56 protein-coding genes, 1 tRNA gene, 1 pseudogene and 1 riboswitch (1 of these 59 cut by a window edge) are annotated in these 55159 nt (G+C 60.7%); of the genes and pseudogenes, 31 read left to right on the top strand and 27 right to left on the bottom strand.

Annotated features, from left to right (window positions below):
- Together ACIGDJ_RS22710 and ACIGDJ_RS22705 are read left to right on the top strand one after the other, a co-directional pair.
- Positions 1-897, top strand: partial view of a hypothetical protein gene (locus ACIGDJ_RS22710; RefSeq protein ID WP_101161944.1) — the 3' portion only. The gene continues 309 nt to the left of window position 1, outside the view; the window shows 897 of its 1206 coding nt (coding positions 310-1206); the start codon falls outside the window, past its left edge; its stop codon occupies positions 895-897.
- A 70-nt stretch (positions 898-967) separates the two neighbouring features.
- Entirely contained in the window at positions 968-1954 is a 987-nt protein-coding gene (locus ACIGDJ_RS22705; RefSeq protein ID WP_397479605.1) for an asparaginase, read from the top strand.
- A gap of 42 nt (positions 1955-1996) precedes the next feature.
- On the opposite strand, the gene zapE is transcribed toward ACIGDJ_RS22705, so the two are convergent.
- From zapE to ACIGDJ_RS22690, 3 genes are all read right to left on the bottom strand, one after another.
- Positions 1997-3091, bottom strand: coding sequence for a cell division protein ZapE (gene zapE / locus ACIGDJ_RS22700; RefSeq protein WP_042609744.1), 1095 nt, complete (start codon positions 3089-3091; stop codon positions 1997-1999).
- Positions 3092-3181: 90 nt separating this feature from the next.
- Positions 3182-4537 carry a tryptophan--tRNA ligase gene (locus tag ACIGDJ_RS22695; RefSeq protein WP_397479604.1) on the bottom strand — a complete coding sequence of 452 codons (1356 nt, stop codon included), beginning with the start codon at positions 4535-4537 and terminating at the stop codon, positions 3182-3184.
- Positions 4538-4561: 24 nt separating this feature from the next.
- Positions 4562-5191 carry an alpha/beta hydrolase gene (locus ACIGDJ_RS22690; protein WP_101162253.1) on the bottom strand — a complete coding sequence of 210 codons (630 nt, stop codon included), beginning with the start codon at positions 5189-5191 and terminating at the stop codon, positions 4562-4564.
- Between the two features lie 144 nt (positions 5192-5335).
- On the opposite strand from ACIGDJ_RS22690, the gene ACIGDJ_RS22685 reads away from it, so the two are divergent.
- On the top strand, positions 5336-5770 hold the full coding sequence (locus ACIGDJ_RS22685) for a YhcB family protein (RefSeq protein ID WP_016773251.1): 435 nt from the start codon (positions 5336-5338) through the stop codon (positions 5768-5770).
- 256 nt (positions 5771-6026) lie between these two features.
- Here the strand turns inward: ACIGDJ_RS22685 and ACIGDJ_RS22680 are convergent, their stop codons facing one another.
- From ACIGDJ_RS22680 to ACIGDJ_RS22650, 7 genes are all read right to left on the bottom strand, one after another.
- The gene (locus ACIGDJ_RS22680; protein ID WP_041479972.1) at positions 6027-6761 is read right to left on the bottom strand and encodes an OmpA family protein; all 735 of its coding nucleotides are present in this window, start codon (positions 6759-6761) and stop codon (positions 6027-6029) included.
- 117 nt (positions 6762-6878) lie between these two features.
- A complete protein-coding gene (locus tag ACIGDJ_RS22675) occupies positions 6879-7523 on the bottom strand; it encodes an MBL fold metallo-hydrolase (RefSeq protein ID WP_016773249.1) in 645 nt (214 codons plus the stop codon).
- Positions 7524-7583: 60 nt separating this feature from the next.
- A complete protein-coding gene (locus ACIGDJ_RS22670) occupies positions 7584-10319 on the bottom strand; it encodes a LuxR C-terminal-related transcriptional regulator (protein ID WP_397479603.1) in 2736 nt (911 codons plus the stop codon).
- A gap of 305 nt (positions 10320-10624) precedes the next feature.
- Positions 10625-11989 (bottom strand): DUF1329 domain-containing protein, encoded by a 1365-nt coding sequence (locus ACIGDJ_RS22665; protein WP_101161938.1) that lies wholly within the window; start codon positions 11987-11989, stop codon positions 10625-10627.
- Positions 11990-12016: 27 nt separating this feature from the next.
- Complete coding sequence (locus ACIGDJ_RS22660) at positions 12017-13906, bottom strand: DUF1302 domain-containing protein (RefSeq protein WP_397479602.1); 1890 nt, start codon at positions 13904-13906, stop codon at positions 12017-12019.
- 337 nt (positions 13907-14243) lie between these two features.
- Positions 14244-15926, bottom strand: a complete 1683-nt coding sequence (locus ACIGDJ_RS22655) for a fatty acid--CoA ligase (RefSeq protein WP_101161935.1) — start codon at positions 15924-15926, stop codon at positions 14244-14246.
- Between the two features lie 269 nt (positions 15927-16195).
- Positions 16196-16825, bottom strand: coding sequence for a LysE family translocator (locus ACIGDJ_RS22650; protein ID WP_101161934.1), 630 nt, complete (start codon positions 16823-16825; stop codon positions 16196-16198).
- A 235-nt stretch (positions 16826-17060) separates the two neighbouring features.
- Here ACIGDJ_RS22650 and ACIGDJ_RS22645 point away from each other — a divergent pair, with 235 nt between their 5' ends.
- The 3 genes from ACIGDJ_RS22645 (at position 17061) to ACIGDJ_RS22635 (ending at position 19894) form a co-directional block, all read left to right on the top strand.
- Positions 17061-18026: a 2-hydroxyacid dehydrogenase gene (locus ACIGDJ_RS22645; protein ID WP_101161933.1), complete on the top strand. Its 966-nt coding sequence runs from the start codon at positions 17061-17063 to the stop codon at positions 18024-18026.
- Positions 18027-18058: 32 nt separating this feature from the next.
- The gene (locus ACIGDJ_RS22640) at positions 18059-19057 is read left to right on the top strand and encodes a class I SAM-dependent methyltransferase (RefSeq protein WP_101161932.1); all 999 of its coding nucleotides are present in this window, start codon (positions 18059-18061) and stop codon (positions 19055-19057) included.
- A gap of 40 nt (positions 19058-19097) precedes the next feature.
- Positions 19098-19220, top strand: a riboswitch (yybP-ykoY riboswitch).
- Between the two features lie 89 nt (positions 19221-19309).
- The gene (locus tag ACIGDJ_RS22635) at positions 19310-19894 is read left to right on the top strand and encodes a TMEM165/GDT1 family protein (protein ID WP_397479601.1); all 585 of its coding nucleotides are present in this window, start codon (positions 19310-19312) and stop codon (positions 19892-19894) included.
- 149 nt (positions 19895-20043) lie between these two features.
- Here the strand turns inward: ACIGDJ_RS22635 and ACIGDJ_RS22630 are convergent, their stop codons facing one another.
- Entirely contained in the window at positions 20044-20862 is an 819-nt protein-coding gene (locus ACIGDJ_RS22630) for a M48 family metallopeptidase (RefSeq protein ID WP_039761327.1), read from the bottom strand.
- A 251-nt stretch (positions 20863-21113) separates the two neighbouring features.
- On the opposite strand from ACIGDJ_RS22630, the pseudogene ACIGDJ_RS22625 reads away from it, so the two are divergent.
- Together ACIGDJ_RS22625 and ACIGDJ_RS22620 are read left to right on the top strand one after the other, a co-directional pair.
- A pseudogene (locus ACIGDJ_RS22625) lies at positions 21114-22400 on the top strand (HAMP domain-containing protein); the annotation flags it as partial.
- A 12-nt stretch (positions 22401-22412) separates the two neighbouring features.
- Entirely contained in the window at positions 22413-23255 is an 843-nt protein-coding gene (locus ACIGDJ_RS22620; protein ID WP_371918396.1) for a methyl-accepting chemotaxis protein, read from the top strand.
- Between the two features lie 98 nt (positions 23256-23353).
- Here the strand turns inward: ACIGDJ_RS22620 and ACIGDJ_RS22615 are convergent, their stop codons facing one another.
- From ACIGDJ_RS22615 to ACIGDJ_RS22605, 3 genes are read right to left on the bottom strand one after another with little or no spacing between them, the layout of a single operon-like run.
- Entirely contained in the window at positions 23354-23977 is a 624-nt protein-coding gene (locus ACIGDJ_RS22615; RefSeq protein ID WP_101161928.1) for an SOS response-associated peptidase, read from the bottom strand.
- A gap of 35 nt (positions 23978-24012) precedes the next feature.
- On the bottom strand, positions 24013-24273 hold the full coding sequence (locus tag ACIGDJ_RS22610; protein WP_101161927.1) for a putative signal transducing protein: 261 nt from the start codon (positions 24271-24273) through the stop codon (positions 24013-24015).
- Between the two features lie 10 nt (positions 24274-24283).
- Entirely contained in the window at positions 24284-24466 is a 183-nt protein-coding gene (locus ACIGDJ_RS22605) for a CPXCG motif-containing cysteine-rich protein (RefSeq protein ID WP_101161926.1), read from the bottom strand.
- Between the two features lie 140 nt (positions 24467-24606).
- Here ACIGDJ_RS22605 and ACIGDJ_RS22600 point away from each other — a divergent pair, with 140 nt between their 5' ends.
- Positions 24607-25770, top strand: coding sequence for a 1-acyl-sn-glycerol-3-phosphate acyltransferase (locus ACIGDJ_RS22600; protein WP_174823868.1), 1164 nt, complete (start codon positions 24607-24609; stop codon positions 25768-25770).
- Between the two features lie 60 nt (positions 25771-25830).
- Here the strand turns inward: ACIGDJ_RS22600 and ACIGDJ_RS22595 are convergent, their stop codons facing one another.
- Positions 25831-26109, bottom strand: coding sequence for a hypothetical protein (locus tag ACIGDJ_RS22595; protein ID WP_101161925.1), 279 nt, complete (start codon positions 26107-26109; stop codon positions 25831-25833).
- A gap of 193 nt (positions 26110-26302) precedes the next feature.
- On the opposite strand from ACIGDJ_RS22595, the gene ACIGDJ_RS22590 reads away from it, so the two are divergent.
- The gene (locus ACIGDJ_RS22590; RefSeq protein ID WP_101161924.1) at positions 26303-26509 is read left to right on the top strand and encodes a hypothetical protein; all 207 of its coding nucleotides are present in this window, start codon (positions 26303-26305) and stop codon (positions 26507-26509) included.
- Between the two features lie 161 nt (positions 26510-26670).
- Here ACIGDJ_RS22590 and ACIGDJ_RS22585 read toward each other — a convergent pair whose 3' ends face one another.
- Positions 26671-27255, bottom strand: coding sequence for a YajG family lipoprotein (locus ACIGDJ_RS22585; RefSeq protein ID WP_042609724.1), 585 nt, complete (start codon positions 27253-27255; stop codon positions 26671-26673).
- Positions 27256-27460: 205 nt separating this feature from the next.
- Here ACIGDJ_RS22585 and ACIGDJ_RS22580 point away from each other — a divergent pair, with 205 nt between their 5' ends.
- Both ACIGDJ_RS22580 and mqo read left to right on the top strand, forming a co-directional pair.
- Positions 27461-27694: a hypothetical protein gene (locus ACIGDJ_RS22580; protein ID WP_039761314.1), complete on the top strand. Its 234-nt coding sequence runs from the start codon at positions 27461-27463 to the stop codon at positions 27692-27694.
- A 703-nt stretch (positions 27695-28397) separates the two neighbouring features.
- The gene (gene mqo / locus ACIGDJ_RS22575; protein WP_101161922.1) at positions 28398-29906 is read left to right on the top strand and encodes a malate dehydrogenase (quinone); all 1509 of its coding nucleotides are present in this window, start codon (positions 28398-28400) and stop codon (positions 29904-29906) included.
- A gap of 148 nt (positions 29907-30054) precedes the next feature.
- Here mqo and ACIGDJ_RS22570 read toward each other — a convergent pair whose 3' ends face one another.
- The 3 genes from ACIGDJ_RS22570 to ACIGDJ_RS22560 all read right to left on the bottom strand — a co-directional run bounded on the left by ACIGDJ_RS22570 (position 30055) and on the right by ACIGDJ_RS22560 (position 31621).
- Positions 30055-30342, bottom strand: coding sequence for a PA4642 family protein (locus ACIGDJ_RS22570; RefSeq protein ID WP_101161921.1), 288 nt, complete (start codon positions 30340-30342; stop codon positions 30055-30057).
- A gap of 63 nt (positions 30343-30405) precedes the next feature.
- Positions 30406-30885 (bottom strand): hypothetical protein, encoded by a 480-nt coding sequence (locus ACIGDJ_RS22565; protein ID WP_101161920.1) that lies wholly within the window; start codon positions 30883-30885, stop codon positions 30406-30408.
- A gap of 178 nt (positions 30886-31063) precedes the next feature.
- Positions 31064-31621 (bottom strand): hypoxanthine-guanine phosphoribosyltransferase, encoded by a 558-nt coding sequence (locus ACIGDJ_RS22560; protein ID WP_016773231.1) that lies wholly within the window; start codon positions 31619-31621, stop codon positions 31064-31066.
- A gap of 163 nt (positions 31622-31784) precedes the next feature.
- Here ACIGDJ_RS22560 and upp point away from each other — a divergent pair, with 163 nt between their 5' ends.
- A complete protein-coding gene (upp, locus tag ACIGDJ_RS22555) occupies positions 31785-32423 on the top strand; it encodes a uracil phosphoribosyltransferase (RefSeq protein ID WP_024014279.1) in 639 nt (212 codons plus the stop codon).
- 2 nt (positions 32424-32425) lie between these two features.
- On the top strand, positions 32426-33700 hold the full coding sequence (locus ACIGDJ_RS22550) for a uracil-xanthine permease family protein (protein ID WP_101161919.1): 1275 nt from the start codon (positions 32426-32428) through the stop codon (positions 33698-33700).
- A gap of 108 nt (positions 33701-33808) precedes the next feature.
- Here ACIGDJ_RS22550 and hemH read toward each other — a convergent pair whose 3' ends face one another.
- Entirely contained in the window at positions 33809-34834 is a 1026-nt protein-coding gene (gene hemH, locus ACIGDJ_RS22545; protein WP_397479600.1) for a ferrochelatase, read from the bottom strand.
- Between the two features lie 13 nt (positions 34835-34847).
- Positions 34848-35750 (bottom strand): TIGR01777 family oxidoreductase, encoded by a 903-nt coding sequence (locus tag ACIGDJ_RS22540; RefSeq protein WP_397479599.1) that lies wholly within the window; start codon positions 35748-35750, stop codon positions 34848-34850.
- A gap of 197 nt (positions 35751-35947) precedes the next feature.
- Between ACIGDJ_RS22540 and ACIGDJ_RS22535 the strand changes: the two genes are divergently transcribed.
- From ACIGDJ_RS22535 to ACIGDJ_RS22480, 12 genes are all read left to right on the top strand, one after another.
- A complete protein-coding gene (locus ACIGDJ_RS22535) occupies positions 35948-36934 on the top strand; it encodes an NAD(P)/FAD-dependent oxidoreductase (RefSeq protein WP_313000699.1) in 987 nt (328 codons plus the stop codon).
- Positions 36931-37146, top strand: coding sequence for a TIGR02450 family Trp-rich protein (locus ACIGDJ_RS22530; RefSeq protein WP_397479598.1), 216 nt, complete (start codon positions 36931-36933; stop codon positions 37144-37146). The genes ACIGDJ_RS22535 and ACIGDJ_RS22530 overlap by 4 nt, the downstream gene beginning before the upstream one ends.
- A gap of 130 nt (positions 37147-37276) precedes the next feature.
- Positions 37277-38239 carry a DUF523 and DUF1722 domain-containing protein gene (locus ACIGDJ_RS22525; RefSeq protein WP_101161914.1) on the top strand — a complete coding sequence of 321 codons (963 nt, stop codon included), beginning with the start codon at positions 37277-37279 and terminating at the stop codon, positions 38237-38239.
- Positions 38239-39180 carry a MerR family transcriptional regulator gene (locus tag ACIGDJ_RS22520; RefSeq protein ID WP_101161913.1) on the top strand — a complete coding sequence of 314 codons (942 nt, stop codon included), beginning with the start codon at positions 38239-38241 and terminating at the stop codon, positions 39178-39180. Before ACIGDJ_RS22525 ends, ACIGDJ_RS22520 begins: the two co-directional genes overlap by 1 nt.
- 16 nt (positions 39181-39196) lie before the next feature.
- Positions 39197-40642, top strand: coding sequence for a deoxyribodipyrimidine photo-lyase (phrB, locus tag ACIGDJ_RS22515; RefSeq protein ID WP_101161912.1), 1446 nt, complete (start codon positions 39197-39199; stop codon positions 40640-40642).
- Entirely contained in the window at positions 40635-41057 is a 423-nt protein-coding gene (locus ACIGDJ_RS22510) for a nuclear transport factor 2 family protein (protein ID WP_397479597.1), read from the top strand. The genes phrB and ACIGDJ_RS22510 overlap by 8 nt, the downstream gene beginning before the upstream one ends.
- Positions 41054-41836: an SDR family oxidoreductase gene (locus ACIGDJ_RS22505; RefSeq protein ID WP_101161909.1), complete on the top strand. Its 783-nt coding sequence runs from the start codon at positions 41054-41056 to the stop codon at positions 41834-41836. Before ACIGDJ_RS22510 ends, ACIGDJ_RS22505 begins: the two co-directional genes overlap by 4 nt.
- On the top strand, positions 41833-43080 hold the full coding sequence (locus ACIGDJ_RS22500) for an NAD(P)/FAD-dependent oxidoreductase (protein WP_397479596.1): 1248 nt from the start codon (positions 41833-41835) through the stop codon (positions 43078-43080). Before ACIGDJ_RS22505 ends, ACIGDJ_RS22500 begins: the two co-directional genes overlap by 4 nt.
- Positions 43077-43892, top strand: coding sequence for a DUF1365 domain-containing protein (locus ACIGDJ_RS22495; protein ID WP_397479595.1), 816 nt, complete (start codon positions 43077-43079; stop codon positions 43890-43892). The genes ACIGDJ_RS22500 and ACIGDJ_RS22495 overlap by 4 nt, the downstream gene beginning before the upstream one ends.
- Positions 43879-45144 (top strand): class I SAM-dependent methyltransferase, encoded by a 1266-nt coding sequence (locus tag ACIGDJ_RS22490; RefSeq protein ID WP_397479594.1) that lies wholly within the window; start codon positions 43879-43881, stop codon positions 45142-45144. Before ACIGDJ_RS22495 ends, ACIGDJ_RS22490 begins: the two co-directional genes overlap by 14 nt.
- Positions 45137-45628, top strand: a complete 492-nt coding sequence (locus ACIGDJ_RS22485) for a DUF2878 domain-containing protein (protein ID WP_101161904.1) — start codon at positions 45137-45139, stop codon at positions 45626-45628. Before ACIGDJ_RS22490 ends, ACIGDJ_RS22485 begins: the two co-directional genes overlap by 8 nt.
- Positions 45629-45680: 52 nt before the next feature.
- Positions 45681-45986 carry a YkgJ family cysteine cluster protein gene (locus ACIGDJ_RS22480; RefSeq protein WP_101161902.1) on the top strand — a complete coding sequence of 102 codons (306 nt, stop codon included), beginning with the start codon at positions 45681-45683 and terminating at the stop codon, positions 45984-45986.
- A 136-nt stretch (positions 45987-46122) separates the two neighbouring features.
- Here ACIGDJ_RS22480 and ACIGDJ_RS22475 read toward each other — a convergent pair whose 3' ends face one another.
- The 6 genes from ACIGDJ_RS22475 to hemA all read right to left on the bottom strand — a co-directional run bounded on the left by ACIGDJ_RS22475 (position 46123) and on the right by hemA (position 51481).
- Entirely contained in the window at positions 46123-46641 is a 519-nt protein-coding gene (locus tag ACIGDJ_RS22475) for an acyloxyacyl hydrolase (protein WP_313000681.1), read from the bottom strand.
- A 110-nt stretch (positions 46642-46751) separates the two neighbouring features.
- Positions 46752-47543, bottom strand: a complete 792-nt coding sequence (gene murI / locus ACIGDJ_RS22470) for a glutamate racemase (protein ID WP_397479593.1) — start codon at positions 47541-47543, stop codon at positions 46752-46754.
- Complete coding sequence (locus ACIGDJ_RS22465; RefSeq protein ID WP_397479592.1) at positions 47536-48291, bottom strand: molybdopterin-synthase adenylyltransferase MoeB; 756 nt, start codon at positions 48289-48291, stop codon at positions 47536-47538. Before ACIGDJ_RS22465 ends, murI begins: the two co-directional genes overlap by 8 nt.
- Complete coding sequence (prmC, locus tag ACIGDJ_RS22460; protein WP_397479591.1) at positions 48285-49115, bottom strand: peptide chain release factor N(5)-glutamine methyltransferase; 831 nt, start codon at positions 49113-49115, stop codon at positions 48285-48287. Before prmC ends, ACIGDJ_RS22465 begins: the two co-directional genes overlap by 7 nt.
- Positions 49116-50198, bottom strand: coding sequence for a peptide chain release factor 1 (prfA, locus tag ACIGDJ_RS22455; RefSeq protein ID WP_397479590.1), 1083 nt, complete (start codon positions 50196-50198; stop codon positions 49116-49118). It abuts the gene before it with no gap.
- The gene (gene hemA, locus ACIGDJ_RS22450) at positions 50195-51481 is read right to left on the bottom strand and encodes a glutamyl-tRNA reductase (protein ID WP_016773209.1); all 1287 of its coding nucleotides are present in this window, start codon (positions 51479-51481) and stop codon (positions 50195-50197) included. The genes prfA and hemA overlap by 4 nt, the downstream gene beginning before the upstream one ends.
- 182 nt (positions 51482-51663) lie before the next feature.
- Here hemA and ACIGDJ_RS22445 point away from each other — a divergent pair, with 182 nt between their 5' ends.
- From ACIGDJ_RS22445 to ACIGDJ_RS22425, 5 genes are all read left to right on the top strand, one after another.
- Entirely contained in the window at positions 51664-53388 is a 1725-nt protein-coding gene (locus ACIGDJ_RS22445) for a tetratricopeptide repeat protein (RefSeq protein WP_101161892.1), read from the top strand.
- Positions 53389-53391: 3 nt separating this feature from the next.
- Positions 53392-54009, top strand: a complete 618-nt coding sequence (gene lolB / locus ACIGDJ_RS22440) for a lipoprotein insertase outer membrane protein LolB (protein WP_397479589.1) — start codon at positions 53392-53394, stop codon at positions 54007-54009.
- A gap of 3 nt (positions 54010-54012) precedes the next feature.
- Positions 54013-54864, top strand: a complete 852-nt coding sequence (gene ispE / locus ACIGDJ_RS22435; RefSeq protein ID WP_101161888.1) for a 4-(cytidine 5'-diphospho)-2-C-methyl-D-erythritol kinase — start codon at positions 54013-54015, stop codon at positions 54862-54864.
- 37 nt (positions 54865-54901) lie between these two features.
- Positions 54902-54976 (top strand) — tRNA-Gln (locus tag ACIGDJ_RS22430).
- Between the two features lie 45 nt (positions 54977-55021).
- The coding region (locus tag ACIGDJ_RS22425) for a ribose-phosphate pyrophosphokinase-like domain-containing protein (RefSeq protein ID WP_397504621.1) at positions 55022-55159 on the top strand (138 nt) is incomplete at its 3' end.

The following is a 55159-nucleotide window of genomic DNA, read 5'->3' as shown; positions in this document are numbered from 1 at the left end:
CAAGGTTTCACCATCTGCTACGGCAGCGGGCTCTGGCCGTGGCTGGTCACCAGTTCATTGCTGGGGCTGGCACTGAGCAATCTGCTGTGGGGCTGGACTGTCACCGCCACCAGTTGGCAGCCCACCTTCGCGGCGTTCGTGTCGTTGCCGGCGGCGATGGTGCTGATGTTTGGCGGCGGCTGGAAAGTCGCAATCAACGGCGCAATCCTGGGAGCCCTGTCAGTGACACCGCTGTGCCTGGTGATTGTCAATTACGTATGCAATCCACTCGGCTTGCCGGTGGTGATCGGTAACGTTTCGGGCATGGCCATTGCCAGCATTGGCGCCTTCGTGCTGTGTCGCTGCGTGCCGAGCCTGGTGAAATCCGCAGAACCTGCGCAGGCCGACGTGCAAGCCAGTGTCACCGTGCCCACCAAGGCGCCGGATTACGGCGTGGTGTGGAGCATGCGCCGGGTCTTGGCAGATTTCTCCGAAGCGCCTTTCTTCGGTAATGAGTGGGCCAGTCTGGGGCTGATTGTCGGTGCGTTGCTCGCATTCACACTCAACCCGATGAGCCCGGTCTACGGGACAGGTCTGTTGCCGCAACTGCTCGCGGGACAGGCGTTGACGTCAGCCTTGGGCGTGGTGATCTGGCGCAGGCAGTGGATGGCGCGCGGCTGGTATCCGACGTATGTACCGCTGGTGTCCGTTGTTCCGGCCGCGATTCTCACTTACGGCGCAGATTGGCAAGTGATCATTTCCAGTGCGCTGCTCGGCGCGCTGATCGCGCCGCCATTGGCCTGCGCCCTCGCGCAGCGGCTGCCAGGCTACATGCATGGCTTTATCGGTAACGTGTTGTCGATGGCCCTCAGTACGCTCTTGATCGTGCCAATCGTCGGATGGCTGGCCAGCCACTGACCTTACCCCCTGCCCCGGCTGGCCTCTGGATTATTTCCGGTACAGCCGGGCTTCCTTCGCGAGGTATCACATGGAACTGCCAACACTGGCCATTGCCGCGCTCGGTGGCACTGTCAGCATGCAATCGACGCAAAGCGGTCAAGGGGTCGTCCCTGCAGTGTCCGGGGAAACGCTGCTGGACACCGTGCCCGAACTGAAAAAGCATGGGCATCTAACCGTCGAAACTTTCGGACTGCTGCCCAGCGCGTCACTGGATTTCGACTACCTCTTGAACGTGCTGGACTGGGCCAACGCGCAAATCAGCCAAGGCGCGGCCGCAGTCATCGTCATCCAGGGCACGGACACTCTGGAGGAATCCGCGACGTTTTTCGATTACCTGTGGGCGCATGACGAACCACTGGTGCTGACAGGTGCCATGCGTTCTGCCGCGCAAGTCGGGGCTGACGGACCGGCGAACCTTCTGGATGCCGGTCGTGTCGCGTTGGCGGCGTGCAGTCGTGGGCGCGGCGCGCAGGTGGTTATCAACGGCGAGATTCACCGCGCCAGTAGCGTGCGCAAGGTCGACTCAATGGCCATGCACGCCTTCGCCTCACCCTTGACCGGTCCTGCTGGGTTGATAATCGAAGGCGCTGCGCGCTACTTCCGGACGCCGGTTGCGCGCCATGTTTTACCGATACCACAAGACACCCACCAGAATATTGCTTTGCTGGAAGCGTCACTCGGTGCCGACAGTCGGCTGTTGGATAAAGTTGTGGAGCTGGGTTACGCCGGCCTGGTGATCGCAGGCTTCGGTGCCGGCCATGTTTCAGCGCAGTGGGCCGATGTCATCGAAGGCATTGCCCGGCACATTCCGGTGATCATCGCCACCCGCACCGGCTGCGGCGCGACGGCGCAAGCGACCTATGGCTTCGCCGGCAGTGAAATCGATATCACCCGCAAAGGCGCCCTGATGGCCGGGTTCCTGTGCCCGCGCAAAGCGAGAATTCTGCTGTGGCTTCTGGTTGGCTGCCGACAACAATCAAAGTTGGCAACCTGCCTCGCTGAACCGGCCCCATAAAAAAAGGCCTGCAATCGCAGGCCTTCCAATGGGTCGAATCCGTTAAGGCTTGTGCGCCCGCGACAGAAACTCGTGAGATTGCATCTCCAGCAGTCGGCTCAGCGTGCGCTGGAACTCGAACGTCAGGCGGCCGCCAGTGTAAAGATCCTTCAGCTCGACTTCGGCAGAAATGATCAGTTTGACGTTGCGGTCGTAGAACTCGTCGACCATGTTGATGAAGCGCCGGGCGATGTCGTCGGTGGTGACGCTCATCTGCTCGACGCCGCTGAGCAACACGGCGTGGAAAATCTTGCCCAGTTCGATGTAGTCGTTCTGGCTGCGCGGGCCGTCGCACAGTTCACGGAAGTCGAACCAGGCCACGTCGTCGCAAGTACGCAGTGCGCGGATTTCGCGGTTCTCGATGATCAGCACATCGTTTTCCACCGCCGCCGTGCACTCCGGTGTCAGCGCCTTGAAGCTCTTGCGCAGACTTTCGTGAGCGGCTTCGTCGAGCGGATAGTGGAACAGCTCGGCTTGTTCGAGGTGACGCAGACGATAATCGACGCCGCTGTCGACGTTGACGATCTCGGTGTTCTGCTTGATCAGCGCGATGGCAGGCAGGAAACGCGCACGTTGCAGGCCGTCCTTGTACAGACCGTCCGGGACGATGTTCGAGGTCGCAACCAGGGTCACGCCATTCTTGAACAGCTCTTCCATTAAGGTGCCGAGGATCATCGCGTCGGTGATGTCGGAGACGAAGAACTCATCGAAGCAGATCACCCGCGACTCGGTCGCGAAGCGCTTGGCGATGATGGTCAGCGGGTTCTTTTCGCCGCCCAGGGTTTTCATTTCTTCGTGCACACGCTTCATGAAACGGTGGAAGTGGGTGCGGGTCTTTTCCTTGAACGGCAGCGCTTCGAAGAACGTGTCGACCAGGTAAGTCTTGCCGCGACCGACGCCGCCCCAGAAATACAGGCCCTTGACCGGTGCCTGATCCTTTTTGCCAAACAGCTTGCCGAGAAATCCCGGCTTGTTCTGGTCGGCGGCGATCAAGTCGTCGTACAGACGCTGCAGGTGACGCACAGCAGTTTCCTGCGCGGCGTCATGGAAGAAGTCCGGGCGTTTCAGATCAGCTTGATATCGTTCTAGGGGCGTCATAATTCGTTAGCAAGGCAACAAAAACGGGCCGTCACTGTAGCGACGGCCCGCAGGAATGGCAATCGGCCCTTGGTCGGGTCGTGCCGCCGATCAGTCCTGAGCTGGAGTCAGCGCGACGCGCAGTGCCGCAATGGCCGCGTCCCGCGCAGCCGCGTCGGCGAACGCCGGGCTGTCGCCGACGCACTCACCCGCCAGCCAGACGCTGAAGCTCAGTTCTTCAGTACGCACGTCCAGCGGCTCACCGGACTGCAGCTGCTTGGTCACCTGCCCGGCAGTTTTGCCGTCAGCGAAGTTGCGCGACAGCAACAGTTGCTCGCCATCAGCCGCGAACAGACGGAAACGGAAGCTGCCGTCAGCTTCGCGGAAGCTGACGAAACGCGCGGCTTTCGCGGCCTTCTTTTTGGTGGTCGCGGCGACCTGAACCTGATTGACGAAAGAACGCAGGCCAACGGCTTCGCGCAATTCATTGAGGAACGGCGTGGCCACGGCGCGGGCCTTCTTTGCGCCGATCTGCAGAATGTCTTCCAGGTCCGCCGGGCGCTCGATCAACTGGTGATATTTCTCGCGCGCCTCGCCCAGATCGCTGTCGAGCAACTGGAACAGACGATTCTTCGCCTCGCCCCAACCCAGACCACCGAGCAGTTCGCTGCGGAATTCGTCAGCCTGCGCCGGGGTAGCGAAGGCCTGGAACAGCGTGAACAAGTGCGAGTTGTCCGGATCCTTGGCTTCGCCCGGGGCCTTGGAGTCGGTGACGATCCGCGAGATCGCGTCCTTCATCTCCTTGGCGCTGGAGAACAGCGGGATGGTGTTGTCGTAGCTCTTCGACATCTTGCGACCGTCGAGGCCCGGCAACGTCGCCACGCTTTCTTCGATCAGCGCTTCGGGCATGGTGAAGAATTCTTTGCCTTGGCCGAAGAGGTGGTTGAAACGCTGGCCGATGTCTCGGGCCATTTCCACGTGCTGAATCTGATCGCGACCGACCGGCACCTTGTGCGCGTTGAACATCAGGATATCTGCGGCCATCAGCACCGGGTAGCTGTAGAGGCCCATGGTGATACCGGCGTCCGGGTCTTCGCCGGTTTCTACGTTCTTGTCCACCGAGGCCTTGTAGGCGTGCGCACGGTTGAGCAGACCTTTGGCGGCGACGCAGGTCAGCAGCCAGGTCAGCTCAGGGATTTCCGGGATATCGGACTGGCGGTAGAAGGTCACGCGATCGACATCGAGGCCACCGGCCAGCCAGGTCGCGGCGATTTCCAGACGCGAGCGCTGGATGCGCAGCGGGTCATCGCATTTGATCAAAGCGTGGTAATCGGCCAGGAAGTAGAACGAATCGGCCTGGCTGTCGCGGCTGGCAAGGATTGCCGGGCGGATGGCGCCGGCGTAGTTGCCCAGGTGCGGCGTGCCGGTGGTGGTGATGCCGGTGAGAATGCGGGTACGGTTGGTCATGGGTAATCGCTTGTCAGACTGCAATCAATTCGAGATACGCGGCAGCAGCAGATCCTTGAGATCGGTCAGCTTGCCGTGAAAAAAGTGTCCGCATTCTGCCACTTTCAGCAGCTCATGGGGGCGCTGGAGTTGTTCCGACCATTGGTAGACCAGTTGCGGATCGATGACTTCGTCGGTTTCCGGCTGGATCACGGTCAATGCGCCGTGCTGCGGCAGTTGATCCTGCTCGCCCAGACGCATCACCGCCGGGGCAACCATGAACAGGTGCTGAATCTGCACGCCCTGTGCTTCGAGGCGGCCACCGAGACTTGCTGCAACAAATCCGCCGAAGGAGAAACCGAACAGGGTCAGCGGCAGGTTCGGGTGTTTTTCGCGCAGCCATGTGGCGGCCGCCTGAGCGTCGTCGACCTCACCGGTGCCCATGTCGTGCGTGCCCTGGCTGGCGCCGACGCCGCGATAGTTGAAGCGCAAGGTGATCAGGCCTGCGTCACGCGCGGTGCGCTGCAGGGTCGAGACCACCTTGTTGAGCATGGTGCCACCCTGCACCGGGTTCGGATGGCAGATCAGCGCGATGCCGCGCGGCTGCTCGCTATCCAGGTACAGGGACTCCAGTTGACCCACCGGGCCGTCAATCACTACAGGGGTTTCGCGCATCAGCAAGGGAGGAACTCCGTGACCTCGAATCGGGTCGACTCGTCTAGCAAATTGTCTGTGCCGATCTATTGCGAGTGAATCGCGGTATACAGCGCAGGTTCGAGCCGTTAACGTAAAGCAAAGCCGTTTATAGAGGAAGGACTCGTGGAACACTCGCTCTTAGTTTGGTTGTTACCGACTCTTGCCCTGGTTGTGGGTGTCGCCATTGGATTCCTGATCGCGCGCGTTGCGCCGAACGCCGCACCGAGCCGTACGCAGCGTCAACTGGATGATATCCAGGAGCGTTTCGACAGTTATCAGAACGAAGTGGTCACCCACTTCAACAGCACCGCGATGCTGGTCAAGAAGCTGACCCAGAGCTATCAGGAAGTGCAGGACCACCTCGCCGAGGGCGCCAATCGTCTGGCCCTGGACGAGCAGACCCGCCAGCGCCTGATCGCCGCCCTGCACGCCGACGCGGCGCAGGCACCACGCGAACGCCTGACGCCACCGCGCGATCAGGAACCGCCGCGTGATTACGCACCGAAATCGCCAAATTCACCGGGCATGCTCGATGAGCACTATGGTTTGAAGAAGTAATCAGGGTTCGCGCCCAACAAAAAGCCCCCGGACAATGCTGTTGTCCGGGGGCTTTTTTGTATCGGCTGATTTTGCGGTGACAACACTGGCCTCTTCGCGGGCAAGCCCGCTCCCACAGGGGTCAGGTGTGGGACACAGATTTTGTGGCCACCGCCAATACCTGAGGGAGCGGGCTTGCCCGCGAAGAGGCCGGCACTGCCCAGCCAAAAAAAATGCCCGATCACAGGATCGGGCATTTCTTCAATCAGGCAATCGTTTACGGATACTGCTGCACCGTACCCGGCTGTTGCTGCTGACCACCATATTGCTGGCCCGGAATCGCCTTCAGGTTGACTTCAACCCGGCGGTTTTGCGCGCGGCCATTGACGTCACCGTTGCTGGCAATCGGGTTATCCGGGCCGGCGCCACGGGCCGACAGGTTGGCGCCGCTGACGCCTTGCGACGTCAGGTAGGTCGCCACGCTCTGCGCACGACGCTGGGACAGGTCCATGTTGTGCTGGCGGCTGCCGGTGCTGTCGGTGTAGCCGACGATTTCAATCTGGTTCTGGTTGAATTCCTTCAGCGAGTTGGCCAGGTTGTTCAACGGCTGGTAGAAGCTCGGGGCAATGTTCGCCGAATCGGTGGCGAAAGTGATGTTGCCCGGCATGATCAGCTTGATCTGATCGCCCTGACGCTGCACTTCAACGCCAGTGTTGGCCATGCTCGCGCGCAGTTTCTTTTCCTGCTGGTCGGCGTAATAGCCGTAGCCGGCCGCGGAGGCACCAACCACGGCAGCGCCGATCAAGGCGCCCTTGCCACGGTTGTCGTGACCGATGGCGGCACCGGCGAGCGCGCCGGCCAGCGCACCGAGGCCACCGTATTTGGCGGTTTTGCTCATGCCTTGCGAGCCACCGTCGGCCTGCCCCTGATTGTCATACGGGTTAGGCGAGGCGCAGCCGGACAGCACGGCCACGGCAGTAGCGACAATAATCAAACGACGCGTGGTGAACATGGAGAGCTCCTACATTTTTTGCATTCTATGGTGCAGCGGCCATCGATGAATGGACCCGTGCGGGCGTTGGATCATGACAATGCCTAAAAATTCCGCCCGGCACTCGTGACAAAAAATTCAGGCACGCACAAACGGGTTCTCACGCATCTCATCACCCAGACGCGTATCCGGACCGTGCCCGGTAACCACCGTCGCGTCCTCGTCCAGCGTATACAGCCGCTGCTTGATCGAACGCACGATGGTCGCCTGATCGCCACCCCACAAATCCGTGCGCCCTACCCCGCGACGAAACAGCGTGTCGCCGGCTATCAACAGCTTAGCCTCGGAAAACCAAAAGCTCATGGAACCGGGTGTATGTCCCGGCGTGTGCAGGGCCACGCCACAACCGCAGGCGAGTTCTTCGTCATCGCTCAACCAGCGATCCGGCGACGGCACCGGGGTGTAGGGCACGCCGAACATCTGGCATTGCATTTCCAGATTGTCCCAGAGGAACTGGTCGTCCTTGTGCAGATGCAGGGTCGCACCGGTTTTCTCCTTCATCTGCCCGGAAGCGAGAAAGTGATCGAGATGCGCGTGGGTATGGATGATGCTGACGACTTTCAGGCCATGGGCGTCGAGGCGCGCCATGATCAGATCAGGGTTACCGCCCGGATCGACGACGATGGCTTTTTTTGTGATGGGGTCGCCGATGATCGTGCAGTTGCACTGGAGCGGGCCGACGGGGAAGGTTTCGCGGATAAGCGCAGGGCTGGGCGTGGTCATGGAAAAATCCTGGGCAGGTTAAACACCGTTGGCAACGGCCGATGGCAAATTTTACCGTTGCTAAAGCAATAACCCCAACGCCTTCGCCCGCGCCACCGCCTGCGTACGCCGCTCGACCCCGAGCTTGCTGTTGATGTGGCTGGCGTGGGTTTTCACGGTGTGCAGGGAAATGAACAACTGCTCGCTGATTTCCTGATTCGAACAGCCCTGAGCAATCAGGCGCAGTACCGCCAACTCACGGCTGCTGAGTTGTTCGGTCGCTGAGCTTTCCCCGCTCGGGCGCGGAGCGACCGTTGGAAAATGCGTGAGCAATTGCTGGCTGACCGCGTTGCAAGTGAGCGCCTGCAATTGCCCTCGCAACCAGTCGGCATGGCTTCTGAGCAGTGCATCAAAAGGTTGATAGACACCGCCTGCAGCGGCTTCCAGCGCCAAATTCAAGGTTTTGCGCGCCTCGGGCTCTCGTCCGCTCGACAGCAATAGCGCCACCTTCTGCGTCAACGCCATCACACTGAGCAACTGGCGCCCGGTCAGCTGGCCGTTTTCATGCAACACGTTCAAGCGCCCTTCGGCGAGCATCGGCTGCCCCTGAATCACATCGAGTAGCGCCTGTTGCAGCTCCACGTGCAGTGGCAGCTGTGGATGAAACTCTGGCGGTGCGGCAGCGTGTTCGCCGGTATAGGTCTGACCCAGTCGCGCGAGCCACGCTTCGGCGAGATCGATGCGGCCCTGGGCCAGCCATAGCTCGCATTTGACCAGGGTGATCATCGCCAGATAGTAGATCGGCGGCACGTCCCAGATGTGCATCAGGCGTTCGGCTTCGGCAAGCTCGGCAAAGGCCTTGGCGAACTCGCCACTGGCGCCATCCAGGCGGGCGATCACGCAGTGACCGATCAGCACGCTGATGTCACGACAGGCCCGCGCTTCGCCAATACCCGCCAGCAGACGCACGCGTGCAGCCTGAGGCTGCAGACGCATTGCCAGCAGAAAACCCTCGTACAGCGTCAACCGCGCGCGCACGGCGTAGAGTCGTTGCGGCGACAATCCACGCAAGCGCTCCAGGCCCTGATGCACCTCATCAAGCGCTCGCAATATTTCGCCACGCGACTGCAACACCCGGGCACGGTCGTAATGCGCCAGCGCTTCGAACAAGGGATTGCCCACCCGTTGCGCCAGCTCAAGGGATTCACGGTTAAAGCCACGGGCGCGCCATAAATCACCGTCGGCGATCGCCAGATTGGACAGCGTCGACAAGCACATCAGGCGCTGGCCATAGCGCTTGGCCGGCAGGCTCTCCAACGCTTCGCTGCAATAGCGCAGCGTCAATTCGCGATGGCCGCGCCCGCGGGCAATGATCCCGCTCAGCGCCAGCCATTGCGCCAGCATCGATTTCTGCGCGGTAGCAGAAGGCGCCGGCAGGAAGCGGCTCAAATGGCTGGCCAGCTCTTCGGCGGCATCGAGCTGACAGGCCAGGCCCAGTGCCCAGCTGTAGAGTACGATCAGCCGTGGCGTACTGATCAGCAGGCTGTCGGGCAAGTCCATTTTCCAGCGCAACAGCATGCCGACGTTCTGCTCGGCAAGCAGTTGTTCCTCGGACAGGTTCTGTACCAGGTTCGCCGCGACATCCAGATGCCCGGCGCGCAAGGCCTGCTCCACCGCTTCGTCGAGCAAGCCCTGGGCATTGAACCAGCGGCAGGCGCGCAAATGCAGGGAGGCGGTCGGCACCATCGCCTGCGCGATCGGCCGACTGCGCAACAAGTCAGAAAACAGATGGTGATAACGATACCAGTGGCCGTGCTCGTCCAGCGGCACCAGGAAAACCTGATGGGCAAGCAGAAAGCGCAGGATCTCGGCGCTGTCGTGGGCTTCGCGGACGGCGTCGCACAGTTCGCTGCAAAAGCGTTCCTGCGGGGCGGTTTCGTAGAGAAACGATTGCACTTCGGCGGGCAGGCAATCGATGACCTCTTCGAGCAGATAGTCGCGAATCAGGCCTTCGCCGCCATTCAGCGCTTGCGGCAGCGCGGCATCGTTGCCCGCTTCGGACGCCGCCAGCAGCCAGAAGCGCAGGCCGGCGACCCAGCCTTCGCTGCGCTGGATCAGGTTTTCCAGCGCTTCGCCGCGCAGTGAGCTGCTGTGGCGATCAAGCAAGGTCAGTGCTTCGTCGTGGGTCAGGCGCAAATCCTGTTCGTGCAACTCAAGCAACTGCCGCGACAGGCGCAAACGCGCCAGATGCCAGTCCGGGCGCTGGCGGCTGGTGACCATCACCAGCAGGCCATCGGGAAGATGATTGAGAAAAAATTGCAGGCAACGATCCAGCACTGGCCCCTGGGCAAGGTGGTAGTCGTCGAGCACCAGCAGCAACGGCGCAGCAGGATCGAGATGCAGCGCCAGCTCATCGAGCAGTCCGTCGAGCCACTCTTCGAAGGCAAACGGCTGATGGCGCTGACGCATTTTTAACAGCCCGAGAGCGCCCGCGCCCAACGCGGGAAAATAGTCTTGCAGACCTTCAAGCAAGCGTTCAAGAAACCGCCCCGGATCGCTGTCTCGCGGACTCAGACCCAGCCAGAGACTTTGCCAATGCGCCGGCAGACTCTGACAGAACTCCACTGCCAGCGAACTCTTGCCGAACCCGGCCGGGGCGCTGACCAACAGCAACCGCCCACCGAGCCCGGCCTGCAGGCGCTGGCAAAGGCGCGGTCGCAGAACATAGCCGTCAGGCAGCGGCGGGCGGAAAAAACGCCCGTCCAGTGCGGCGACGGTAATGCTTGCGGGACCCGGAAGTGGGGACAGATCAGTCATGGCCGGCTCTTGTTCGAAGGCGATTGGCGGCGTTGCAGATGTCCGCAGCCTAGCCTTAATCGAACCGGTTATGAAGGTTGCTGCTACAAATGGCTACAAAAAGGCTACATCCACCCGCCTTCCCTGTAGGAGCTGCCGAAGGCTGCGATCTTTTGATCTCGCTTTTGCTGTTGCAAAGGCAAAGTCAAAAGATCGCAGCCTTCGGCAGCTCCTACATGAGCGGTGCGGCGCAAGCCGCACGCAAAAAAACGCCCCGAACCGGTCGGGGCGTTTTCACGAGGATGCTGCCTCGGGTTTACGCAGGTTTAGCGAACACCGTCCTGACGCAGAGCCGCCGGGGTGAAGTCGCTGGTGGTGGCGGTGAAGCCGAAGTCATACGCCTGCTTCTCTTCGTTCTTCATGCCCAGTGCCAGGTAACGGCCGGACTGCAGGTCGTAGAGGGTTTCGAGGGCGTACCACGGCACTTGCTTGTCGTAGTAGTTCTCGGCATGCGCCTCGGCTACGCGCCACAGTTGGCCACGACCGTCGTAGTGGTCGATCACCGCTGCTTGCCAGGTGTCCTCGTCGATGTAGAAGTCACGCTTGGCGTAGATATGGCGCTGACCTTCCTTCAGGGTCGCGACGACATGCCAGACGCGGCGCAGCTCGTAACGTGCCAGGTCCTGGTTGATGTGACCGGCCTTGATGATGTCCGAGTACTTGAGCTTCGGATCGTCGAGCTTGTAGCTGTCGGAAGCGATGTACATCTCTTTCTTGCCTTCGAGCTTCCAGTCGTAACGATCCGGAGCACCGTTGTACATGTCGAGGTTGTCAGAGGTACGCAGGCCGTCGGCGGCAGTACCCGGGCCGTCATATGACACTTGCGGTGCACGACGCACGCGGCGCTGACCGGCGTTGTAGACCCATGCCGAACGCGGCTCTTTCACCTGATCGAGAGTTTCGTGCACCAACAGAACGCCACCGGCCAGACGCGCCGGCGCGGTCACTTTCTGCTTGAAGTAGAACAGGATGTTGCCCGGGTTCGCCGGATCGTAGTCCTTCATCTTGTCGCGGAACACGAACTGATCCTGGAAGTAGACCAGGCTGTACGAGCCGTTCGGTTGCGGCGTGGCCTGGGTCACCAGACGGGTCACGCTGCCGCCACGATAGCGGGTGATGTGGTTCCAGATCACTTCCACACCGGTTTTCGGAATCGGGAACGGCACGGCGGTATCGAAGTTTTCCAGACCGTTGCCGCCCGACACCAGGTTGGTGCTGGTGGCGTTCTTCTTGATGGCCGCGAACACGTTATCCGGCACGGTGGCGCCGCGATGGGACGGATAGACCGGCATCTTGAAGGTTTCCGGGTAGCGCTTGAACATCGCGTACTGGCCCGGGGCAAGCTTGTCCTTGTACTTGTCGACATCCTTGGCTGTGATGGTGAACAGCGGCTGCTCACTGGCGTAAGGGTTGGACAGGAAGCCCTTGCTGTCGACGCTGCCGGCATTTTTCGGCAGCGGTTTCCAGGCCGGGATCGAACCATCGGCATTACCCGCCATTTCCGCGCCCATCGGCGTCAGGCTCTTGCCCAGTTTATCCGCTTCGGCAGCAGGCACCGCCGCCATGACGCTGGTCGCAAGCAGCGACAGACCCAGAACACCGGCGTGGAACAGACTCTTTGTTATTTTCATAAATTCGTTCGTCCTGAAATGCAGTGCTTAGAAGTTCACGCCGAAGCTGAGCGCCACGAAGTCGCGGTCATCCACGGTGGTGTACCTGCCATCGAAGAAATTGGTGTAAGCCAGGCTCGCGGTGTAGGTGTTCTGGTATTCGGCATCGACGCCCAGGCTGACCGCCTTGCGACCTTCTTCGAAGTTGCCGCCAGGGCCTGGCGAGTAACCGCTGACGTCGTGGGACCAGGCCACGTTCGGCTTGAGGTTCACACCGGCAAACACGTCGTTGTATTCCCAGATGGCACGACCACGGTAGCCCCACGACATCGAGGTGGTGAAACCGTCGTTGTCGCAATTGCGGCTGCGATTGTTTTGCGGCGAACCAGGGCCTGCGCCGTTGATGGTGCTGGCGTTAAGGATGTTGGCGCAGGTATCGACTGTGCCAGTGGCCGGCAACTCACCCGGACCGTAGACCGGATCGCGGCCATAACGCTTGTCGGAACGGCTTTCCAGGCCACCGACGTAGGTCGCGCCGACTTCACCGACGAGGGTCAGACGGCTGGCGCCCATAACCTGATCGAAGAAGTGCGTGAAGGTCGTTTGCAGTTGGGTGATTTCCTTGCGCTCGTAGCCATGCAGATCCTGACCCGGCACGCCGGTCAGCAGCGAAGCGTTGGTCAGTGCACCGCCCAGTGGACGTACGCCGGCAAACAGGATGTCGGTGGAGTTCAATTGCACCGGCGCGTTCGGACGGTAGCTGATCTCACCGCTCCACGCCGTACCGGTAGGCAGGGTGGTGGAGAAGCTCAGACCGTAGAGACGAATGTCTTCAGGATATTCGATGAAGTAATTGGAGTTGCCCGCCACCAGCAGCGGCGCGAGCGCGGCGAACGGCCCCGGCAACGCGGCGGCACTGTTGTAGACCGACTGCGGTGCGCCGGTGGCGCTGAAGATCGGCGCACGGCTGTGGTAGTTCATGAAGTAGGCGCCGAACTCGGTGTCGAGTGGCTCGAACATGTATTTGAGGGAGGCGCCCCACTGACCGCTGTCACGTGCGTCGCGGTCCGGCCCTCGGCGCACCAGGACACCTTCCTGGTTCACATCGACGCCGGCATTGGCCAATGGCCCCAGAGCAATGGCCGGAATCTGCGAACGTTTGTTCAGCACGCGCAGATTGTTGTCGCAACCGTCGGCAACGATGTCCGGCTGGGAGAAGAAGGTGCCGCAGTTGTCGACGACGGTCTGATCCCATTCCAGTTGATAGAACGCTTCGGCCGAGAGGTTATCGGTGAGGCTCTGCGACACGTAGAACATGTTGACCGGAATCAGGCCTTCCTTGATCTCGGCGCCTGGGCGACGGAACGCGGAGACGTCGATCGGGTTGATCGAGTTGATGCCGCCGCCGATGAAGGTACTTTCACCCCAGCTCACGACCTGTTTGCCCAGACGCACGGAGCCCGGCTGATCGGCAATCGCATAGTTGTGGTAGACGAAGGCGTCGAGGATCTGCCCGCCGGAGGACTTGGCGCCCTCTTTGCGGTTGCTGTCGCTGATGTCCTTGAACTGGCGGCTCTCGTCCTTCAGTTCGAAGTCGTACCAGTACTTGCCACGGACGAACACGCCGGTGTCGCCGTATTTCAATTCAAGGTCATGGATGCCCTTGAAGATTTTCGAAAAGGTTTCGCCACTCTTGAAGTTGGCGTGACCGTCATCGGAGGTCTGCGACAGGCCATGGCCGCCGTTGTTGACGCCGATGAGGTTCTTGTTCGGGCTCTGAGTAGACCAACTGGCACCGATCGACAGGGACGAGTCGAACTGGCCTTCGATTTCACCGACGTTGAAACTGACGCCGAATGCAGGTCCGGCGAGCGAGGAGGCAAGGCTGACCGCCAGAGGCAGTTTCGCCCGGCGCCAGAACTGGTTTACTGAGGTCATCGACGCTACTCCATGTGCATTATTGTTATGGCAGTGAGTACTTTTAAAAACGCTGTGGAGGACCGGGCGCCAGGGCTGCCCGAAATCGCTCCAGAGTTGCTCGCCCCGTTCAGTGCGTGTGCTCCGTTTTCAAAAAGTCCTTGAGCGGACTATAGCCAGCGGGTGGTAGTGCTTGATCCCTCTAAAGTGTGATTTGCAGCCGTCAACCACTCTGGAACAGTCCTTTCGCCAGTCCGACACAAGTCGGCACGGCAAGGATGGCTGATTTTTTCGATTTCACAAGCCAAGCGCTTGCTTGGTGGGTCTGGCACGCCGGTTTCGGCGCGCCAGCAGACACTCAAAGTGTCGAAAGGAAGGTGCTGTTGTTGGCTTGCCATTCGGTGATGTCGAGGCGGATGCGCTTCTTGTCGAGCTTGCCGACACTGGTCTTGGGAATTTCGGTAACAAGGGCGATCTGGCTGGGAATCGCCCACTTGCTCAGGTGCCCCAGCTCGACGAATGGCTTGAGGTGTTCCTTCAGTTCCCGTGCGCCAATTACATGCCCTTCGCGGACCACCAGCAAGGCAAACGGGCGCTCGCCCCACTGCGGATCGGCGATGCCCACCACTGCTACTTCGCGTACCGCCGCGTGGCGGCTGATGAGGTCTTCGAGGTCTAGGGAGGAGATCCACTCGCCGCCGGTCTTGATCACGTCCTTGATGCGATCACGAATATCGATCACGCCCATGCTGTCGAGCGTGGCGACGTCGCCGGTGTGCAGCCAGCCACCGGCCCAGAGCTCGGCCCCCTTCTGCGGTTCATTGAAATAACCTTCGGTCAGCCACGGCGCGCGCAGCACCAGCTCGCCCTGGGTTTCGCCGTCGGCCGGCAGGAAGTTGCCCTCGCCGTCGACAATCGCCGCTTCGACCAACGGCCCCGGCACGCCGGCCTTGATCCGGTAAGTGGTGCGCTCGTCCTCGCTGCCAGCCATCAGCTCGTCATTAAGGTGCGCGCAGGACACCAGCGGACCGGTTTCCGACATGCCGTACGCGGCCGTCAGTTGAATGCCGCGCGACTTGGCGTTTTCGTAGAGGCTGCGGTTGAGCGCGCTGCCGCCAATGACGATTTTCCACCCGGCAAAATCGGTTTCCTGGGCGGCTTTGGCGTTGAGCAGCATCTGCAGGATGGTCGGCACGCAGTGAGAGAAGGTGACCTTCTCCTTGCGCCACAACTCCACCAGATACTCCGGATCGTAACGCCCCGGATAGACCTGTTTGAGCCCGAGCATGGTCGCGACGTACGGCAAACCCCAGGCGTGAACGTGGAACATCGGCGTGATCGGCATGTAGACGTCGCTGGTGCCGAGCAAGCGCACGCTGTCGATCGAACCCATGATCGTCGCCACGCCAATGGTGTGCAGCACCAGTTGCCGATGGGTGAAATACACGCCTTTCGGGTTGCCGGTGGTACCGGTGGTGTAGAACGTGGTGGCGACCGAGTTTTCGTCGAAATCCTGGAAATCGTATTGCGCGCTCGCAGCGGCCAGCAGTTGCTCGTATTCGCCGACGAGGTTCGGCAGCTCGGCGGTTTTCTCCGCAAGATCGGTCAGCAGTAACGTTTTCTCGACCGTGGTCAGCTGCGGCGCGATGCTCTGATACAGCCCGACGAACTCGCTGTTGACCAGCACGAAGCGGTCCTCGGCGTGGTTCATGGTGTAAAGAATCTGCTCTGGCGACAGGCGTACGTTGATGGTGTGAATCACCGCGCCGATCATCGGAATGGCAAACATGCATTCCAGGTAACGGTGGCTGTCCCAGTCCATCACCGCCACGGTGTCACCTGCCTTGACCCCGGCCGCCGTCAGCACGTTGGCCAACCGCGCAACGCGTTCGATCAAGGTCGGATAGCTGTAGCGCAGCTGGTCGCGGTAGATGATTTCGCGGGTTTTCTCGTAACGGGCGCCAGACATCAGCAGCCGTTTGATCAGCAATGGATACTGGTAGGCCCCATCGGCCGGCGGAATGACCCGAGTCTGCAACATAAGAATCCCTTTTCTGACTGCACGGTGTTGGCGGAAAGATTCGTACTCTAGTGCGCCTGCATGACAGTCAAATCAGCCAAAGGAATGATTTGCAGAGCCGTACAAATGCTAGCTTTGCGCCAGCATCCCAGGTATCAAGAAAATGGAATATGGCACCTGTAGGAGCTGCCGAAGGCTGCGATCTTTTGATTCATTGATGAAAAGAGAAGATCAAAAGATCGCAGCCTCGTTGCACTCGTCAGCTCCTACAAGAAAGAAATGCCTAGCGGTCAGTGCATTTCGGTGAACGCGATTTTCACGCCGAGAGCAATCAACACCGCGCCCATGGTGCGGTCGAACCAGTGGCCCATGCGGGCAAAACCGGCGCGCACGCGCTGTTGGCTGAACAGCATCGCCACCAGGCAAAACCAGAACGCCGTCGCCACCGCCAGGTACACCCCGTAACCGGCCTGCACAGCCAGCGGCGTGTGCGGATTGATCACCACGGTGAACAGCGAGAGAAAAAACAGCGTGGCTTTCGGGTTCAGGCCGTTGGTGACGAAGCCCGAGGTGAACGCACCGCGCGCGGTGCGCACGCCGGCTTCCTTGTGCAGATCATCGGTGACGGTTTTCGCCGGCTGCGCGCGCAACGCCTTGAAGCCGATGTACAGCAAATAAGCCGCTGCTGCCCACTTCAGCGCATTGAACAGCACAATCGATTGCGACACGATCAGACCGATGCCGAGCAGCGAATAACCGACATGCAGGAAAATCGCCGTGCCCACGCCCATGGCCGTCCAGGTGCCGGCGCGGCGCCCATGGGTCACGCTTTCGCGCACGACCACCGCAAAGTCCGGGCCGGGGCTGGCGACGGCCAGCAAATGGATCAATGCCACGGTCAAGAATTCGGTCCAGTACATTGGGGGCTCCTCTTAAATTAAACGGTCACATTGTTGCCAGCCGGTAAATGCAATTTCTGTGGGAGCGGGCTTGCTCGCGAATGCGATGTCACCTTCAACCCTTGCGCTGACTGACCCACCGCTTTCGCGAGCAAGCCCGCTCTCACTTGAAAACTTCGGCATCAAGTAACCAATTGTTTCATCTGTTAGGCTCGGCAGAGTACGCCCTCCGCTCACAGCACAAAAGGTACAGTTGATGACGAACACGCGCCGCGCGGTATTCCTTGATCACCCTTCACTGGATCTCGGCGATCTGGATCTCGGTCCGTTGCGTGAATGCTTCAGCGACTTGCAACTGTTCGCCCAGACCTTGCCGGAGCAGGTCCGTGAACGCGTGCAAGGCGCCAGTGTGGCGATCACCAACAAGGTGGTGATCGACGCGGCCGCCATGGCCGCCAACCCGCAGCTGAAACTGATCCTGATCAGCGCCACCGGCACCAACAACGTCGACCTCACTGCCGCCCGCGCCCACGGCATCACCGTGTGCAATTGCCAGGCTTACGGCACGCCGTCGGTGGCGCAACACACAATCATGTTGTTGCTCAACCTCGCCACCCGCCTCGCCGACTATCAGAAAGCTGTGGGCGCGGGCCGCTGGCAACAGGCGAAACAGTTCTGCCTGCTCGACTACCCGATCGTTGAGCTGCAAGGCAAAACCCTCGGCCTGCTCGGCCATGGCGAACTCGGTGGCGCCGTGGCGCGGCTGGCCGAAGCGTTCGGCATGCGCGTGCTGCTCGGGCAGATTCCCGGGCGCCCTGCCCGCCCGGATCGCTTGCCACTGAATGAACTGCTGCCACAGATCGACGCGCTCACCCTGCACTGCCCGCTCAACGAGCACACCCGCCATTTCATCGGTGCGCGCGAGCTGGCCTCGCTGAAACCTGGCGCGTTCGTGGTCAACACTGCTCGGGGCGGGCTGATCGATGAGCAGGCGCTGGCCGACGCGCTGCGCAACGGGCACCTCGGCGGCGCGGCGACGGATGTGCTGAGCGTCGAGCCGCCCACAATGGGCAATCCTCTTCTGGCCGGCGACATTGCGCGCCTGATCGTCACCCCGCATAACGCCTGGGGCAGCCGCGAAGCCCGCCAGCGCATCGTCGGCCAACTGAGCGAAAACGCCCGGGCGTTCTTCAGCGGTGAGGCGCTGCGGGTCGTCAGTTGATAAACTGCGGCACTTTTTTTCAAGGAGCAGTTATGGATCCGCGCAGTGAAGTACTGCTTCGTCAGGCCGAGTTATTCCAGGGTTCGCTGCTGTTGGCCGGCCTGCCCGCCGATGACTTGCTCGGGCGCTTGCCCAACGCGTTCGGCTGGTGCTGGCACGCTGGCGATCAAGCCGCGCTGGACGCGCGTTTCGAGGGCCGCAGCCAGTTCGGTGTGAATGTTCCGGAGCGCGAATTCGACAGCGCTGTGGTGTTCCTGCCCAAATCCAAGGACCTGACCGATTACATCCTCAACGCAGTGGCATCGCGTCTGGCCGGGCGTGAAGTGTTTCTGGTCGGGGAAAAACGCAGCGGCATCGAGGGCGCGTCCAAGCAACTCAACCCATTCGGCAAGCCGCGCAAACTCGACAGCGCTCGCCACTGCCAGCTCTGGCAAGTCACCGTGGCCAACGCGCCTGAAGCAAAATCACTGGAAAGCCTCGCACAGACTTACCAATTGCCGCTGGCCGAAGGCCCGTTGAAAGTCATCAGCCTGCCGGGCGTGTTCAGCCACGGTCGACTGGATCGCGGCAGCGCCCTGCTGTTGGAGCATCTGGACAAACTGCCGAGCGGCCATCTGCTCGACTTCGGTTGCGGCGCCGGTGTGCTCGGGGCGGCTGTGAAGCGCCGCTATCCGCACAATCAGGTGACCTTGCTCGATGTCGACGCATTCGCTGCCGCCAGCAGCCGTCTGACGCTGGCGGCCAACGGCCTGGAAGCGGAAGTGCTGACCGGTGATGGCATCGATGCCGCGCCGATGGGTTTGAGCGCAATTCTGAGCAATCCGCCGTTCCACGTCGGCGTGCACACCGATTATTTCGCCACCGAGAATCTGTTGCGAAAAGCGGCGAAACATCTGAAAAACGGCGGCGAACTTCGTCTTGTGGCCAACAGCTTCCTCAAGTATCAGCCGCTGATCGAGGAGCACCTGGGCGTGTGTGCGATCAAGGCTGAAGGCAATGGTTTCCGGATCTACCGGGCCAAGCGCGGTTGAAAATTTGTTCTTGCCCAATCGGATTTGCCTAGGCAGAATCCGCTCCGTCCTAGGGGAGTAGTCTCCCACGAGCGCCAAGCTCGTCCGGCATACGTCAACATACTTGATCCTCAGATCATGGCGTATGCGACCCAAGCGTCCGCACCAGACGGATCGCAGGGTTTGACAAGACCTATGACACGCACACCTTACCCGGGGCGGGAAGGCTGTACGTGTCATAGCCGTGTCGACCCGCCCCTTAGGAAATCCCTGATGCTGGACTCGTTACTCGTTCCCACCGCTATCGTTGCCTTGGCCGAAATCGGCGACAAGACGCAACTGCTCGCGCTGATTCTCGCCGCTCGCTTTCGCAAACCCTGGCCGATCATTGCCGGGATTGTCGCCGCGACGCTGGCCAACCACGCAGCAGCCGGTGCGGTAGGTGCCTGGTTCGGCAGTTTCTTCTCCGACGCCGTCCTGCACTGGATCCTCGCCACCAGCTTCGCCGCCACGGCGCTGTGGACCCTGGTTCCAGACAAAATGGATGACGACGAAGCCAGCACCGCGCGCAAATTCGGGCCGTTCCTGACCACGCTGATCGCGTTCTTTCTCGCGGAAATCGGCGACAAGACGCAGATCGCCACGGTGATGCTCGCCGCGCAATATCCGGAACTGTGGCTGGTGATTATCGGCACCACCGTGGGCATGCTGATTGCCAACGTGCCGGTTGTGCTGGCGGGTAACTTTGCCGCAGACAAACTGCCGCTGACCCTGATCCGCCGCCTCGCGGCTTCGGCGTTCATGATTCTGGCGATTGTCGCGGTTTATAAAGCGATGCAGAGCAGCGGCTGGGTTTGACAACGCACGTCGATAAACCGTGTGGCCGTTCTTCGGGAGCACCCCCCCTCCCCCATTAGATGGCAGTGAACACAGATTATGTGTTCAAGCAGATCCAGTGTGGGAGCGGGCTTGCTCGCGAAGAGGCCATCAGCCTTGCTGAAAGATAATCAGGATTTCGGGGCTTTTTCGTACAACGGCATCACCTTCGGAATCGCTGCCTGCAACGCAGCAATGCGGCTGCTCGACGCCGGGTGAGTGCTCATGAATTCCGGTGGCGCGCCCTCGGAAGCCTTGCTCATCTTGTCCCACAGGGTGATCGCCGCGTTCGGGTTGTAGCCAGCGCGGGCGGCCAGTTCCAGGCCGATCAGGTCGGCTTCGTTTTCGTTGGCGCGGCTGTTGGGCAAGGTCATACCGTAGTTGGCCACGGTGTCGGCCAGCGCGAGACTGTCCTGCCCCAGACCGAACAAGGCGCCGGCGCCCTGCTTGGCCATTTCCATGCCATAGGCCTTCGACATCGCCTCACGACCGTGCTCGCGCAGGGCGTGGGCGATTTCATGACCCATGACTGCAGCAATTTCATCGTCGGTGAGTTTCAGACTGTCGATCAGCCCGGTGTAGAAAATGATCTTGCCGCCAGGGCCGCAGTTGGCGTTGAGTTCATCGCTCTTGATCAGATTGACTTCCCATTGCCACTGCGCCGCGTCCGGGCGGAAGGTCGGCGCCTGGGCGATCAAGCGATTGGCGATGGTCTGCACGCGTTTGGCTTCCGGGCTGGTCTTGTCCAGCACACCTTTGCTCGATGCTTCGCCGACGGTCTTCTGATACGACTGCGCGTACATCTGGTCGACCTCTTGCGAGGACAGCATGCTGAACATGTACTGTTTGCGCTCCACGCCCACGGCGCCGCCGCTGGTGGTGTTGACCGACTGACAACCGGCCAGCAACAGCGCTGCGCTCAGTGCACTTGTAACCAATGTCTTGTTCATTCAAACGCTCCCTGAAAACCTGAGGCGTATCCTAGGCGGCTAATTGTATTGGCGCCAGATACAACGGACGCATTGCGCGTACATTCAGCTATGGCCGCAAGACTCGCTGGAAATTCCTCAACGCGCATTGAATCCGCCGCGCACCGATCCATCAGCGACATCGCGCGGCGATTCCGACCAACGTCTCTCATGGCCACGCTCACCCCGCCGATAAATCCCTCGCAGATTGTCCTCTTGCGTGCGGAGCTCCCATGAAGTTCAAGTCGATCCAGTTTTCCGTCGCCGCCCTGGCCGGCGCCATCGTTCTCAGCGTGGTTGCGGCGCTGGTGCTGTACGCGTTGTTCTCCGGCAGCCGCACTCAAGAAATGGTGCAACAGCGCACCCAGGCGCAGTTCGAGCAAGTCATTGAACAGCGCCTGACTTCGCTGGCGCAGACCCAGGTCAGCCAGATCCAGCGCGAGCTCGAAGCGCCGCTGCTGATCGCCGGCGGCCTGGTGCGCGTCAACGCTCTGCTCGGTACAACCGGCGCCGATGGCCAGCCGCGCCTGAGCGTCAGCCGCGAGCAGCTGATCAGCCTGATCAAGGAAAACGTCGAGAAGAACCCGAAAATTCTCGGCACCTACATCGGCTGGGAAAAAAACGCACTGGACCACAACGACGCGGCCTACGTTGGCAGCTCTGTGGTCGGCATCGATCCCGCCAACGGCCGCTTTCTACCGTGGTGGTTTCGCAATACCGACGGCAGCCTGGGCGTGGACAAACTGGCCGATGTCGACGACCAGAAAACCCTCTCTACCGGGGTGCGCGCCAGCGAGTACTACCTGTGCTCGAAAGAAACCAAGAAACCCTGCGTGATCGACCCGGCACCGTACAAAGTCGGCGACAAGATCGTCATGCTCGCCTCGTTCATTGAACCGATCATGGTCAACGGCGCGTTCCAGGGCATTGTCGGCGCCGACCTTTCGGTGAACTTCATTCAGGACATGCTCCTCGCCGCCAACCAGAAGCTTTACAGCGGCGCCGGTGAAATGGCTCTGGTCGGCGGCAACGGGCGAATCGTTGCCTACACCAGGGACTCGAGCAAATTCGGTGAAAAAGTCAGCGACATCCTCGATGCCGAACAGGCCAGCAACCTCGCCAATCTCAAGCGCGATGAGGTCACCTACTCGGTCAATCAGGCCAAGGGCCGTATCGAGTTGTACCTGCCGTTCGGCATCGGCCAGACCGACGCGCGCTGGACGCTGATGCTGCAATTGCCGCTCAACGCCGTCATGGCCGATCTGCAAAACCTGCAGGCCGACCTCGATGCGCAGCGTAAATCCGACACCTTCGGCATGGCGATGGTCGGCCTGATCATCGCCGGTCTCGGCCTGCTGGTGATCTGGCTGGTCGGACATGGCATCGCGCGGCCACTCAAGCAAATGGTCGCCATGCTCGATGACATCGCTCAGGGCGAAGGTGACCTGACCCGTCGCTTGAGCAGTGACCGCAGCGATGAACTGGGCTCGATTGCCAAAGGCTTCAACACCTTCCTCGCCAAGTTGCAGGCCATGATCACCCAGGTGGTGACCTCGGTGCAGAGCGTCAGCGATTCCTCGGAACACACTGCAGACATTGCCATCCGCACCAACATCGGCGTGCAGAAACAAATGGCCGAAATCGATCAAGTCGCGACCGCCGTGCAGGAGATGACCGCCACCGCCCAGGACGTTGCGCGCAACGCCACCCAGGCCGCACAAGCCGCCAGCCACGCCGATCAGGCCGCCAGCCAGGGCATGCAGATCGTGCGCGACACGTCGAATTCGATTGGCGTGCTGGCAGTGGAAATCGGCAAGGCTGTCGACGTGGTGCAGACGCTGGCCAAGGACAGCGAAAACATCAACGCCATCCTCACTGCCATTCGCGGCATCGCCGAACAGACCAACCTGCTCGCGCTCAACGCGGCGATCGAAGCAGCACGGGCCGGCGAGCAGGGTCGCGGGTTTGCCGTGGTCGCTGACGAAGTGCGCAATCTGGCGCAGAAAACCCAGAAAGCCACTGAAGAAATCCAGACGATGATCCAACAGTTGCAACAGGGCACCCGCGACGTGGTTCGGGTAATGGAAGATAGTCAGAACCGCACCGACGAAAGCGTGCAACACGCGGCGAAAGCGGCCGAGGCGCTGGAGACGATCACGCAGGCGGTATCAGTGATCAACGACATGAACACGCAGATTGCCAGTGCGGCGGAAGAGCAGAGCGCAGTGGCCGATGACATCAACCGCAACGTGATCAATATCGGTCAGGTGGCCAATGAAGTGGCAGGCGGTGCGGATGAGTCGAGTTCGGCGAGCGCCGGTTTGACCAAACTGGCCGAGCAGCAGCGGCGCTTGATCAATCAGTTCAAGGTCTAGGGGCAAGATCAAAAGATCGCAGCCTCGGCAGCTCCTGCATCGGGATGTGCGTTTTCCTGTAGGAGCTGCCGAAGGCTGCGATCTTTTCGCTTTTTACATCACGCCGGGGTGAGACACTCCGGCCCATTCAGCTTCGGATCATTCACCAGATTCGCCAGCACCCGCTCGCGCAGCGCCGCCGGTTCACTGGCGAGCAATCCCTGCAACACATGCAGCGGCGTTTCGGGATCGAGCCAGGCAGCCTGCCCCGCTTCATCGAGAATCAACGGCCGCCGCTGACTCGCCGCCGACTGAGTGATCACCGCCGCGCTCAGCCAGACCTGCTCCTGCACCGGATACGCTTCCCAGATCGCCGCGAAAAACAGCGAAGAGCCCTCCCCCGGCGTCAGCCAATAGGGGCGTTTGCGCTGGGTGCCACGCCATTCGTAAAAACCGTTGGCCGGCAGCAGGCAGCGGCGCAGACGCAAGGCCTCACGAAACATTGGCTGTTCAGCCACGGTTTCGGCGCGGGCATGAGCCGGGGTCTTCGACAGATCGGTCAGCCACGGCGGCGTCAGCCCCCAGCGCGCACGCGCCAACGTGCGCCCGCCGGCTTCGTCGGCACGCAGCATCAACACCGAATCATTGGGGGAAATGTTCCACTGCGCCTGCTGATCGGCGGGAAAACCTGGCAGGGCCGCGAAGTCGCGGTTCCAGCGAAACAGGGCATAACGTCCACACATGGGGCAACACGACTCTTGATAAAACCAACGTCAGCCTAACAGACCAGCGTCCCGGGGAAGCTTTCCGGTTCGTCGCCGGGCAGCGGCAGCGCGGCATTGTACGCGGTGATCAGCTCGCGGGCGTATTCGGCCTGATCGTTCTCAACCGACAGCCAGAGCAGTCCGAAGATCGGCAATTCACCCGCACCGCCCACCAGATCACGGCCGATCAGGTGCGCCTCGATCCCTTCATTGGCGAGCATGCCCTTGAGCATTTCGCCTTCCATCAGGTTCGCCGGTTCGTAGATGCGCTGCATACGCGGCCCCTCATTCGTTTTCGCTGAAGACTTCCAGATGCCACTCGTCTTCATGTACCTGCAGGACAAAGGTGATCGGACGACAGCACACCTGGCAGTCTTCGATGTACGTTTGGTCGCCGCCGGACAGATCCAGCGTGGTCTCGACTTCTTCACCGCAATAAGGACATTCATACACTGCATTTTCCAGCATCGCGGTCTCCCCAGTGACTTGTGCGTATAATCGCCGGTCTATTTGCAGGGCTATTTTTGTCTGGCTACTTTCAGACCGCGCCCCGCGGGTTTTCGATCAAACCCTTTACTTACCCTAGCCGTTTCCAACAAGAGAGCATGATGGGCGAATTCGATGCCATCCGACCTTACGACGACAGCGAAGTACCTGCGGTACTGGCAAGGCTGCTCGGCGACAAGGCGTTTCTAGATATCCTCACCCACTTCCGCTTCCCGCGTTTTGCCGGTGCCTTCGGCTGGATGCTCAAACCTCTTATAGCCCATCGGCTGCGTCGTGAGTTTGCCGACGTGAATTCCGTGGCTACCTTACAGGACAAAGTCGAGTTCTACGTCGACCACACCATCGAACGCGCCACCGACGGTGTGACGTATACCGGTGTCGAGCAATTCAAGTCCGGCAGCGCCTACCTGTTCATCGCCAACCACCGCGATATCGTGATGGACCCGGCCTTCGTCAACTACGCCGTGTACCACGCTGGCCTGCCGACGCCGCGCATCGCGATTGGCGACAATCTGCTGCAAAAGCCGTTTGTCAGCGACCTGATGCGCTTGAACAAGAGCTTCATCGTGCATCGCTCGATCACCGGCCGTCGCGAGAAAATGGCGGCGTATCAACTGTTGTCGGCGTACATCAACCACTCGATCCGCAACGATTGCGCCTCGATCTGGATCGCGCAGGCTGAAGGTCGGGCGAAGGATGGCGACGACCGCACCGAGTCGGCGATCCTCAAGATGTTCCACATGAGCCGCAAGGACGAGCCGTTCGGCGAAGTGATCCGCTCGCTCAACGTCACCCCGGTGTCGATCAGTTATGAGTACGACCCGTGCGACCAGGCCAAGGCCCGCGAACTGTACATCCGCGCTACCACCGGCACCTACGCCAAGGCGCCGGGCGAGGATGACGTGAGCATTGCCAAGGGCATCACCGGCTACAAGGGCCGGGTGCACGTAAACTTTGCCGCGCCGATTACCGAGGTGTTCGAAGACACCAAGCAACTGGCGATCGAGATGGACAAGCAGATTCTCGGCGGCTACCGGTTGTTCCCGGTGCATTACCTGGCGTACGCGCAGTGGGCCGATGCCGATCCGCAATTGAATGTGCCGAAGGCAGCTGAGGTGTTCCCGGCTGACGAACTGGCCAAGGCGCAGGATGAGTGGCAGAGCCGACTGGATGCCTGCCCCGCCGAGCATCGTCCGTATCTGGTGCTGCAATATGCGACGCCGGTGCGCAATCAGTATCGGGTCAAGGCTGGGTTGCCGTTGTAAGCGGTTTCCGGCAAACGCAAAAACGGCGCCAACGGGCGCCGTTTTTTATGCGTAAGCGGGTCAGAAGCGTGTGCTGATCCAGGAGACCAGCAGAGCCAGGCCTAAACAGGCAAAACCAAAACGATAGAAAAACCGGTTCATGCGCAACGTCGCCCAATCAAGGATCGGCTCGGCATTCGGCTGCGCCTGGCGCTGGGCAGCGAGACTGGCCTGCGCGCGTTGCTCGCGGCGGCGGGTTGCGTGCAGCAGCCAACTGCCTGGAAAGGCCAGAAGCAAGGCCAGCAGGTTGATCAACTTGGCGGGATGGGCGGTAAACAGCGTCATCAAGTGCAGCGACATCACAGACCTCGAACTAAACCGGTATGGCAGACGCCAGATCGACGACCGCGGCGCGGATTCTACCCAAACCCTAGCGCCCTGCCCCAGCCTTTGCGACAAATAACCCGACAATCGACCGATGGCTGCCCTGTGTCATGGCATCGTCACGTGGATGCTTCACCCTGCGCGCCTCGAAACCCGAATGGAATGCGACATGCTGCACGCGGAAAACCAGGATCGCCTTTATCTCATTACTCCTTACGACGACCAGCAAAGCCTGGTCGGCGGCCTTGCCTTCAACGTGCAGGATCGGCACTGGCTGGTGTACTGCGCACTGGGCGGGCATCAGCATGCGGACCTGCCCGAGACCGATTTGCTGACCGGAGTGAGCGTGCTCGATTTTTATTCGCAGGCTGCCTGAATGAAACTCCCCGTGTAGGAGCTGCCGAAGGCTGCGATCTTTTGATGTTGGTTTTAAGATCAAAAGATCGCAGCCTTCGGCAGCTCCTACAGGGAATCGATCTGCATGAAAAAGCCCGGGGCCATTACTGGCCCCGGGCTTTTTTGCCTCTGCCGAAAAGCTTACTCAGCAAGAACCTGACCCACCGTCGGGTCCTTGAACAGACGCGTCAACGCATCGCTCAACACGTCGCTGACCAGTTTGGTATTGGTCTCCTGATTAGGCGCCATGCCGAAGCGCTGGTCCAGCGAAGCACCGTAGCGCCCGCTGTAGCGGCGGTTGGCGTTCTGCACGTCGGAGCGGAAGGTTGCGCCGATGGTGGCTTCGGTCACGTACATGCCCTCTTTCGGCGACTGGTACTTCAGCTCGGCCAGGGTCACGGTCAGCTGCGGCGCGTTGGGTGCGCTGGTGGTCGGGGTGAAGCCGAGCAGACGCACGGCGGCTTCGGCCTGGGCCTGCAGCTTGGGCAGGATCTGCTCGCGCTGCACAGTGATGGCGCTGGTTTCCGGATACAGACCGCCACGGGTGCCCAGGGTTGGCGACGGACGACCGTCGACCACACGCACCACCACAGGTTGGCCACGACCTACCGCTGGCAGTTGCGTGGTCAGCTTCGGCTCCGGATTCAGTTGTTGCGGGCTGTGGGCGCAGCCGGCCAGGGTCAAACCGGCGACAGTGATCAAACCGAACAACAGGCGTTGCAACATGCTCTTCTCTCCAGAATCAGGCACAAACAGGCCGGCAGTATAGCGGTGGGCCACGGCGCGTAACCAGCGCCGCACAGTGAATACTGAAATGTCAGACAAACCCCGCCCAAAGCGGTTCCTGTCACACATTCTTCATCGTCCATACACCGCCGCGTCACGCCTCGCCGGCATTCTTCACAGCAGTCCTCCTTCAAGGAACTCTGCCATGCGTTATCTGATCTCGCTGTTCGCCCCACGCCCGCTGCACCGCAGCTTTGCCCTGCTCGACCGCAACGGTCATTGCCAGGCCTTCAAGCAGTGCAGCCTGCAACCGATGGGTGACGGCTGGGTGGAAATCGAGGAAATTCGCCTGACCTGGTTGAACCAGCCGCTGCCCGCCAGCGCCCGCGTCGTACCGCGACAAATGCGCGCACGGGGCCAGGTGCAGTTGAGCATCTGACCGGATGCCTAATAAAAGTCATTAAACACGAGCAACTGCGCGCATTTCTTCGCTACAATCTCCCCCCGATTATAAGGACGTCTCCTGATCGGGCCCCGCAACAGCGTCAATGCGCACGCATTGACATCAAAATCGCCCACAGAGAGCCGCCCACACAGATCGAGTGAAGTTGGCGCGCTTGCCTGTTCTTCCGGCAAAAACCCGCTTTTCGCGAATCTGCAGAGCTGTCATTCGCTCGGCCACCGCGTTGTTTTGCCCTAGCGGGCAGGTGCCAGGCCAAGGCAGCCCTTTTTGAGGTTCACGTCTTCAAAAGAGCGTGAAAAAAACGGGTTTTCACAACTTCACAAGAGTGTGGCGAGCAAATGAATAGTTTTGCGTCTGAACATGCACCATTGGCGTCTGAAACAGCCCAACGACACAGGACCGGGTATACCTCGAATACCGGAGCCTGAAGCCTGTCCGCTACGGATTTGGTTGCACGAAAACGGATGTCTCGGCCATAAGTCGAATTGCCAGCCCTGTGTGAAAATGCGTTCATTGAACGCTTGAAACCAGGCCGCACGCATCCGTCGAAGTTGCGAAAAATTGCGAAGATTCGGACATGGCCAACCTGACCACGGATAGCCCGGGCCCACTGACCTGCCCTGGAACGCCTGGCAGCCATGCCGACAATTTGGTGCTGCAGATTTGGGAGACGCGTTAAATGGCGCATAACGAAGCAGTCGACGTAGTTCTGGTAGGGGCCGGCATCATGAGTGCCACCCTGGCCGTACTGCTCAAAGAGCTCGACCCCGCGATCAAGCTGGAAGTCGTCGAGCTGATGGATTCCGGTGCTGCCGAGAGTTCCAACCCATGGAACAACGCCGGTACCGGCCATGCCGGTCTGTGCGAGCTGAACTACACGCCGCAGGCCGCCGACGGCAGCGTCGACATCAAGAAAGCCGTGCACATCAACACTCAGTTCGAGGTGTCGAAGCAGTTCTGGTCGTACCTGACCAAGAAAGGCACGTTCGGCTCGTGCAAATCATTCATCAGCCCGGTGCCGCACCTGAGTTTCGTTCAGGGCGACAGCGGTGTGTCATTCCTCAAGGAACGCTTCAATGTCCTGAGCAGACACCACGCGTTTGCCGACATGGAATACACCGAAGACAAAGGCAAGATGGCCGAGTGGATGCCGCTGATGATGCCGGGCCGTTCGCCCGACGAAGTCCTCGCCGCCACCCGCGTGATGAACGGCACCGACGTCAACTTCGGCGCCCTGACCAATCAGTTGCTCAAGCACCTGACCAGCGCTCCGGATACCCAAGTCAAATACTGCAAGCGCGTGACGGGCCTCAAGCGTAACGGCGCCGGCTGGACCGTCAGCATCAAGGACGTCAACAACGGCAACACACGCGAAGTCGACGCCAAATTCGTCTTCCTCGGCGCCGGTGGCGCGGCGCTGCCGTTGCTGCAGGCTTCAGGCATCGAAGAAAGCAAAGGCTTCGGCGGCTTCCCGATCAGTGGCCAGTGGCTGCGTTGCGATAACCCGGAAGTGGTCAAACAGCACCAGGCCAAGGTCTACAGCCAGGCCGCCGTAGGTTCGCCACCCATGTCGGTGCCGCACCTTGACACCCGCGTGGTCGATGGCAAGAAATCCCTGCTGTTCGGGCCATACGCCGGTTTCACCACCAAGTTCCTCAAGCACGGCTCCTTCATGGACCTGCCGATGTCGGTGCGTGCCGGCAACATCGGGCCGATGCTGGCGGTGGCGAAAAACAACATGGACCTGACCAAGTACCTGGTCAGCGAAGTGATGCAATCGATGGAGCAGCGCCTGGATTCCCTGCGCCGTTTCTACCCGCAGGCAAAAGCCGAAGACTGGCGCCTGGAAGTGGCCGGCCAACGGGTGCAGATCATCAAGAAGGACCCGAAAAAGGGCGGAATTCTGCAGTTCGGTACCGAACTGGTCGCCGCCAAAGACGGCTCTCTCGCCGCCCTGCTCGGCGCATCGCCTGGCGCGTCGGTGACCGTTTCGATCATGCTCGAGCTGATCGAGAAGTGCTTCCCGGGCAAGGCGTCCGGCGAATGGGCGGCCAAACTGGCGGAAATCTTCCCGGCCCGGGAAAAGGTTCTGGAAACCGATGCTGCGCTGTATCGCAAGATCAACACGCAGAACAACATCGCCCTGGAGCTGGTTGAGGAAAGCAGCGAGACGCCAAGCTTCGCTTGATCTCGCTGCATAAAAAACGCCCCGTTCGGGGCGTTTTTTTTGCCTGTGAGAAGCAAAAGATCGCAGCGTTCCGCAGCTCCTACAGGGTGTACATCGATCCCGTGTAGGAGCTGCGGAACGCTGCGATCTTTTGATCTTGCTTTTGATCCTAGCCGCGAGCCTTGTCGATCAGCTCGATGTAGTCGGCGGCATTACGCTGATCCTTGATCAGCTCGACGAAGGTCTTGCCCTGCTCGTCCTTGCCATCGACGTCAAAACCGGCCGCGACGAAGAACCCCAGAAAACGTTCGAAGTCGTCGATGCGCAAACCGCGATAGGCCTTGATCAGTTTGTGCAGCGACGGCGAAGTGGCGTCGACCGGCTCAAAATCGAGGAACAGCTTGATCTGCTCATCGCCGATCTCGTCACCAATCACTTGTTTCTTATCTTTACGCATTGCCGACTCCAGCTTGCAGACATGACACGGGGCGGGCAGTTTACCCCTGCCCGGTCGCCCGGCTCAACGCGGACGAATCGCCCCGGTGTGCAAATCGGCCCAGATGTGGCCGTTGGCGTAACTGAGGAACTGCACATACACCGTGTCGTTGCGCAGCAGATCCATCACCACGCGGTATTGCGCCAGCGGGTAGAACAGCGTCAGGGTTTTGCTCTTGTCGTCGTAGGCCGGCTTTTTCAGGCTTTTGCTTTCGCCGTCGAAACTCACCAATACCTGATTGATGGTTGCGCCTTTGTTCAGCGACTTGCCCTTGAGGCGGATCAACAAGGATGACGTGACCGGAATCGGCTGCTGATTGGATTGGCGTTGCGCACCCACCACCACCGAGTACTCGCTGACTTGCATCAGTTGTTGCTGCTCGGGCTCGGCATCGCGCACGGTCAGATCATCGGGCGGCAGGAATTGACTGTGCATCGGCGCGGCGGACAGCGGCAGGCTGAGGGACAGCAACAGGGCGGCGAGGCTACGGGACAAGAGGCGCATGACGGACTCCGGGGCGGGGCCGAGCACTCTAGCATGGGTGTCGCGGAAGGATCAGCACACACAAAAACAACTGTGGGAGCGGGCTTGCTCGCGAAGGCGGCCTGACATTCAAAATGGATGTCGACTGATACCCCGCTTTCGCGAGCAAGCCCGCTCCCACATTGGATCGGGGCTTGGATTACATGCCTTTAACGGCGTAAATCCCGTTGGCATTGCGCCAGTAGCCTTTGTAGTCCATGCCATAACCGAAGATGTAGCGGTCGATGCACGGCAGGCCGACGAAATCGGCTTTCAGGTCAGGACGTGCCTTGCGGTCGTGGTCCTTGTCGATCAGCACGGCGGTGTGCACTTTGCGTGCGCCGGCGTGTTTGCAGAAGTCGATGATCGCGCCCAAGGTATGACCTTCATCGAGGATGTCGTCGATGATCAGCACGTCGCGGTCGATGAACGAGACTTCCGGCTTGGCTTTCCAGAACAAGTCGCCGCCGCTGGTTTCGTTGCGATAACGGGTCGCGTGCAGGTAGGACGCTTCCAGCGGGAATTGCAGATGCGTCAGCAGTTTGCCGGAGAAGATCAGGCCGCCGTTCATCACGCAGAACACCACCGGATTGCTATCAGCCAGTTGTTCGTTGATTTGTGCACCGACGCGGGCGATGGCCGCCTCGACTTCAGATTCGGTGTACAGGCAGTCAGCCTCTCGCATGATTTGACGGATATGCTCGAGATCAGCGGACATGGCGCTCTCCAGGGGGGCTTCGGATTCGGAAAAGCGGGCAAAGGTACGCATCCGCAACGGCTGAATCAAGCCTTTATGGACTAACGTACTGTATGTCCTATAGGACATCACCCTCGGATAGATTAATCTAGGCCGGTTTTTTTGCCCGCCGCCGGAGTTTTCCATGCCCATTCTCGAGATCCGCCATCCGCTGATCCGCCATAAACTCGGCCTGATGCGCCGCGCTGACATCAGCACCAAGAATTTCCGCGAGCTCGCTCAGGAAGTCGGCGCCCTGTTGACCTATGAAGCTACAAAAGATTTGCCGCTCGAATCCTACGACATTGCCGGCTGGTGCGGCACTGTGTCGGTGGAGAAGATCGCCGGCAAGAAAATCACCGTTGTACCGATCCTGCGTGCCGGCATCGGCATGCTCGAAGGCGTGCTCAGCCTGATTCCGGGTGCCAAGGTTTCTGCTGTGGGCGTTGCCCGCAACGAAGAAACCCTGCAAGCGCACACCTACCTTGAAAAACTGGTACCGGAAATCGACGAACGCCTGGCGATGATCATCGACCCGATGCTCGCCACCGGCAGCTCCATGGTTGCGACCATCGACCTGCTGAAAAAGGCCGGTTGCCGCGACATCCGCGCCATGGTCCTGGTGGCCGCGCCGGAAGGCATTGCTGCCGTAGAACAGGCGCACCCGGATGTGACCATCTATACCGCGTCCATCGATGAACGTCTGAACGAGCACGGCTACATCATCCCTGGGCTTGGCGACGCCGGTGACAAGATCTTCGGCACCAAGCAGAAGGACGCGTAACCATGCAGCAAGAGTTCAACGATCCGCTCTGGCGCACGGTGCTGTCCGGCGCGCAGATGCTGTTCGTGGCTTTCGGCGCGTTGGTGCTGATGCCACTGATCACGGGCCTGGACCCGAACGTGGCACTGTTCACCGCGGGTCTGGGGACGATCCTGTTCCAGATCGTCACCGGGCGGCAGGTGCCGGTCTTCCTGGCGTCGAGCTTCGCCTTCATCACACCGATCATTCTCGCCAAAGGCCAATTCGGCCTTGCCGCGACCATGGGCGGGGTGATGGCGGCCGGTTTCGTCTACACCTTCCTCGGCCTTGCCGTGAAGATCAAAGGCACCGGTTTCATTGACCGATTACTGCCTCCGGTGGTGATCGGTCCGGTGATCATTTCCATCGGCCTGGCCATGGCGCCGATTGCCGCCAACATGGCAATGGGCAAAGCCGGGGACGGCACCGAGCTGATTCATTATCAGACGGCGATGATGATTTCGATGCCGGCGCTGCTGACCACGCTGATCGTGGCGGTGTTCGGCAAAGGCATCTTCCGTCTGGTGCCGATCATCTCCGGCGTGCTGGTCGGTTTTGGTATGGCGTTCTATTTCGGCGTTGTTGATACCGCGAAGATTGCTGCAGCGCCATGGTTTGCGATCCCGCATTTCACTGCGCCGGAGTTCAACTGGCAGGCGATTCTGTTCATCGTTCCGGTGGCGCTGGCTCCGGCCATCGAGCATATCGGTGGTGTGATTGCTGTGGGTAGCGTGACCGGTCGCGATTATCTGAAGAAGCCGGGCCTGCATCGCACCCTGCTCGGTGACGGCATCGCCACCACCGCCGCTGGCCTGTTCGGAGGTCCGCCCAATACCACCTACGCCGAAGTGACCGGCGCGGTGATGCTGACCAAGAACTACAACCCGAAAATCATGACCTGGGCGGCGATCTTTGCCATCAGTCTGGCGTTCATCGGCAAGTTCGGCGCCCTGCTGCAGAGCATTCCGGTGCCGGTGATGGGCGGGATTCTGTGCCTGTTGTTCGGTTCGATTGCGGCGGTGGGCATGAACACCCTGATCCGCCACAAGATCGACCTGGGCGAAGCGCGCAATCTGGTGATTGTTTCGGTGACGCTGGTGTTCGGTATCGGCGGCGTGCTGGTCGGCACCGGCACCGGCCCGGACGACTTCGGCCTCAAAGGCATCGCGCTGTGCGCGGTGGTGGCGATTGCGCTGAACCTGATCCTGCCGGGCAATGATGGCTGGAAGCAGAAGAAGGCGGATGAGCCGCTGATCTAACCCTTGCAGATCTTCAGCGCCTGACAGTCAGCCTTCGCGAGCAAGCCCGCTCCCACATTTAATCGCATTTGAATGTGGGAGCGGGCTTGCTCGCGAAGCTTTTGACTTTCAGAGGGCCAGCGGCGCTCGTTCGCAGAGGGTCGCCAAGGCCTTGGCCCATTGCGCGTCGTCGTTCAGACACGGCACCAGCACCAACTCCTCGCCCCCCGCTTCGCGGAACTGTTCCTCGCCGCGATCGCCAATCTCTTCCAGCGTCTCGATGCAATCGGCGACGAACGCCGGGCACATCACCAGAATCTTTTTCACCCCGCTTTTTGCCAGCTCATCCAGCCGCGCTTCGGTGTACGGCTCGATCCACTTCGCCCGGCCCAGGCGTGACTGAAACGACACCGACCATTTGCCGTCCGGCAAGCCCATGGTCTTGGCGAAGGCGGCGGCGGTACGGAAACACTGCGCGCGATAGCAAGTCGCCAACACCGCCGGCGAGGCGGTCTGGCAGCAATCGGCGCCCTTGAGGCAGTGCTTGCCGCTCGGATCGAGCTTGGTCAGGTGCCGCTCCGGCAAGCCGTGAAAGCTCAGCAGCAAATGGTCGTAATCCTGCTGCAGATGAGGGCGCGCGCTGGCGGCCAGTGCTTCGATGTATTCCGGCTGATCGTAGAACGGTTGCAGGATCGACAACTGCACGTCGAGTTTCTTCTCGCGCAATACGCGCCGCGCTTCTTCGATCACAGTGGTAGTGGTGCTGTCGGCAAACTGCGGATACAGCGGCGCCAAAGTGATCTTCTTGTGCCCGGCTTTCACCAGCCGCAGCAGACAGGTTTCGATCGACGGCTCGCCGTAACGCATCGCCAGATCCACCGGGCCGTGTTTCCACGTCCGGGTCATCTGTTCCTGCAGCCGGCGGCTGAGCACCACCAGCGGCGAGCCCTCCTCCCACCAGATCGAGGCGTAGGCATGCGCCGATTGCTCGGGGCGCTTGATCAGGATCAACGACACCAGCAGCCGCCGCAGCGGCCATGGCAGGTCGATCACGTACGGGTCCATCAGAAATTGATTGAGGTAGCTGCGCACATCGGCCACCGAGGTGGAGGCCGGAGAGCCCAGGTTGACCAGAAGCAAAGCGTGATCGGTCATGCAACGTCCTATTTCAGAGGCGGCTGGAGAGATCATCCAGAGCCGCGCGTAAATCCGTAAAGCGGAAAGCGAACCCCGCTTCCAGCAAGCGTGCCGGCGTGGCGCGCTGGCCGCCGAGCAGTAACAGTGACAGCTCGCCGAGCATGACTTTCAGCGCCAGGGTCGGCATCGGCATGAACGCCGGGCGGTGCAACACACTACCCAGCGTCTTGGCAAATTCGCGGTTGCGCACAGGTTTGGGCGCGCAGGCATTATATGGACCGCTCGCCTGATTGCGGTGTAGAAGAAAATCAATCAGGGCGATTTGATCGTCGATGTGAATCCATGGCATCCACTGCCGGCCATTGCCCAAAGGCCCGCCCAGCCCGAGCTTGAACGGCAGCAACAGCCGCGACAAAAAGCCGCCCTCGGCTGACAGCACCAGACCGGTTCGCACCAGCACCACGCGGATGCCGAGGTTCTCGGCACGCAGCGCGGTCTCTTCCCAGGCGATGCACAACTGACTGGCGAAGTCGTCGATGCCGGGCGGCGATTCTTCAGTCAGCTCGCGCTCGCCACCGTCGCCGTACCAGCCGATCGCCGAGCCGGAAATCAACAGCGACGGTTTCTGCGCACGAGTTTCCAGCCACGCCAGCAGCGTTTCCGTCAGCGTGATGCGACTGCTCCACAGCAACGCCTTGCGCCGATGGGTCCAGGGGCGATCGGCAATCGGCGCGCCGGCAAGATTGATGATCGCATCCAGCGGCTCTTCGCCGAGGTCTTCCAGGCGCGCAATCCCGCGCACTTGGGCGCCGCAGATCTGCGCGACTTTTTCTGCGCGGCGACTCCACACCGTCAGGCGATGGCCCTGTTGCAGCCAGTGCCGGCAGAGCTGACGTCCGATCAAACCAGTACCGCCGGTCAGCAATATGTGCATGACATCTTCCTCGCGTGGCATTTAACCCGGATCACTAGTCTATTTTTATAAACAGGGATCTTTTCCTTCGGGCGGGCTCTATTGTTTAACCATAGGCCAAGCTAACGAAACGAGAATGGCAGAAGTTATACCAAAAAACATAATTGTACAGGTTTCATCGACGGCGTAGTCTGTACAGAAAGGTAAACGAGGCCCCTATGACTGTACCTATCGCAATCATCGGCACCGGCATCGCCGGGCTCTCCGCCGCCCAGGCTCTGACAGAGACCGGGCATACCGTTCAACTGTTCGATAAAAGCCGTGGCAGCGGCGGGCGCATGTCGAGCAAGCGCAGCGACGCTGGCTCGCTGGACATGGGCGCTCAATACTTTACCGCGCGCGACCGGCGCTTCGTCACCGAGGTGCAGCGCTGGCAGAGCCAGGGCTGGGCCGCCGAGTGGACGCCGCAGCTGTACACCTTCCAGGGCGGGCAACTGAACATGTCGCCGGACGAGCAGACCCGCTGGGTCGGCACGCCGCGCATGAGCGCCATCACCCGTGGCCTGCTCGATGGCCTGGACGTGCAGTTTGCCTGCCGCATCACCGAGGTCTACCGGGGTGAAGAACACTGGCACTTGCAGGACGCCGACGGCGGGACACACGGCCCCTTCAGCCATGTGGTGATCGCCACGCCGGCACCGCAAGCCACCGCGCTGCTCGCCGCCGCGCCGAAACTCGCCGGCGTCGCTGCCGGGGTGAAAATGGAGCCGACCTGGGCCGTCGCCCTTGCCTTCGAAACCCCACTCGACACGCCGATCGAAGGTTGCTTTGTGCAGGACAGCCCGCTCGACTGGCTGGCGCGCAACCGCAGCAAACCCGGGCGCGAGACCACGCTCGACACGTGGGTGCTGCATGCAACCAGCGCCTGGAGCCGGCAGCACATCGACCTGCCCAAGGAAGCAGTGATCGAGCATCTGCACGGTGCGTTCGCCGAGCTGCTGCACAGCGCCATGCCTGCGCCCACCTTCAGCCTGGCCCACCGCTGGCTCTACGCCCGCCCTGCCACTGGCCATGAATGGACGACGCTGGCGGACGTCGATCTGGGCCTTTACGCGTGCGGCGACTGGTGCCTGTCCGGCCGAGTTGAAGGCGCCTGGCTCAGCGGGCAGGAGGCTGCACGTCGCTTGCACGAACACCTGCAATGAATCGCATCAATCCGCGCAAATTGCTGCTGTCGAAGTGGACAGCAGCCCACCCGCAAAACCGCGAAAAACATTTTCTGGTAACCGAACTGATCCGCGACGAGGAAGGTACGGTGCAGGAGGTCGAGTTGCAGGCGGTACTCACCCAGCGCAGCGAGCGGCTGGATTGGCAAGTGCTCAAAGATAGCGAGCACTGGTTACTCGGCTGGAAGTAGATTTCTGTCCAAAGATTAGGCGCCGCACAAAAAACTTATACAAATCATTTGACTTGTACATCCATCGATCTATGCTGAGGAAAAGTTGTACAGAGATAACTCTCTGTACAGGTATAGATTCGAGGTGCTCATGTCTACTGCTTCCCTGTCCAAGCCGAAGATCGCCATCAGCGCCTGCCTGTTGGGCGAAGAAGTGCGCTACAACGGTGGGCACAAGGAATCGCGGCTATGCAGCCGTACCCTCGCGGAATATTTTGACTTCGTCCCGCTCTGCCCTGAGGTCGCCATCGGCATGGGCATTCCGCGCGAGCCGATTCGGCTGGTAGGCGACCCGCAGCAACCCGAGGCCGTCGGCACCGTCGACCGCACCATCAATGTCACCAGGCCACTGGCCGAGTACGGTGAGAAAATGGCCGGCGAGCAGCAGGATCTTTCCGGCTACATTTTCATGCAGCAATCGCCCTCCTGCGGGCTGGAACGGGTCAAGGTCTATCACGCCAACGGCGCCCCGGTGAACGGTGGCGGGCGTGGCATCTATGCGCAGGCATTCTGTGCCCAACATCCTGACTTGCCGGTGGAAGAAGCCGGGCGCCTCAACGATCCGGTGCTGCGGGAAAACTTCATTACCCGCGTGCTCGCCTACAGCGCCTGGCAGCAAGTGCTCGCTAAGGGCCTGAGCCGCCGCGCCCTTACCGAATTCCACTCGCGCTACAAATACCTGCTGATGGCGCACAACCCGCTGCAATACAAAACCCTGGGCAAACTGCTCGGCAACATGGCCGACAGCGATCCTGCCGAACTTGGTCCGCGCTACTTCAGCGAACTGATGGCCGCACTGAAGAAATGCGCCACCCGCGGCACCCATTGCAACGTGCTGCTGCACCTCAGCGGATATTTGAAACAATCGCTGAGTGCCGAAGACAAACAGGAAATGCAGCAAGTCATCGGGCAGTACCGCCAAGGCATCGTGCCGCTGGTGGTGCCGTTGACGCTGCTCAAACACCACTTCCGACTCCATCCGGACCCGTACATCGCGCAGCAGGTTTACCTGCAGCCGCATCCGGAAAACCTCAGTCTGCGAAACGCGATCTAATGAACGATAAAACCGACAGCAGCGCCCGGGAAGACCTCGGCGCCGACTTCAAGAAAGCCCTCGACGAAGGCTGGTTGCCGATCCGCGAAGTCGCGCGGCAGACCGGCGTCAACGCCATCACCCTGCGCGCATGGGAACGTCGCTACGGGTTGGTGGTGCCCCAGCGCACGCCCAAGGGCCATCGACTGTATAGCGCTGAACATGTGCAGCGGATCATGGCCATCCTTACCTGGCTCAATCGTGGCGTGGCGGTCAGCCAGGTCAAGCCGCTGCTCGACGCGCCGCAGGCCTTCACCGAAACCGTGGAAAACGATTGGCAGCGTCTGCGTCAGACCTTGCTGTCGGCGGTGACCGCGCTGAATGAGCGCACGCTGGACGACAGCGTCAATCAGGCCATCGCTCTCTACCCGCCACGGACCTTGTGCGAGCAGTTGCTGATGCCGCTGCTGGCCGAGCTCGAACAGCGTTGGCAGGGGCAGTTCGGCGCGCAGATGGAGCGGACGTTTTTTTTCTCCTGGCTGCGCAGCAAGTTCGGTGCACGCATCTACCACAACAACCGCCAACTGCATTCGGCGCCGCTGCTGTTGATCAATCATTCCGACCTGCCGCTGGAGCCGCATCTGTGGCTATGCGCGTGGCTGATCAGCAGCGCCGATTGCCCGGTGCAAGTGTTCGACTGGCCGCTGCCGGTCGGCGAGCTGGCGCTGACTGTCGAGCATCTGCAAGCCCGTGGCGTGCTGCTGTATTCGAGCAAAGCCATGCAACTGGCGCAGCTGCCCAAGCTGTTGGCGAACGTCAATTGCCCGACGTTGATTGCTGGCCCCACGGTGCACATCCACCACAGCGAGCTGTCGGCACGCACCTCTCAAACCGCCGATCTGTTCCTGGCTGAAGATCCGCTTGCGGCACACCAGGCGCTGCTCGAGCGCGGATTGATCTGATGATGGGTTTAATCACATGCAACTGATCTGGCTGCGCAGCGACTTGCGCCAACATGACAACACTGCCCTCGCGGCCGCCGCAGCGCGCGGCCCGACCGTGGCGGTGTATATGTTGAGTCCGCAGCAGTGGCTGGAACACGACGATGCGCCGTGCAAAGTGGATTTCTGGCTGCGCAACTTGCGCGAATTGAGGCAAAGCCTCGGCGCGCTGAACATTCCACTGTTGATTCGCAGCGCGCCGCACTGGGATCAGGCGCCGGCAGAATTGCTCAAGCTGTGCCGGCAATTGAAGATCGAGGCGGTGCACGTCAATGAGGAATACGGCGTCCACGAAAGCCGCCGCGATGAAGCTGTGGCCGAAACGTTGCAGGCCGAGGGCATCGAATTCCACAGTTACCTGGACCAGTTGCTGTTCAAACCCGGGACGGTGCTAACCAAGACCGGCACTTATTTCCAGGTGTTCAGTCAGTTCCGCAAGGTCTGCTACGAACGCCTGCACCGCTCGATACCGGCATTGATCAAAGCACCGGGCAAACAGGCCGCGCTGGATATCGAAAGTGACGCAATTCCCGAGGCGGTCAAAGGCTTCGCTACGCCGAGCGAATCCCTGCGCAGCATGTGGCCTGCGGGTGAGCAAGAGGCGCGGCGTCGCCTCGATACCTTCACCGACGCGCAGATCGACTACTACCGCAGCGAGCGCGACTTTCCGGCCAAACCCGGCACCAGCCAACTGTCGGCGTACCTCGCCGCCGGGGTGATCTCGCCACGCCAATGCCTGCACGCCGCGCTGCAAAGCAATCAGGGCGAATTCGAAAGCGGCAAGGTCGGCGCGGTGACCTGGATCAACGAGTTGCTGTGGCGCGAATTCTACAAACACATTCTGGTCGGCTATCCACGCGTCTCGCGGCATCGCGCCTTCCGCCCGGAAACCGAAGCGCTGGCCTGGCGCGATGCGCCGGAGGAACTCAAGGCCTGGCAAGAGGCACGCACCGGTCTGCCGATCATCGACGCGGCGATGCGCCAATTGCTCGAAACCGGTTGGATGCACAATCGCTTGCGCATGGTCGTGGCGATGTTCCTGACCAAAAACCTGCTGATCGACTGGCGCGAGGGCGAACGCTTTTTCATGCGCCACCTGATCGACGGCGACCTGGCGGCCAACAACGGTGGCTGGCAGTGGAGCTCATCGACCGGCACCGACTCGGCGCCGTACTTCCGTATTTTCAACCCGCTGAGCCAGTCGGAAAAATTCGACGCCGAGGGTGTGTTCATCAAGCACTGGTTACCGGAACTGGCCGGCCTCAACAAGAAAGAAGTACACAATCCGGCGAGCGCCGGTGGACTGTTCGGTGGGGCGGATTATCCGGCGCCGATCGTCAACCTCAGCGCCTCACGCGAGCGAGCGCTGACGGCGTTCAAGAACCTGCCGTCGCGCCAGCCTGTCGGCGGCAGCGATGAGTGAATTCCTGCGCAGCTTCGCCCGCGAATTTGCCGGGTTGAACAAAGACAACCTCCATCGCCTCGGCGAGTTGTACAGCGACGATATTCATTTCACCGATCCGCTGCATGAAGTTCAGGGCCTGGCGCAACTGCGCGATTACTTCAATGAGCTGTACGCCAACGTCAGCGATCTGCGTTTCGATTTTCATGGTTTCGATCAGATCGGCGAAGGCGAAGGCTACCTGCGCTGGGTCATGAGTTACCGCCATCCGCGCCTGGCCAAGGGTCGGGAAATCCGCGTCAGCGGGTGCTCGCACCTGCTATGGCGCGACAAGGTTTATCGCCATCGGGATTATTTCGATGCCGGGGCGCTGCTGTATGAGCACTTGCCAATATTGGGCCGGGTGATTGCCTGGCTGAAAAGGAGAATGGGATGAGTCGTACACCTCCACGCCGGTATTGGTTGACCGGGGCCAGCAGCGGCATCGGTGCAGCATTGTGTGAACACATTCTGAAAAGCGGCGCGCATCTGGCGGTCAGCTCGCGCTCGGCCGCGCCGCTGAAAGTCTTGTCCCAGCGTTATCCGGGACAGGTGCTGGTAGTGCCCGGCGACCTGACCAACAGTCAGACCGTGCGTGAAATCGGTGAGCAGATCACCGAGGCCTGGGGCTCGCTGGACAGTGTGATTCTCAACGCCGGCACCTGTGAATATGTCGACGCGCGTCAGTTTGATGCGTCGATCATCGAGCACGTGGTGCGCACCAATCTGTTCGCCAGCAGCTACTGCATCGAAGCCGCTCTGCCGCTGTTGCGCAAGGGCACCGCGCCGCATCTGGTCGGCATGGCCAGCTCGGTGACTTACCTGCCGCTGCCACGGGCCGAAGCCTATGGTGCATCGAAGGCCGGGCTGCGTTACCTGTTCGAATCGCTGCGTATCGATCTGGCGGACGAAGGCATTGAAGTGACGATCATCAGCCCGGGTTTTGTCGAAACGCCGCTGACCGAGAAGAACGATTTCCCGATGCCGCTGAGCTGGCCTGTGGATAAAGCCGCGCGGCACATCTACGCCAAACTCAAGGATCGTCCGCTGGAAATCGCTTTCCCGGCGCTGTTCATGGCCGCGCTGTGGCCGCTGTCGAAACTGCCGGCCCGCGCGCAACTGGCGATCGGCAAACGCATGGTGCGCAAAGACCCTCCGCAGCAGGACCCGATATGAAAATCGCCGTGATTGGCAGCGGTATCGCCGGCCTGACCTGCGCCTACCTGCTGAACCGCCGCCACGACATCACCGTCTTCGAGGCGAGTGACTGGATCGGCGGGCATACCCACACCGTGCCGGTCACCGTGACCGGGCAATCGTTCGCCATCGACACCGGTTTCATCGTGTTCAACGACTGGACGTACCCGAACTTCATTCGCTTGCTCAACCAGCTCGGCGTGGCGTTCAAGCCGACCGAAATGAGCTTTTCGGTAACCGACCCGGACACCGGCGTCGAGTACAACGGCAATAACCTCAACAGCCTGTTCGCCCAGCGCAGTAATCTGTTGTCGCCGGGGTTCTGGGGCATGCTGCGCGACATTCTGCGCTTCAACAAAGAAGCCCAGCGCGACCTGCTGGAACTGCGCATCGCCGCCGACACCACCCTCGACGATTACCTCAAGGCTGGCGGCTACGGCGAGCGCTTTATCCTGCATTACATCGTGCCGATGGGCGCGGCGATCTGGTCGATGCCGATGGCCGAAATGCTCAATTTCCCGCTGCAGTTTTTCCTGCGCTTTTTCAAGAATCATGGCCTGCTGTCGGTCAGTGATCGGCCGCAGTGGCAGGTTATTGATGGCGGTTCAAGTGCCTACGTCGCGCCGCTGACCGCGTCATTCAGCGAGAGGATTCGCCTGAACTGCCCGGTCAAAAGCGTCGAGCGCAACCAGCACGGCGTGATTATCCACAGCCCGGCCGGCCTCGAACATTTCGACAAGGTCGTGTTCGCCTGTCACAGCGATCAGGCTCTGAAGTTACTGGCCAACCCGAGCGACGCCGAGCGTTCGATCCTCGGCGCCCTGCTCTACGCCGACAACGACGTGGTGCTGCACACCGACACGCGCCTGCTGCCAACGCGCAAACTCGCCTGGGCCAGTTGGAACTATCGCCTCGGCGGCGCCGGCCATACCCGCGCGGCAGTCACCTACAACATGAATATCCTGCAGGGCATCGAAAGCGAAACGACGTTCTGCGTCAGCCTCAACCAGACCGCCGGCATCAGCCCGGACAAAGTGCTGGCCCGCTATACCTACGCTCACCCGCAATACACCCTGGACGCCGCAGCAGCGCAAAACCGTTGGGGCGAACTCGACGGTGAGCAGCACACCCATTATTGCGGCGCCTACTGGGCCAACGGTTTTCATGAGGATGGCGTGGTCAGCGGTTTACGCGTCGCCGCTGCATTCGGTGAAACCCTGTGAACAGCGCCCTCTACAGCGGCCTCATCGGCCATCGACGTTTTGCGCCGCGCCGCCATGAATTCCGCTATCGCATTGGCCTGCTCTATCTCGATCTGAGCGAACAGGACGCCGTGCTGGCCCTGTCGCCATTAGCGGGGCGCAGCCGTTTTGCGCCGTTCTCGTTTCGCGAAACCGATTACCTGAAAGCCTTCACCGGCCAGGGCATGCGCCTGATCGACGCCGCGCGCCAACAGGTCGGCGCGGCCATTGGTCATGAGCCACAAGGCGCGGTGTGCCTGCTGACTCAGCCGCGCAGTTGGGGGCTGTCGTTCAATCCGGTGAGCTTCTTCTATTGCCACGAAGCCGACGGGCAACTGGCGGCGATCGTTTGTGAAGTGACCAATACGCCGTGGCGCGAGCGTTATCACTATGTGCTGCCGGCGCAGGCGCCGACCAGTCTGCAGGATTTTCATCAGCATTTTGCCGTGGCCAAGGCATTTCACGTCTCGCCGTTTCTGCCCCGCGACCTCGAATACCGCATGAGCTTCAGCCCGGCCGCGCAGACCCTTGGCGTGCACATGGCCGACTGGCAAGGCAGCGCCAAACTGTTCGACGCCACGCTCAATCTGCGCCGCGAATCCCTCGATCGTCGCAGCCTGCACCGCTATCTGCGGCGCTTCCCGTGGATGACTGCAAAAACCGCTTTGGCGATCTACTGGCAAGCGCTGCGACTGCTGTGCAAGCGCGCGCCGATTTTCGCTTATCAGGCTGCCGACGGCAGCTTTCAAACCGCCACTGTGCCTCCGAAGGAGCCGCACCATGAAATCCTCTAGCCTGCCGCTCAGTCGCTTGAGCACCAACGGTTTGACCGGCTCGCTGCTGCGCCGTGGCGTGTTACGCCAATTGGCCAAGCTCAAACACGGACAATTGATGGTCGTCGAGAATGGCGAACACATGCTCTTCGGCACCCCGGGCAGCGCCCTGCTCGGCGAAGTCCATGTGCTTGATCCGGCGCTGTGGGGCATGGTCGCCAGCAACGGCTCGATCGGCGCGGGCGAAGCATTCATCCACGGCTATTGGAGTTCGCCGGACCTGACGGCTGTGGTGCGCGTGTTCGTCAGCAATCTGGATGTGCTCGATGCCATGGAGGGCGGCCTGGCGCGTCTCGGCCGGCCGTTCGTGCAAGGCCTGCACTGGCTCAACCGCAACACGCGCAAGGGCTCGCAGAAAAATATTTCGGCGCATTACGACCTCGGCAATGAACTGTTCGAACAGTTTCTCGACCCGACCATGATGTATTCCGCCGCCCAGTTCCTCTCTCCAAGCGACACGCTGGAACAGGCGCAACTGAACAAACTCGAGCGCATCTGTCAGAAACTCGCGCTCAAGCCCAGCGATCACCTGCTGGAAATCGGCACCGGTTGGGGCAGCATGGCGCTCTACGCAGCGCAGCATTACGGCTGCCGCGTGACCACCACGACCCTGTCGAAAGAGCAGTTCGCGTTCACCGCCAAGCGCATCGAACAACTCGGCCTGCAGGATCGCGTCACCCTGCTGCTCAAGGACTATCGCGACCTCAGCGGCGAGTACGACAAACTGGTGTCGATCGAGATGATCGAAGCGGTCGGCCATCGGTTCCTGCCGACCTATTTCAAGCAATGCGCGCAGTTGCTCAAGAGCAATGGCCTGATGCTGCTCCAGGCGATCACCATTCGCGAGCAACGCTACGAACAGGCCAAGCGCAGCGTCGACTTTATCCAGCGCTACATTTTCCCCGGAGGCGCGCTGCCCTCGGTGCACAAGATGCTCGATGTGGTCAGCCGCGAGACCGACATGAACCTGCTGCACATGGAAGATTTCGGCCTGCACTACGCCAAGACACTGCGCCTGTGGCACGAGAACTTTCGCCTCGCCCACGGTCGCTTGAGTGAACTGGGCTACGACGATTATTTCCTGCGGCTGTGGGAATTTTATCTGTGTTACTGCGAAGGCGGATTCCTCGAGCGCACCATCGGCACCGCGCAATTGCTGCTGGCCAAACCGGCGGCGATGACCGCGCCGCTACTCGGTCGCTTCGATGCGTGAGCGAATCGCCAATGCCGTGCTGTTTCAGCTCGGCTGGCTGGCTTGCGTGCTCGGCGGCAACAGCTTTTGGCTAACGCTGGCACTGGCCGCGCTGGTGATTCATCTGCGCTGGATCAGCAGTTGGGCGGCGGAAGGTCGTTTGATTTTGTGCTTGGTGATTGTCGGCACGACGGTCGACAGCGTTTTGCGTTACCTCGGCGTGTTCCGCTTTGAAGAGGCGGCGCCGTTGATTCCGTTGTGGCTGATGCTGCTCTGGGCGCTGCTCGCCACTACATTGCGCCACTGCCTGGCCTGGAGCGCACGGCCGTGGTGGCTGGCCAGCGGACTTGGCGCGGTGGGCGGCGCGTTGTCGTACTACGGCGGCGGGCAACTGGCCGGCGTGCAATTTCCCTACGGCGAAATGCAGACGCTGATCGTGATCGGCGTGCTCTGGGCGGGGCTGTTTCCGCTGTTGCACTTGATGGCGCGACGTCTGGCGCCATGAGCGTCCGTCAGCGCTCTCACACCCACAGCGATCACTGCCTTACACTGCGGCCATGAAAACCATCCCCCACACCCAAATTGCCGAACCGGCAGTCACCTGTTCGACCTGCGCGGCGTGCTGCTGCCAACTCGAAGTCATGCTGATCACCGACACCGGCGTGCCTGATCGCTTTATCGATACCGATGAATGGGGCGGCGAAGTGATGCTGCGTCTGGACGACGGCTGGTGCGCCGCGCTGGATCGCGACAGCATGATGTGCACGATTTATGAACGTCGCCCGCTGATCTGCCGCGAGTTCGAAATGGGCGCGCCGGAGTGCATCGAGGAGCGCCGGGGCATATCTACCGTCTACCGCTGATTTTCGAACACCACAAAAAACAACTGTGGGAGCGGGCTTGCTCGCGAATGCGGTGGGTCAGCGCCTTATGTGCTAACTGATACACCGCATTCGCGAGCAAGCCCGCTCCCACAATGGGATTGCGCGTAGCGACTGATTACAGCGGCATTGTGTAATGCAGCGCGTAGCTTTCTACACCATCGTTGTCGCTGGACAGGCCGGCGTTGGAATAGTGCGTGGCGCGGATGCCGACTTCGTGGCCGCCGTTGAAGCGCAGGCCGAAACCGATGCGGTCTTCAAACTGGAAGGAGCCGCCCAGCTTGTTGCTTTCGTATTCGGTGTTGGAGAAAAACGCCGCGCCGATACCCGCTTCAACGTACGGTTTGACCGACTGGCCGGCAAACTCGTAAACAAATACAGGCGAGAACGATACGCTGTTGTTGCTGGAAGTCTTGTCACCTTCCCAATACGTGTAGGCACCGCTCCAGTAGCCGGTCAGGCGACCCACGTCACTCTGCAGCCAGCTCTTGTCCCAGTCGAAATTCATGCCCAAGCGATACGTCATAGTCGAATCGCTGGTACCGCCTACAGCGAATTCAACGCCAGCGGCTTGTGCAGAAATGCTTTGCCCCATTAGTGCGGCCGCAATCGCGGCCAAGCAGAATAGTCGCTTCACTTTGAAACTTCCTTTTCCGGAACGATCGTTTGGTTTTAGTTGCTGCTGTCGCTATAGAAATCTGCGCTTGGTCAGAAGTTCAGCTTATTTCGAGTTATTTCACATTTTTTTTACAAGTCGAAGTTTTGCACATTCGACGGAATTTGGCCCAGCAAGGGTAGGATTTTTCTGAGCGATTGCGGATCGCCGCTGGTCCAGAACTTCACAGGCAGGTTCATACCTTGCGCCAGCAGATCACGTTCGGCGAGCAGCCGATGCAGCTGCCGGGCCACGGCGGCTCCGGTATCGATCAGGCTGACATCATCGGCGATCATCGATCTTAGAAGCGGCTTGAGGAAAGGATAATGTGTGCAACCCAGGATGATCGTATCGCAGCCGTGGGCCAGTAGAGGCGTGACGTAACCCTGCAATAAAGTCCGCAGCTCGGGGCTGTGCAGGTCGCCACTTTCAATCAGCTCGACCAGTCCCGGGCAGGGCTGGGTAATGACTTTTACGTCTGCGGCAAAACGATCCAGCAACGCGGCAAACTTTGCGCTCTGCAACGTGCCGGTCGTGGCCAGGACGCCAACCACGCCGCTTCGCGTGGCCGCTGCGGCCGGTTTGACCGCCGGTTCCATGCCGACAATCGGCCAGTCGGGAAAGTCGCGACGCAGATCGGCCACACCAGCCACGGTCGCGGTATTGCACGCCAGCACCAAAGCCTTGGCACCCTGCTCACGAAAAAACCCGGCCATCACGCTGCAACGCTGGCGGATGAATTCCGGGGTTTTCTCGCCGTAAGGAATGTGGCCGCAATCGGCGACGTAGAGCAGCGATTCGTGGGGCAACAAGCGCTGAATTTCAGCGAGAACCGACAAGCCGCCGACCCCGGAATCGAACACGCCAATCGGCGCTTCACGCATGGCGCGCGCCACACACGCTGCAGCCCGGATCGCGCTTGACCCGCAGCTCACGGAAGCGCGAACCCAAGGCGTCGATCAGCAATAGACGCCCCACCAGCGGTTCGCCAAAGCCGACCAGCACTTTCAGAGCCTCCAGTGCCTGCAGGCTGCCGACCAGCCCGACCAGCGGCCCGACCACGCCGGCCTCGCTGCAGGTCAGTTCGGCTTCGCTGCCGTGTCCGTACAGGCAGTGGTAGCAAGGGCTTTCGGCACGCCGTGGATCGAACACCGACAACTGCCCTTCCAGACGAATCGCCGCGCCACTGACCAGTGGCTTGCACGCGGCAACACAAGCGGCGTTTACCGCCTCGCGCGTGGAAAAGTTGTCCGAACAATCGAGCACCAGATCCACCGCCGCCACCGCTGCGGCGAGGGAACCCTCGTCCAGCGCCTGGCGATGGGCGACCAGTTGAATCTCGGGATTGATCGCGCCCAGGCGCTTGAGCGCCGAGTCGACCTTGGACATGCCGACACTGTCGGTGTCGTGAATGATCTGCCGTTGCAGGTTGGTCAGATCGACCGTGTCGAAATCCGCCAGATGCAATTCGCCGACACCCGCCGCCGCCAGATACAACGCCACCGGCGCGCCGAGCCCGCCGAGGCCGACGATCAGCACGCGGCTGGCCTTGAGCTTCAGTTGCCCATCGATGTCGATGTGTTGCAGCAGAATCTGCCGGCTGTAGCGCAGCAATTCCTGATCGTTCAGCACGGCAGACGCCCCAGACTGATGCGTTGATGGCCGCCCAGATCGGTGCGGCTGTGGACCTTTTCAAAGCCACGGGTGAGCAGCAGATCACGCACGGCTTCGGCCTGATCATAGCCATGTTCGAGCATCAGCCAGCCACCAGCCTCCAGATGACCCGGAGCTTGCGTAACAATCAGACGCAGATCATCGAGGCCGTCTTCACCGGCAACCAAAGCACTGGCCGGCTCGAAACGCACATCGCCCTCGACCAGATGCGGATCGGCGGCGGCAATGTACGGCGGGTTGCTGATGATCAGATGGAAGCGCTGGCCTTCAAGAGCGCTGAACCAATGGCTGCTCAGCACAACGGCGTTGTTCAGGTGCAGACGCTGGCGATTGCGTTCGGCCAGGGCCACGGCTTCGAGGACACGATCCACGGCGGTGACTTTCCACGCCGGGCGTTCGCTGGCCAGGGCCAGAGCAATCGCGCCGCTGCCGGTGCCCAGATCGAGAACCCTGGCCGGGGTGGCCGGCAGCAGTTCCAGCGCTGCTTCCACCAGCAATTCGGTGTCGGGCCGCGGGATCAGCGTGTGTGGCGCGACTTCCAGATCGAGTTTCCAGAAGCCCTGCTGGCCGAGAATATAAGCCACCGGTTCACCGCTACGTCGCCGTTGCAAATACTCGGCAAAGGTCAGCGCGGCTTCGCTCGGGACGATGCGCTCGGGCCAGGTGTGCAAAAAACTGCGCGATTTGCCCAGCGCCGCAGCGAGAAGCAATTCGGCGTCCAGACGCGCTGTCGGCGAATCCGGCAATTGAGCTGCGCGCAACAGGCTCGCGATGATGGTCATTTATTCACCTATCGCTGCGAGTTGGTCAGCCTGGTACTCGGCCAGCAAAGGCTCGATCACGGCGTCGACGCCACCGGCAAGAATTTCGTCGAGCGAATACAGCGTCAGGTTGATGCGATGGTCGGTGACCCGGCCCTGAGCGTAGTTGTAGGTGCGGATGCGCTCGGAGCGATCGCCGGAACCGACCAGCAACTTGCGCTCACTGGCAATCGCGTTGGCTGCCGCTGCGTTCTGCTGATCGTTGAGCTTGGCCGACAGCCACGCCATCGCCCGGGCACGGTTCTTGTGCTGGGAACGCTCTTCCTGACACTCGACGACGGTGCCGGTCGGTATGTGGGTGATGCGGATCGCCGAGTCGGTGGTGTTGACGTGCTGACCACCGGCGCCGGAGGAACGGTAAGTGTCGATGCGCAAATCCGCCGGGTTAATCTCGATGGCTTCGCGCTCGTCCGGCTCGGGCAACACCGCCACGGTGCAGGCCGACGTGTGAATCCGGCCTTGGGATTCGGTAGCGGGTACACGCTGGACGCGGTGTGCACCGGACTCGAATTTCAGCTTGCCGTAAACGTTGTCACCTTCAATGCGCGCGATGACTTCTTTATAGCCACCGTGTTCGCCCTCGTTTTCCGAGAGGATTTCGACGCGCCAGCCACGCCGCTCGGCGTAACGCGAGTACATGCGAAACAGATCGCCGGAGAAGATCGCCGCCTCGTCGCCACCGGTGCCGGCGCGGATTTCGAGGAAGACGTTGCGCCCGTCGTTCGGATCTTTAGGCAGCAGCATGCGCTGCAGATCGGATTCCAGCGTGACCAGCAACTCCTTGGCTTCGCGGACTTCTTCCACGGCCATTTCGCGCATGTCCGGGTCGTTGTCCTTGAGCAGCGCCTGCGCGCCTTCAAGATCGCTTTGTACGCCGAGCAGTTTTTTATAGGCGGCCACTACCGGCTCGAGCTCGGCGTATTCCTTGGAATAAGCGCGGAATTTGGCCTGATCGGCAATGACCTCGCCGTCGCCGAGCAGCGCGGTCAGTTCCTCGAAACGGTCCTGGAGAATGTCCAGCTTGTTGAGCAGTGACGCTTTCATTGCGGTTTTTTATCCGAAAAACTATCCGGTGAGCCCTCAAGGGCAAAGAGTTCCTGGGCCATGGCCAGCGCATCGAGGCGGCCTTCGGCAGACAGCTTTTTCAACTGCACGCTGGGCGCATGCAAGAGTTTGTTGGTCAGGCCCCGGGCCAATTGCCCGAGCACGTCTTCGGCGTTGCCGCCGTTGGCCAGCAGCCGCAGGGCCTTCTGCAATTCCTCGTCACGCAAACGTTCGCTCTGTTGACGATAGGCCTTGAGCACATCCACCGCCGCCAGTTCGCGCAGGCGCACCATGAAATCGTCGGCGCCGACCGAGACCATTTCTTCCGCCGCTTGCGCTGCGCCCTGGCGGCTCTTGAGGTTCTCGGCGACCACTTCGTGTAGATCGTCGACGCTATACAGGTAAACGTCGTCGAGTTCGCCGACTTCCGGTTCGATATCCCGCGGTACAGCGATGTCGACCATGAAGATCGGCTTGTGCTTGCGCAGCTTCAGCGCACTTTCCACCGCGCCCTTGCCTAGGATCGGCAACTGGCTGGCGGTCGAACTGATGACGATATCGCTGCGCACCAGCTCCGCCGGAATGTCCGAGAGCAGTACCGCGTGGGCGCCGAACTGCTCGGCCAACTGACTGGCGCGCTCCAGCGTGCGGTTGGCGACGACGATGCGCTTGACTCCCAGCTCATGCAAATGGCGCGCGACCAGCGTAATCGTCTCGCCGGCACCGATCAGCAGCGCCTGGCTGCGTTGCAGGTCGCTGAATATCTGCTTGGCCAGGCTCACCGCAGCGAACGCCACCGACACCGGGTTCTCGCCAATCGCAGTATCGGTGCGCACCTGCTTGGCGGCATTGAAAGTCGCCTGAAACAGCCGCCCCAGCAGCGGGCCGATGGTGCCGGCCTCGCGGGCCACGGCGTAGGCTGATTTCATCTGGCCGAGAATCTGCGGCTCGCCCAGCACCAGCGAGTCGAGCCCGGAGGCCACACGCATCATGTGACGAACGGCCGCATCGTCTTCGTGCACATAGGCACTGGCGCGCAGCTCGTCCAGGCTCAGATGGTGATAATCGGCCAGCCAGCGCAGCACGACATCGGCCGAGAGCTGATCCTGTTCTATATAAAGCTCACTGCGATTGCAGGTGGAGAGGATCGCGGCTTCGCGACTGTCAGTCAGTCGGCAGAGCTGCTGCAAGGCCTCAACCAGCTGCTCAGGGGTAAAGGCCACGCGCTCGCGGACGTCTACTGAAGCAGTCTTGTGGTTAATACCGAGTGCAAGGAAGGCCATTCAAGGTCGCTGGTGGTGACGTGAAGCCGGCAATTGTCCTACTTCGAAAGATTCAGAACAACTACCGCTGACTATTGTCCCAATCGTCAGCCCCTATAATGGCCACAATTGAGTCTCGGTTATGTTTGGCCGAAGGCTTGTGTCATGATGATCCGACCGCAGGTTAGTCGTCCTCTTCCTATATGAATAGATCTTCCGCGTTGCTCCTCGCTTTTGTCTTCCTCAGCGGCTGCCAGGCCATGGCGCCCGTTGCGCCGGACGGCACCCCACCGGTCGAAGACACCACGCCCGCACCTGAAAAGCCCAAGGTTTACGGCTCGTTCAGCGAGGAAACCGTGTTCAGCCTGCTGAGCGCCGAACTCGCCGGCCAGCGCAATCGTTTCGACATTGCCCTGGACAATTACGTGACCCAGGCCATCAACACCCAGGATCCGGGCGTCTCCGAGCGGGCTTTCCGCATCGCCGAATATCTGGGCGCCGATCAACCGGCCCTCGACACCGCGCTGATCTGGGCGCGCAATGCCCCGGACGATCTCGAAGCGCAACGCGCCGCTGCCGTGCAACTGGCCCGCGCCGGGCGCTACGACGACTCCATGGTCTACATGGAAAAGGTCCTGCAGGGCAAGGGCGACACTCATTTCGATTTCCTCGCGCTGTCGGCCGCCGACACCGATCAGGAAACCCGCAACGGTCTGATGAAAAGTTTCGACCGTTTGCTGCAGCGTCATCCGAACAACAATCAGCTGATTTTCGGCAAGGCCCTGCTGTTGCAGCAGGACGGCGACAATCAGGGTGCGCTGACTCTGCTCGAAGACAATCCACCGGAAGACGGCGAGATCGCACCGATTTTGCTGCGCGCACGCCTGCTTCAGCTGCTCAACCGTGGCGACGAAGCACTGCCGCTGCTGCAAAAAAGCATCAGGAAGTATCCGGAAGACAAACGCCTGCGCTTGACCTATGCGCGCATGCTGGTCGAACAGGACCGCATGGACGATGCCAAGGTCGAATTCTCCACCCTCGTTCAGCAATACCCGGAAGACGACGAACTACGTTACTCGCTGGCGTTGGTGTGCCTGGAAGCCAAGGCGTGGGATGAAGCCAAGGGTTATCTGGAAGACCTGATCGCTCGCGAAAGCCATGTCGATTCGGCGCATCTGAACCTTGGCCGGATTGCCGAAGAGCGCAACGATCCACAAGGCGCGCTCATCGAATACGCCCAGGTTGGCCCGGGCAATGACTATCTGCCGGCACAGTTGCGTCAGGCCGATATCCTGATGAGCAACGGCAAGACCGCCGAAGCGCAGAGCAAACTGGCAGCCGAGCGTGACGAGCAACCGGATTACGCGATTCAGCTGTACCTGATCGAATCGGAAAGCCTGTCGGCCAACAAACAGGACGACAAGGCCTGGAAGGTTCTGCAACAAGCGCTGCAGAAATATCCGGACGATCTCAATCTGCTTTACACCCGCGCCATGCTCGCGGAAAAACGCAATGACCTGGCGCAAATGGAGAAAGACCTGCGTCTGATCATCAAGCGCGACCCGGACAACGCCATGGCGCTGAATGCGCTGGGCTACACCTTGTCCGACCGCACCACCCGTTACGCTGAAGCGAAGACGCTGATCGAGCAGGCGCACCAGATCAATCCGGAAGACCCGGCGGTTCTCGACAGCCTCGGCTGGGTGAACTACCGCCTGGGCAATCTGGATGACGCGGAGAAATATCTGCGTCAGGCGCTCGAGCGCTTCCCTGACCACGAAGTCGCCGCACACCTGGGCGAAGTCCTGTGGGCCAAGGGCAATCAACGCGAAGCCAAACAAGTGTGGGGCAAGTTCCTCAAGGATCAGCCCGACAGCACCATTCTGCGCAGCACCATCAAGCGCCTGACCGGATCCGAGACTCTTTAACCCATGTTTTTGCGCCACGTTATCGTTTTCAGCTTCATCGCCCTGCTCGCCGGCTGCTCGGGTTTCGGTACTCGCGAATCGGTCGAGGGCCACGGCAGCCCGGCCCAGTGGGCGGCAAACAAACAGCAACTGACCGGCCTCGATGGTTGGCAGATCGACGGCAAGATCGGCATCCGCGCACCGAAGGATTCCGGCAGCGGCACGTTGTTCTGGCTGCAGCGGCAGGACTATTACGACATTCGCCTGTCCGGCCCGCTGGGTCGTGGCGCGGCACGCCTGACCGGGCGTCCGGGCAAGGTGTCGCTGGAAGTCGCCAATCAGGGCCGCTACGAATCGCAATCGCCTGAATCCTTGCTCGAAGAGCAGCTGGGCTGGAAATTGCCGGTATCGAATCTGGCCTGGTGGGTTCGTGGCCTGCCGGCTCCGGAAAGCAAAAGCCGCCTGAACCTGGACGCCGACAGCCGTCTGGCCAGCCTTGAGCAGGACGGCTGGAAAGTCGAATACACCGCCTACACCGAACAGAATGGTTATTGGCTGCCCGAGCGCATCAAGCTGCACGGCACCGACCTCGACGTGACGCTGGTGATCAAAACCTGGCAACCGCGCAAGTTGGGGCAATAACGCATGACCGCTGCACGCCTCACCCTGCCCTCGCCAGCAAAACTCAACTTGATGCTGCACATTCTCGGTCGCCGTGAAGACGGCTATCACGAATTGCAGACGCTGTTTCAGTTCCTCGATTACGGCGATGAAATCACCTTCGCCGTGCGCGATGACGGCGTGATCCAACTGCACACGGAGTTCGCCGGCGTGCCCCATGACAGCAACCTGATCGTGCGCGCGGCGAAGATGTTGCAGCAACAGTCCGGTAGCTCACTCGGCATCGACATCTGGATCGACAAAGTGCTGCCCATGGGCGGCGGCATCGGCGGCGGCAGCTCAAACGCGGCGACGACCTTGCTCGGCCTCAACCATTTGTGGCAACTGGGCTGGGATGAAGATCGTCTGGCGGCACTGGGCTTGTCACTGGGTGCCGATGTACCGGTTTTCGTCCGTGGCCACGCGGCGTTTGCCGAGGGCGTCGGCGAAAAACTGACCCCGGTCGAACCCGAGGAACCTTGGTATCTGGTGCTCGTGCCGCAAGTTGCTGTTAGTACGGCAGAAATTTTTTCCGATCCTTTGTTGACACGTAACACACCGCCCATTAAAGTGCGCCCCGTTCCCGAGGGAAACAGTCGAAATGACTGCTTGCCGGTGGTAGCAAGGCGTTATCCAGAGGTACGTAACGCATTGGATTTGTTAGGTAAATTTACCGAAGCAAAGCTCACCGGAACTGGAAGTTGTGTGTTTGGGGGCTTCCCAAGCAAAGCTGAAGCTGATAAAGTCTCGGCGCTTCTGACAGAGACCCTTACAGGGTTTGTAGCGAAAGGAAGCAACGTTTCGATGTTGCATCGCAAGCTGCAAAGTCTGCTCTAAAGGAATCAAGTGCCCGGCACTTGAAAGCAACAGATACAGGGGCGTCGCCAAGCGGTAAGGCAGCAGGTTTTGATCCTGCCATGCGTTGGTTCGAATCCAGCCGCCCCTGCCATTTTCTCTACTCATCCAGGTTACCCTCAGCCTCTAGGTACTGCGCGTGTCCAAGATGATGGTCTTTACGGGGAATGCCAACCCCGATCTGGCTCGGCGTGTCGTACGTCAGCTGCATATCCCTCTCGGTGACATCTCTGTCGGCAAGTTTTCCGACGGCGAAATCACAGCCGAGATCAATGAA

The sequence above is a fragment of the Pseudomonas sp. NPDC079367 genome, assembly GCF_044542195.1.
Taxonomy (GTDB): domain Bacteria; phylum Pseudomonadota; class Gammaproteobacteria; order Pseudomonadales; family Pseudomonadaceae; genus Aquipseudomonas.
Note: the sequence above shows the minus strand (reverse complement) of the source record. Positions and strands in the feature narration are given on the sequence as shown.

Bases quoted from the DNA above. Each gene is read 5' to 3' on its own strand.
- ACIGDJ_RS22695 (WP_397479604.1), bottom strand. From the start codon at position 4,537: ATGACCAACCGTACCCGCATTCTCACCGGCATCACCACCACCGGCACG.
- lolB (WP_397479589.1), top strand. From the start codon at position 53,392: ATGTTTTTGCGCCACGTTATCGTTTTCAGCTTCATCGCCCTGCTCGCC.
- ACIGDJ_RS22485 (WP_101161904.1), top strand. From the start codon at position 45,137: ATGCGTGAGCGAATCGCCAATGCCGTGCTGTTTCAGCTCGGCTGGCTG.
- ACIGDJ_RS22565 (WP_101161920.1), bottom strand. From the start codon at position 30,885: ATGCGCCTCTTGTCCCGTAGCCTCGCCGCCCTGTTGCTGTCCCTCAGC.
- ACIGDJ_RS22530 (WP_397479598.1), top strand. From the start codon at position 36,931: ATGAATCGCATCAATCCGCGCAAATTGCTGCTGTCGAAGTGGACAGCA.
- ACIGDJ_RS22645 (WP_101161933.1), top strand. From the start codon at position 17,061: ATGACGAACACGCGCCGCGCGGTATTCCTTGATCACCCTTCACTGGAT.
- mqo (WP_101161922.1), top strand. From the start codon at position 28,398: ATGGCGCATAACGAAGCAGTCGACGTAGTTCTGGTAGGGGCCGGCATC.
- ACIGDJ_RS22490 (WP_397479594.1), top strand. From the start codon at position 43,879: ATGAAATCCTCTAGCCTGCCGCTCAGTCGCTTGAGCACCAACGGTTTG.
- ACIGDJ_RS22570 (WP_101161921.1), bottom strand. From the start codon at position 30,342: ATGCGTAAAGATAAGAAACAAGTGATTGGTGACGAGATCGGCGATGAG.
- ACIGDJ_RS22690 (WP_101162253.1), bottom strand. From the start codon at position 5,191: ATGCGCGAAACCCCTGTAGTGATTGACGGCCCGGTGGGTCAACTGGAG.
- ACIGDJ_RS22550 (WP_101161919.1), top strand. From the start codon at position 32,426: ATGCAGCAAGAGTTCAACGATCCGCTCTGGCGCACGGTGCTGTCCGGC.
- ACIGDJ_RS22660 (WP_397479602.1), bottom strand. From the start codon at position 13,906: ATGACCTCAGTAAACCAGTTCTGGCGCCGGGCGAAACTGCCTCTGGCG.
- ACIGDJ_RS22480 (WP_101161902.1), top strand. From the start codon at position 45,681: ATGAAAACCATCCCCCACACCCAAATTGCCGAACCGGCAGTCACCTGT.
- ACIGDJ_RS22580 (WP_039761314.1), top strand. From the start codon at position 27,461: ATGCGTTATCTGATCTCGCTGTTCGCCCCACGCCCGCTGCACCGCAGC.
- ACIGDJ_RS22585 (WP_042609724.1), bottom strand. From the start codon at position 27,255: ATGTTGCAACGCCTGTTGTTCGGTTTGATCACTGTCGCCGGTTTGACC.
- ACIGDJ_RS22675 (WP_016773249.1), bottom strand. From the start codon at position 7,523: ATGACCACGCCCAGCCCTGCGCTTATCCGCGAAACCTTCCCCGTCGGC.
- ACIGDJ_RS22595 (WP_101161925.1), bottom strand. From the start codon at position 26,109: ATGTCGCTGCACTTGATGACGCTGTTTACCGCCCATCCCGCCAAGTTG.
- prfA (WP_397479590.1), bottom strand. From the start codon at position 50,198: ATGAAAGCGTCACTGCTCAACAAGCTGGACATTCTCCAGGACCGTTTC.
- ACIGDJ_RS22540 (WP_397479599.1), bottom strand. From the start codon at position 35,750: ATGCACATATTGCTGACCGGCGGTACTGGTTTGATCGGACGTCAGCTC.
- ACIGDJ_RS22650 (WP_101161934.1), bottom strand. From the start codon at position 16,825: ATGTACTGGACCGAATTCTTGACCGTGGCATTGATCCATTTGCTGGCC.
- ACIGDJ_RS22615 (WP_101161928.1), bottom strand. From the start codon at position 23,977: ATGTGTGGACGTTATGCCCTGTTTCGCTGGAACCGCGACTTCGCGGCC.
- ACIGDJ_RS22605 (WP_101161926.1), bottom strand. From the start codon at position 24,466: ATGCTGGAAAATGCAGTGTATGAATGTCCTTATTGCGGTGAAGAAGTC.
- hemA (WP_016773209.1), bottom strand. From the start codon at position 51,481: ATGGCCTTCCTTGCACTCGGTATTAACCACAAGACTGCTTCAGTAGAC.
- ACIGDJ_RS22505 (WP_101161909.1), top strand. From the start codon at position 41,054: ATGAGTCGTACACCTCCACGCCGGTATTGGTTGACCGGGGCCAGCAGC.
- ACIGDJ_RS22620 (WP_371918396.1), top strand. From the start codon at position 22,413: ATGATCACCCAGGTGGTGACCTCGGTGCAGAGCGTCAGCGATTCCTCG.
- ispE (WP_101161888.1), top strand. From the start codon at position 54,013: ATGACCGCTGCACGCCTCACCCTGCCCTCGCCAGCAAAACTCAACTTG.
- ACIGDJ_RS22705 (WP_397479605.1), top strand. From the start codon at position 968: ATGGAACTGCCAACACTGGCCATTGCCGCGCTCGGTGGCACTGTCAGC.
- ACIGDJ_RS22610 (WP_101161927.1), bottom strand. From the start codon at position 24,273: ATGCAGCGCATCTACGAACCGGCGAACCTGATGGAAGGCGAAATGCTC.
- ACIGDJ_RS22510 (WP_397479597.1), top strand. From the start codon at position 40,635: ATGAGTGAATTCCTGCGCAGCTTCGCCCGCGAATTTGCCGGGTTGAAC.
- zapE (WP_042609744.1), bottom strand. From the start codon at position 3,091: ATGACGCCCCTAGAACGATATCAAGCTGATCTGAAACGCCCGGACTTC.
- ACIGDJ_RS22635 (WP_397479601.1), top strand. From the start codon at position 19,310: ATGCTGGACTCGTTACTCGTTCCCACCGCTATCGTTGCCTTGGCCGAA.
- ACIGDJ_RS22445 (WP_101161892.1), top strand. From the start codon at position 51,664: ATGAATAGATCTTCCGCGTTGCTCCTCGCTTTTGTCTTCCTCAGCGGC.
- ACIGDJ_RS22655 (WP_101161935.1), bottom strand. From the start codon at position 15,926: ATGTTGCAGACTCGGGTCATTCCGCCGGCCGATGGGGCCTACCAGTAT.
- ACIGDJ_RS22600 (WP_174823868.1), top strand. From the start codon at position 24,607: ATGGGCGAATTCGATGCCATCCGACCTTACGACGACAGCGAAGTACCT.
- ACIGDJ_RS22500 (WP_397479596.1), top strand. From the start codon at position 41,833: ATGAAAATCGCCGTGATTGGCAGCGGTATCGCCGGCCTGACCTGCGCC.
- ACIGDJ_RS22535 (WP_313000699.1), top strand. From the start codon at position 35,948: ATGACTGTACCTATCGCAATCATCGGCACCGGCATCGCCGGGCTCTCC.
- hemH (WP_397479600.1), bottom strand. From the start codon at position 34,834: ATGACCGATCACGCTTTGCTTCTGGTCAACCTGGGCTCTCCGGCCTCC.
- ACIGDJ_RS22630 (WP_039761327.1), bottom strand. From the start codon at position 20,862: ATGAACAAGACATTGGTTACAAGTGCACTGAGCGCAGCGCTGTTGCTG.
- upp (WP_024014279.1), top strand. From the start codon at position 31,785: ATGCCCATTCTCGAGATCCGCCATCCGCTGATCCGCCATAAACTCGGC.
- ACIGDJ_RS22665 (WP_101161938.1), bottom strand. From the start codon at position 11,989: ATGAAAATAACAAAGAGTCTGTTCCACGCCGGTGTTCTGGGTCTGTCG.
- ACIGDJ_RS22640 (WP_101161932.1), top strand. From the start codon at position 18,059: ATGGATCCGCGCAGTGAAGTACTGCTTCGTCAGGCCGAGTTATTCCAG.
- ACIGDJ_RS22520 (WP_101161913.1), top strand. From the start codon at position 38,239: ATGAACGATAAAACCGACAGCAGCGCCCGGGAAGACCTCGGCGCCGAC.
- ACIGDJ_RS22590 (WP_101161924.1), top strand. From the start codon at position 26,303: ATGCTGCACGCGGAAAACCAGGATCGCCTTTATCTCATTACTCCTTAC.
- ACIGDJ_RS22680 (WP_041479972.1), bottom strand. From the start codon at position 6,761: ATGTTCACCACGCGTCGTTTGATTATTGTCGCTACTGCCGTGGCCGTG.
- ACIGDJ_RS22670 (WP_397479603.1), bottom strand. From the start codon at position 10,319: ATGACTGATCTGTCCCCACTTCCGGGTCCCGCAAGCATTACCGTCGCC.
- ACIGDJ_RS22560 (WP_016773231.1), bottom strand. From the start codon at position 31,621: ATGTCCGCTGATCTCGAGCATATCCGTCAAATCATGCGAGAGGCTGAC.
- ACIGDJ_RS22525 (WP_101161914.1), top strand. From the start codon at position 37,277: ATGTCTACTGCTTCCCTGTCCAAGCCGAAGATCGCCATCAGCGCCTGC.
- murI (WP_397479593.1), bottom strand. From the start codon at position 47,543: ATGCGTGAAGCGCCGATTGGCGTGTTCGATTCCGGGGTCGGCGGCTTG.
- phrB (WP_101161912.1), top strand. From the start codon at position 39,197: ATGCAACTGATCTGGCTGCGCAGCGACTTGCGCCAACATGACAACACT.
- prmC (WP_397479591.1), bottom strand. From the start codon at position 49,115: ATGACCATCATCGCGAGCCTGTTGCGCGCAGCTCAATTGCCGGATTCG.